This window comes from Nocardioides sp. NPDC101246 (assembly GCF_044767415.1).
GTDB lineage: Bacteria > Actinomycetota > Actinomycetes > Propionibacteriales > Nocardioidaceae > Nocardioides.
The window spans coordinates 69936-123304 of the sequence record NZ_JBIWNX010000014.1 but is presented as its reverse complement, the minus strand read 5'-3'; the positions used below and the strand labels follow the sequence as shown (position 1 = coordinate 123304).

The window sequence follows — 53369 nt, the reverse complement described above, 5'->3', positions numbered from 1 at the left end:
CGACGCTGAAGGTCAGCACCGAGTAGGCGCCGGCCGCCGTCTCGGTCGGGGTGACCGTGACGTGCGCGGAGGCCGGTGCGGCGACGAGGAAGGTGATGCCCGCGGCGGCGATGGCGGGCGCGCCGAAGCGCGCGAGGGTACGTCGAGACATGGTTGTTGCTTTCTGTGGAGTGTCTGCTGCTGGGCGATGCCCAGTTGTCGGGGTCGGGTCCTCAGGCGAGGACCGGCGGACCCCGGCCGGCAGCGACGTACGTCCACAGGTGGTTGCGCAGCACCATCGGCTGCGCCGGGCTCGGCTGGCGGAAGGAGATCGGGATCCGGGGCGCGGTGAGCGTCCGGGAGATGACCTGCCAGGCCCTTCGGTGCAGCAGCCACACGACCACGGTGAGCACCGCGGCCGCGGTGTGCGCGACCAGCATCGAGGTCTCGCCCGTGCCGGCGCCGTGCGCGTGGGCGGCGGGCGCCGCGTACGCCTCGAAGGCCTCGTGCATCCCCAGCTGCGCCGCGCCGGCGAGCACCGCCCCCAGCACGATCCCGACTCGTCGTTGCAGCACGACGACCCCGGCACCGAAGGCGGCGAAACCGGTCGCCACCAGCCACAACGCGTCCGGCAGCTCCCCGCCGCCGGCCAGGTGGGCCAGGCTCGACCCGGTGGTGATCTCGATGGCCGCGAGCAGCGCCAGCCACACGCTCCCGCGCGTCGGCCGCACCACCCTCAGATCCACGCCGCACATTGTCGCAGACCCGCCGAGCCGTCACCTACGTCGGCCGAGAAGTCACCCCCGTCGGCCGAGACGTCACGTACGTCGGCCGAGACGTCACGTACGTCGGCCGAGACGTCACACCAGTGACATCTCGGCCGACGCGGCTGACCTCTCGGCGCCTCAGCGGAGGATCGGCGGCTCCGTCTTCTCCTCGACCTCGCCGAACGTGACGCCCGGCGCGAGCTCGACGAGGCGCAGGCCCTCGGGGGTGATGTCGAGGACGCACAGGTCGGTGATGATGCGCTGCACGACACCGAGACCGGTGTAGGGAAGCGAGCACTCCTCGACGATCTTGTAGGAGCCGTCGCGGGCGACGTGCTCCATCAGCACGACGACCTTCTTGGCGCCGTGGACGAGGTCCATCGCGCCGCCCATGCCCTTGACCATCTTGCCGGGGATCATCCAGTTGGCCAGGTCGCCGCCCGCGGAGACCTGCATGGCCCCGAGGATCGCGGCGTCGATCTTGCCGGAGCGGATCATCCCGAAGCTGGTCGCGGAGTCGAAGAAGCTGGCCCCCTTGCGTACGGTGACCGTCTCCTTGCCGGCGTTGATCAGGTCCGGGTCGACGGCGTCCTCGGTCGGGTAGGCGCCGGTGCCGAGGATGCCGTTCTCGCTCTGCAGCACGAGCTCGACGTCGTCGGGGACGTAGTTGGGCACCAGCGTCGGCAGCCCGATGCCGAGGTTGACGTAGTCGCCGTCGGCGAGCTCCGCGGCGGCGCGGGCGGCCATCTCTTCACGTGTCCATGCCATCTCAGCGCACCGTCCTCTTCTCGATCCGCTTGTCGGCGGCCCGCTCCGGCGTCAACGCCACCACGCGGTGCACGTAGACCCCCGGAAGGTGGATGTCGTTCGGCGCCAGCTCGCCGGGCTCGACGAGCTCCTCGACCTCCGCGATCGTGATCTGCCCGGCCATCGCGGCCAGCGGGTTGAAGTTGCGGGCGGAGTCCTTGAAGACGAGGTTGCCGTGGCGGTCGCCCTTCCATGCGCGGACGATGCCGAAGTCGGCGACGATGGCCTCCTCCAGGACGAACTCCCGCTCGCCCTCGGGCGTCTCGAAGGTCATCACCGGCTTCTCGGGAGAGGTCTTGATGACGTTGCCGGCGTCGTCGTACTTCCACGGCAGCCCGCCCTGCGCCACCTGCGTGCCGACGCCGGTGCGGGTGTAGAACGCGGCGATGCCGGAGCCGCCCGCGCGCATCCGCTCGGCGAGCGTGCCCTGCGGGGTCAGCTCGACCTCGAGGTCGCCGGAGAGATACTGCCGCGCGAACTCCTTGTTCTCACCGACGTACGAGGCGACGACCCGGCGCAGGCGGCCGGCGCCGAGCAGCAGGCCCAGGCCCCAGTCGTCGACACCGGCGTTGTTGGAGACCACCTCGAGGTCGGTCACGCCGGCCTCGAGCAGAGCATTGATGAGCACCGAGGGGATGCCGCACAACCCGAAGCCGCCGACCGTGAGGGTCGCTCCGTTCGGGATGTCCGCGACCGCCTCGGCGGCTGAGGAGATGACCTTGTCCATGATGATCAGTCAAGGACGGGCGGTGGGTTCGGTCAATAGGTGAGCGCGATTTCACGCTCGATCTCTCGATCAACGACCCCGCCGCCGCAGATGCGTCCGCTGAGTGGACGTCGTTTATCGTACATCTCATGGAACCTGGTCCCAGCGTCATCCGCCGCAGTGCACACCTGCTGCGGCTGCTCGCCGCGCGCGAGCCGGAGGGCGCGACGACCACCCAGCTCGCGACGACCGCCGCCATCCCGCGTCCGACCGCCCATCGGCTGCTCAGCGCGCTGCAGGAGGAGGGGCTGGTCGAGCGCGACAACGACACCGGCGCCTGGCACCTGGGCCCGGAGTGCTTCCTGCTCGGCGCCGCCGCGACCACCCGCCACGACATCACCCCGGCGGCCCGGGCGGCGGTGCTGAGGATCGCCCGGGAGACGGGGGAGAGCGCGTTCTTCTCGATCCGGCGCGGCGACGAGACCGTCTGCGTCCTGCGCGAGGACGGCAGCTTCCCGATCCGCTCCCATGTCCTCCACGAGGGGATCCGGTTCCCGCTCGGCGTCGCCTCGGCCGGCCTGGCGATCCTGGCCCTCATGCCCGAGTCGCGCCGCGAGGCCTACCTGGCCCGCACCGATCTGGTTCCCACCTACGGCGAGGAGCACTCGGCGTCCGCTCTGCGAAAGCGCATCGCCGCGACCCGTGAGCGCGGCTTCGCGGTCAACCCGGGCCTCATCGTGGTCGGCAGCTGGGGTCTGGGTGCCGCCGTCTTCGACGCCCACGGCCAGCCGTACGGAGCGCTGAGCATCACCGGCATCGAGGCCCGCCTCGCCCCGCCGCGCCAGGCTGAGCTCGGCCGCCTCCTCCTGGAGGCCGCCCACACCCTGTCGACTAGCTCCGGGACCGGGTAGGCATCCCGGTCATGATCTCGGCGAGCGCGGCGTCGGAGGAGAGCTGGGCGTCGCGGTCATAGGTCGAGGTGAAGGCGAGGAGTTCGTCGGCCCCGGTGGCCTCGGCGAGCTGGTCGAGCCGGCGCCGGACGGTCTCGGCCGACCCCGCGGTCGTCCGTGCGAGGTGTGCCTCGACCCGTTCGCGCACCTGGTTCGTCCAGGCCTGGTCCCGGATCGAAAGGACCGGCTCGAGCCGACCGAACTCGCCGGTCTGCCGCGACCTGGCCATCGCCCACGCCTCCGGAAGAGCGAGCTCGGCGGCCTCGGCGTCGGTGTCGGCGACGAGCACGTCGACAGAGATCATCACCGAAGGCTCGGTCGCTCGCGGGGAGGGCCGGAAGTCCTTCCGGTACGCCCCCAGCAGCTCGTCCAGCCGCGGGCTGTCGAGCACCGGACCGCCCACGACGACCGGCAGCCCGAGCCGGGAGGCGAGCGCGACCCCGCGTCCGGTAGCGAGCACGAACATCGGGATCTGGTGAGCGGCGGCCGGGCGGGCGGTGACCGCCGCGGTGCGGTCGAGATACCCGCGGAGCTCCTCGATGTCCTCGGCGAACGTGTCCGGGTCGTCGAGATCCTGCCGCAGGGCGCGGCGTACGGGTGCGGTGAAGCCCAGGGTGCGCCCGACCCCCAGGTCGAGACGGCCCGGATAGAGGGCGTCGAGCATCAGGAACTGCTCGGCGACGACCAGCGGCTGATGGTGCGGCAGCATCACCCCGCCCGACCCGAGCCGGATCGTGGACGTGTGCGCGCCGAGCGCACCGAGCAGCACCGGCGGCGACCCCGACGCGATCCCCGGCACCGCGTGGTGCTCGGCGACCCAGAACCGGTGATAGCCGAGCCGCTCGGCCGCCACCGCCCGCTCGATCGTGTGAGTCAGCGCAGCGCCCTCGGCGTACCCCACCCGGGTGCGGGACCGGTCCAGCATGGAGAGCTTCACACCAGGGTCAACCACGCCGGGTCGCCGAGGCTTCCCGCATTGTCCGGTGTGGCGAAGAACGCACTCGACAGGGGTGCGATGCGGGACACACAACCGATGTGGAGGGCCCGGATCTGGCTAGGCTGATGTCTTCGGTAAAGCAATGACAGGAGCGCCTGGGTAATGGATCAAGACGTGCTTCGGCACGCACCGCTTTTCAGCGAGCTGGACGACGAGTCGATGACGGCGCTGCTCGCGACGATGGGTCAGACACGCCTGCGGCGCGGCGAGGTGTTGTTCCACGAGGGCGACGCCGCCGACAGGCTCTACGCGGTCGTGGACGGCAAGGTGAAGCTGAGCCGTGCCGCGGCCAACGGGCAGGACAGCCTGCTGGCGATCCTGGGGCCGGGCCAGGTGTTCGGCGAGCTCTCGCTCTTCGACCCCGGTCGGCGCTCCTCCACGGTCACGGCCGTCACCGACCACGTCGAGCTCGCCTCGCTGTCGCATGACGACCTGCTGGGCCTGCTCGACGGGCGCCCGAGCGTGACCCGTGGGCTGCTCGCCCTGCTGTCGGGCCGCCTTCGCCGGGCCAACGACGTGATCGGTGACCTGGTCTTCTCCGACGCACCCCGCCGGGTGGCGAAGGCGCTGCTCGACCTCGCCGAGAGGTTCGGTGAGCAGACCGAGGAAGGCCTCCGCGTACGCCACGACCTGACCCAGGAGGAGCTCGCGCAGCTGGTGGGCGCGGCTCGGGAGACGGTCAACAAGGCGCTCGCCGACTTCGCTGCCAAGGGCTGGGTCAAGCTGGAGTCGCGCTCGGTGATCATCACCGACATGGAACGGATTGTCCGCCGCGCGGGATGATTCCGCTGGTCAGAGGCTGACCCGGACCAGCTGGCGGAGCCGGCGAAGGCCCTCGGTGCTCGGCCGTTCGGCCGGGGCGAGGGCGTCGGTGAGGCGCTGCCGGACCGGGTCGGTCTCGAGCTCCAGGCCGATGGCCACGAGCTCGCTCGCCGCGTCGGAGGTCCGCGCGGCGGCGACATGGGCGCTGCGTCCGACCAGGTTCACCTGGTAGCTTCGCGGTCCCTGGCCGGTCGCGACGGAGACGGTCCCCTTGACCCGGTACGCCGTCGCCGGCGGCTCCTCGAGCAGGTCGACCAGACGAGCCGGCTCGATGGTGCCCGGCGTCGTCACGGTGACCGCGCGGGCGTGCTGATGGGCCTCGTGGTCCGCGGCCGCCTCGCGCAGCAGCGCGGCGATCGGCAGCTCCTCGGGCGGGTCCTCGGGCACCGCGGCGTCGTAGACGAGCCGCGGGTCGATACGGCCGCCGACGGCGTACGCGATGTGGACCTCGGGGTTGTGCTCCCGCACGCGCCGCTCGATGCGGGTCAACGTCTCGTCCCGGGACGAGACGGGCAGCAGGTCGGTCTTGTTGACCACGACCAGCGAGGCGGCCGCGAACCGGACCGGCGCCGGGCCCCGGCCGTCATCGAGGGTGTCGAAGTAGGCGGAGGCGTCGACGACCTCGATGAGCCCACCGCGGCGTACCCGCTCGACACCGCTGAACCGGACCAGCCGGGCCAGCGTGCCGGGCTCGGCGATCCCGCTGGCCTCGACGATGACGACGTCGAGCGCGAGCCGCGGGTGGGTGAGCTTCTCGAGGGCGTCGTCGAGACCGCCGGCGTCCGGCAGGCAGCACAGGCAGCCGCCGGCGATCGAGGCAGGCTCGTCGACCTGCCCGGTGACGAGGCCGGCGTCGACGTTGATGTCGCCGAAGTCGTTGACGACCACGCCGACGCGGGCGCCGGGCTGGCGCAGCAGATGGTTGAGCAGCGTGGTCTTCCCCGACCCGAGATGGCCGGTCAGGATGACCACGGGAACCCGGTTGCTGGCGCTGGTCGGTGGCATCGGGCCATCGTAGGTCGTCAGATCTTGACGGCCGAGGTGGGCAGACCTAGGTTTGCCGCACAACTTCACATCCGCCACTCGAACCTCAGCGGGAGAGTCCTTGCCCATCCGGGGTGAGGCGCCGAAGGAGCAAACCTCCCCAGAATCTCTCAGGCCCCATGACCGCTGCGGTGAGGCGACCTCTGGAAAGACAGGATCCGAGGATCCTGCACCCACGGTGCAAACCGCCCCTGCGGGCGGTGAAGCTCTCAGGTAGCGATGACAGAGCGGGGAGGTCACCCGTCCACGGGTGCCGCGGCTGCGGCACCCATCAGCAGGGAGCCTCCCGCACATGACCTCACCCGTCCCTACCCCTCTGCACGAGATCCACCAGGCGCTCGGCGCCTCGTTCACCGACTTCGCCGGCTGGAGCATGCCGGTCCGCTACGGCTCGGAGACCGCCGAGCACCATGCGGTACGCACCACCGCGGGCCTCTTCGACCTGTCCCACATGGGTGAGATCGAGGTGACCGGTCCCGAGGCGGGACGCGCTCTCGACCGTGCCCTGGTCGGCAGGCCCTCGGCGATCGGCATCGGCCGCGCCCGCTACTCCATGGTCTGCGCCGAGGACGGCGGCATCATCGACGACCTGGTCGTCTACCGGCTCGAGCAGGAGCGCTACCTGGTCGTCGCCAACGCGAGCAACGTCGACGTGGTCGCTCCGGCCCTGGTCGAGCGGGCCCGCGGCTGCGACACCGTGGTCCGGGACGCCTCCGCGGAGTGGGCGCTGATCGCGGTCCAGGGTCCCGCCTCGGCGGCGATCGTCGCGGCCCTGACCGACCTCGACGTCCCGTCCCTGAAGTACTACGCCATCGACGCCGGCACGGTCGCCGGTGTCGATGTCCTCCTCGCGCGCACCGGCTACACCGGCGAGGACGGCTTCGAGGTTTACTGCGCACCGGCGTCGGCCGCTGCTGTCTGGGAGGCCATCACCGAGGCAGGTACGCCGCACGGGCTGCTGCCCGCCGGGCTCGCCTGCCGCGACACGCTCCGGCTCGAGGCCGGCATGCCGCTCTACGGCCACGAGCTCAACCGCGAGACGACGCCCTTCGAGGCCGGCCTCGGCCGGGTCGTCTCCTTCGACAAGCCCGACGGCTTCGTCGGCGACGACGCCCTGGCCGTACGCCGCGAAGAGGGCCCGCGCAGCGTGCTCGTCGGTCTGGTGGCCGCCGGGCGCCGGTCGCCGCGGGCCGGCTACACCGTCGTGGACCCGGACACCGGTGAGGAGGTCGGCACCGTCACCAGCGGCTCCCCGTCGCCGACTCTCGGACGTCCCATCGCGATGGCGTACGTCCGGCCCGACCTCGCCGCCGTCGGCACCAAGGTCCAGGTCGTCGTGCGCGGCAGCCACGAGGACGCCCAGATCGTCGACCTTCCCTTCTACTCCAAGAAATGAGCCGAGAGATGAGCACCGCCATGAGCAACCCGACCCACCTGACGTACACCGCCGAGCACGAGTGGATCGAGACCCGCGGCGACGTCGCGCGCGTCGGTGTCACCGCCTTCGCCACCGAGGCGCTGGGTGACATCGTCTTCGTCGAGCTGCCCGAGGTGGGCAGCAAGATCACCGGGGGAGAGAGCTGCGGCGAGCTGGAGTCGACGAAGTCGGTCAGCGACCTCTTCGCACCCGCCGACGGTGAGATCCTCGAGATCAACGCGGCCGTCGTCGAGGACCCGGCGCTGATCAACAGCGACCCGTTCGGGGCCGGCTGGCTCTTCGAGATGCGTGTCACGGGCGCTCCCGAGCTCCTCGACGCCGCGGCCTACGACGCTCTGATCGAGGAATGACCTGTGGTGACCGCTGACCTCAGCGGATCCACGGCCGTGGCGATGGCCTTGAGCGCCTTCGACCTCTACTCGATCGGGATCGGGCCGTCCTCCTCGCACACCGTCGGCCCGATGCGGGCCGCGAAGACCTTCGTCGACGGCCTCGCCGAGGACGTCCAGCTGGACGCGGTCACGCGGGTGAAGGCCGAGCTGTTCGGGTCGCTCGGCGCGACCGGGCACGGGCATGGATCGGCGGGCGCGGTACTGCTCGGCCTCGAGGGGGAGGAGCCGGCGACCGTCGACACCCGAGCCTCGTCCGGGCGGGTGGCGGCCATCCGGGAGCGCCGGGAGCTGTCGCTGGGCGGGCACCGGCCGATCCGGTTCGACGTCGACACCGACCTGGTGATGCACCGGCGCAAGAGCCTGCCGGGCCACCCCAACGGCATGGTGTTCACCGCCTACGACGCCTCGGGGCAGATCTGGCGGGAGCGCACCTACTACTCCGTCGGCGGCGGCTTCGTGGTCGACGAGCACGCCTCGGGCGCCGCCCGGGTCGCGCCGGACCACTCGCCGATCCGGTACCCCTTCACCACCGGCGCCGAGCTGCTCGAAACCTGTGAGCGCGAGAGGCTCCGGGTCTCCGACCTCATGCTCGCCAACGAGCTCACCTGGCGTACGCCTGACGAGATCCGCGCCGGTCTCCTGGAGATCTGGCGGGTGATGGCGGCCTGCGTACAGGCCGGCTGCGACCGTGACCCGGTCACCGACGGCGTACTTCCTGGGGGTCTGCGTGTCCCGCGGCGGGCGCCGCTGCTCTACCGCGACCTGGCCTCCGGGGCCGGCGCCCAGGACCCCTTCCGGGTCATGGACTGGGTCAACCTGTTCGCCCTGGCGGTGAACGAGGAGAACGCCTCGGGCGGCCGGGTCGTCACCGCTCCCACCAACGGCGCGGCCGGCATCGTGCCCGCCGTCCTGCACTACTGGGTACGTTTCGTGGCGCCCGACGCCGGGCTGGACGAGGCCGCGATCGAGGACGGCATCGTCCGGTTCCTGCTCACCGCGGCCGCGATCGGCATCCTGTGCAAGACGAACGCCTCGATCTCCGGGGCCGAGGTCGGCTGTCAGGGCGAGGTCGGCTCGGCCTGCGCGATGGCCGCTGGTGCCCTGTGCGAGGTGCTCGGCGGCAGCCCGGAGCAGGTCGAGAACGCCGCCGAGGTCGGGATCGAGCACAACCTGGGCCTCACCTGCGACCCCGTCGGTGGCCTGGTGCAGATCCCGTGCATCGAGCGCAACGCCATCGCCAGCGTGAAGGCCATCAACGCCGCCCGCCTCGCCCTCAACGGCGACGGCTCCCACAAGGTCAGCCTCGATAAGGCGCTGAAGACGATGCGCGAGACCGGGGCCGACATGAAGATCAAGTACAAGGAGACCTCCCGCGGCGGCCTCGCGGTCAACGTGATCGAGTGCTGAGGCAAGGCGCTTCATAGTAGGCCTTGCTATAATCGAGTCATGTCGTCACGTGGAGAGATCCTGCGCGAGGTGATGCTCGAGACGGGCACCACCCAGTCGACGCTGTCTCGCACCAGTGGTGTGCATCAGCCGAGCATCAGCCAGTTCCTCTCCGGCAAGGTCGACCTGAGCGACGACAACCTCGATCGCCTGCTGTCCTGTATGGGCTGGCGTCTCGAGGTCGTACGCCGCCCCATCACGCCCGACCTGACACGCTCCGAACGTCGCTCGTGGATGCTTCATCGACGCCTCTCGGGTGACCTCACCTCGACGACGCTGCGTGAGTGGAAGCCGAGGATCGAGCGACGCCTCGACCACCTCCGCCGCAACGTCAGCGGGCAGCCCCACGAGCGAAACCTCGAGCGCTGGACCTCGCTGGTGGACCACGAGGACGTACGCGGCCTGCAGCGTGTCATGACCGGCCTCGACCGCGACTCCATCGAGATGCGTGAGGTCTCGCCCATGGGCGGCCTGCTCAGTGAGCGTGACCGTCTCCATGTCCTCGAGGAACTTGCCGAGGCCAGCTGATGCGTCGCGATCAGTTGGAGCACGCGATCCGCACGGCATGCCAGATCATCGGCCATCCTGCGGTGATCGTCGTCGGCTCGCAGTCGATCCTCGGATCATTTGATGAGACTGAGTTGCCGGCTGACGCGACCATGTCGATCGAGGTCGACATCCTGCCGATCGCTGATGATAACGACGAGACTGCCCGCCTCGCTGACGTCATTGAGGGCATCGCCGGTGAGTTCTCGCCGTTCGAGGAACTGCACGGTTTCAGCATCGACGGTGTCGACCTGAGCACATCTGTGCTGCCGGACGGCTGGCGCGATCGACTCGTGAAGGTCCGGAACGCGAACACTGCAGCGCCTGGTGGCGACCCCGTCTTCACCGGCTGGTGTCTCGATAAAGAGGACCTCTGTGTTGCCAAGCTCTGTGCCTTCCGCGAGAAGGACCAGAACTTCGTGGCGGCACTCGTTCATGCCGGCTTGGTCGACCGGAAGATCATCGCCGAGCGGCTGACCGAAGTGCCGGTCAAGGCACGGGCGACGACGGAACGAGCCGCGGCGTGGCTCGAGGTGATCTGACCGGCGGGCGATCGACCTCATGCGGGCCGGAGCACCCGCGCTACGAACGTGTCGAGGTTGCCGAGGAGCCGGTCGATCTTCTGGTCGACGCTGAGGGTCTCGTGGATGACAGGGGTGTCGAGCTTGCGCTTGCCGCGCGCCTTGAGGGAGCAGTCGAGGTCGGCGCAGATGTAGGTGCCGACGGAGTTGCCGTCCTGCCCGGAGCGGCCGGCGCGGGAGGCGACCAGCAGGGCCACGTCGCCGACGGTGGTGCACAGCGCGCACATCGTCTTGCGCGGCCCCCGCGTCTCGCGCGAGGCCCGCAGGGCGACGCCGCGGAGCCGGCCGTCGTGCTCGGCGACGAGGTAGTGATTCTGCGGCGCCTTCGGGTCCTGCCAGCCGAGGTAGTCGAGGTCGTCCCAGGGTCGTTCGGCCAGGTCAGCGGGGAGGTTGAGGCGCTTGGTCGCACCCTTGGTGAGGTTGACGAAGCTGGAGCGTACGTCGGTCTCGGTCAGCGGCTTCATGCCGACGATGCTAGGTTTCCTACAACTCGTAGGCAACTCGTTATCGGAAGGAAGTCGATGGGCCGTCCTGGGCTGAACCGAAGTGCCGTGATCGCGGCCGCCGCCGACCTCGCCGACGAGCTCGGCTTCGACGCCGTCACGATCTCGGTCCTCGCCCGGCACCTCGGCGTCCGCTCGCCGACCCTCTACTCCCACCTCTCCGGCGGCACCGACCTCCGCACCGCGGTCACCGCGTACGTCCTCGACGAGCTCGCCGACACCACGAGCCGCGCGATGGGGGCAGGGGAGGGCCGCGACCGCCTCGTCGCGTACGCCGACGCCATCCGCGACTTCGCCCGCCGCTCGCCCGGCCGCTACGACGCCACCACCCGCCAGCGCATCCCACCCGCTCCGGCGGGGGAGCCACGGCCCGACTCGGTGGACGAGGCGATCACCGCCGGCCGCCGCAACGCCGACCTCGCCCTCGCTGTCGTCCGCGGTTACGGGATCCCCGAGACCAGCGAGACGTACGCCGTCCGCCTGATGTCCAGCCTCGTCCACGGCTACGTCACCCTCGAGCTCGCCGGCAGCTTCGCCCACAGCGACCCCCCGAGCGAGACCACCTGGCCCGAAGCCCTCGACGACCTGGACAGCACCCTCGGGCGGATGGCACTGGGCCGGGGCCACTGATCAGTCGGCGAGCCGGAAGGTCGTCCGGTAGGTCGTGGGAGTCACGCCGAGCGTGCGGTGGAAGTGACGGCGCAGCGTGGCCGCGGTGCCCATTCCGCAGCTGCCCGCGATCTGGTCGATCGAGGCGTCGGTGCGTTCGAGGAGCTCCTGGGCGCGCGAGATGCGCTGGTGGTGCAGCCAGTCAAGGGGCCCGGTCTGCAGCTCGGCCTGCATCCGTCGGGCGAGCTGGCGGGTGCTGAGGCCGGCGTGGTCGGCCAGCTCGCGGACCGTCAGGGGCTGGTCGAGTCGGGCGCGCGCCCACTCCAGCGTGGGTGCGAGGCCGTCGGGAACGCGGGGCTGCGCGGGTGGGGTGATGAACTGCGCCTGCCCACCGGTGCGGTGGGCCGGGACGACCAGATTGCGGGCGATCCCGTTGGCCGCGGCGGCGCCGAGGTCGCTGCGTACGAGGTGGACGCAGAGGTCGAGCGCAGCGGTCTTGCCGGCCGAGGTGAGCACGTCGCCCTCGTCGACGTAGAGCACGTGCGGGCGGACGTCGATCTGCGGATAGCGTCGGGCGAGCTCGTCGGCGTGCAGCCAATGGGTCGTGGCGACCCGGCCGTCGAGCAGCCCAGCTGCGGCCAGCACGAACGAACCGGTGCACAGGGACGCGATCCGCGCGCCGCGCTCATGGGCGCCACGTAGCGCGTCGAGGAGCGCGAGGTCGGGATTGTGGTCGAGATCGTTCGAGGACGGGACGACGACGGTGTCGACCTCGGCGATCGCGTCGTACGACGCCGTCGGCAGGCCGGCCAGCCAGGGATGCGGTGCGCCGTCGGCGGTGCAGACGACGAGGTCGTACCACTCACCGCCTGGAGCGAGGCCGGAATGGTCGCCGCCGAAGATCTCGGCGGCTATCGCGACCTCGTAGAGCATCGAGGAGCCGTGCAGGACGAGGGCGATGCGAGGCATGTCGCAAAGTGTACGTAGCACGTCCTTTCGGACACTCGTGAGGCAGATCCTCGGGCCCGAGGATGGAGCCATGAACACAGCTGAGCGAGTCCTGGTCTATGGCGCCACCGGTCACACCGGGCGTTTCGTCGTCGATGAGCTGGTGCGCCGCGGGCTGACCCCGGTGCTCGCCGGCCGCAGCGCGGAGCGTCTCGCCGACGTACCGCCCCGCCATACCGGCCTGGAGAGTCGAGTCGTCGGCGTCGACGACCCCGAGCGGCTGCGGCAGGCGATCGAGGGCGTTGCCGCGGTCATCAACTGCGCCGGGCCCTTCCTCGACACCGCGCTCCCACTGGCCCGGGCCGCGGTCGAGTCCGGTGCCCACTATCTCGACGTCACCGCCGAGCAGCCGGTCGTACAGGCGCTCTATCGAGAGCTGGACACCCGAGCCCGAGAGATGGACGTCTCCGTGGTCCCGGCGATGGCGTTCTACGGTGGCCTCGCCGACCTGCTCGTGACCGCCGTCCTCGGCGGCTCGTCGGCCGACGAGGTCGAGGTCGCCATCGGGTTGGACCGCTGGTGGCCGACCGCCGGCACCCGGATCACCGGAGCCCGCAACACCGCGACTCGCCTGGTCATCCGCGAGGGCTCCCTGGCCCCGCTGCCCAGCCCCGCGCCGACCGGCGCCTGGACCTACCCGGAGCCGCTGGGCGAGCAGTCGGTGGTGGAGCTGCCGTTCTCCGAGGTGATCACCATCGACAACCACCTCGACGTCCGTGAGCTCCGCTCCTACCTCAACAGCGCTCCGCTCGCTGAGCTCCGCGACGAGGCGACACCGGAGCCGACCGCAAGCGACGAGTCAGGACGCTCGGCCCAGCGGTTCGCCGTGGACGTCCGCGTACGTCAGGGCGCCGACGTCAAGCGGATCACCGCGACCGGCCGCGACATCTACGCCGTCACCGCGCCGATCGTGGTCGAGGGCGCCGTCCGGCTCCTCGACGGCCGTCGCCGTCGTGCTGGCGCCGGCGCACCGGGGGAGATCTTCGACGCCGCCGACGTGCTCGACGCGCTCGAGCGCGACCACGAGTTTCGGGTTGGATGAATCCCGTGGGGCGGGCCGGCCCGTATACCTGGCATGAGACCTTCGACTTCGCACCTGGCAACGGCCGTCGTCGCGGCGGCCGCCACAGCACTTCTCGCCGCGGGCTGCGGCAGCGACGACGGCGGTGAGGGATCTGACGCCGGCGGTGGGGGATCGGCACTCGTCGCGTCGGCCGAGGTCGACGGAACCGGCGTGCTCACCGATGCCGACGGACACACGCTCTACACCGCCGAGGTCGAGAAGGACGGGAAGATCCACTGCGTCGACGCCTGCGCGGACTTCTGGAAGCCTGTCGTCGCGACGGATGCCGACGTCGACGCGGCGAACTCCGCGCTGGGTGACGACTTCGCGACGGTGGAACGCCCCGACGGAAAGTCCCAGCTGACCCACGAACGCCTGCCGCTGTACACCTTCGCCGAGGAGGGCGCCGGGGAGCTCAAGGGTGACGGCTTCACCGATGACTTCCAGGGCACCCAGTTCGTGTGGGCGGCAGCGCGGACCGACGGGTCCTCGACCCCCTCGAAGTCGTCCACGCCGGACGACAACGGCGGTGGTGGCTATGGCTACTGACGGCGTACGGTTTCTTCGTATGACTCCCCGTCGTCCGACCGGATCCTAGGACCAACGGTGGCCGTGTCGGACGAGTCGCTGCTGGCCGCGATGGCCAGCGGCGACCAGGACGCGGCGGCGGCCTTCGTCCGCCGCCATCAGGCTCGCGTCTACGGCCTCGCCCTCACGATCGTCCAGCAGCCCGCCCTCGCCGAGGACGTTGCCCAGGACACCTTCGTCAAGGCGTGGCGACACGCTGCCACGTACGACCCTCGACGCGGGGGTGCCTCCACCTGGCTGTTGACCATCACCCGGAACGCGGCGATCGATGCCATCCGCTACCGTCACGACGATCCGATGGACCCGGACCTGCTGGTGGCTCTTCTGACCGTACGAGACGAGAGTGACTCGAGCGATGACCCGGACACCGCCCTCGCGCTGCGGCAGGCGCTGGCGGAGCTCCCCTCCGAGATGGCCGCTCCGATCGTGCTGATGACGTACTTCGGGCTGACCGCGCGGGAGATCGCCACCCGCGACGACATACCGGCCGGAACGGTGAAGACCCGCGTACGCCGAGGCCTGCAGAAGCTGCGGGAACGAATGGGGGTGCGCGATGCCTGACTCCGAGCGCTGCCGGGAGGTGCGAGAGCTGATCCCGGAGCTGGCGATGGGGGTGGCGTCCGGCGAGTCGCGGGCTCGTGGGCTGGCACACCTCGCCGACTGCGCGAGCTGCCGACGCGAGCTCGAGGAGGTCTCGGGCACCGTCGACGCCCTGCTGCTCCTCGTACCCGAGCGCGAACCGCCCGCCGGTTTCGACGTCAGAGTCCTGGCGGCGCTCGATCAGCGAGCCCCCCGGCACAGGCTCCGCACCGGCCTCCTCGTCGCCGCCGCGATGGTCCTGGTCGCGACCCTAGCCGCCGGCCTCACCTGGTGGCGCGGCGCCGACGACCGCGACGTCGCCGCCGACTACCGCAGCGTGCTCTCCACCGCCGACGGCAGCTACCTCCGCGCCGCGGACCTCCATCTCGACGGCGCCAGCGCCGGAACCGTCTTCGCCTACCAAGGACGGCCATCGTGGCTGTTCATGTCCGTCGAAGACGCCCCGAACGGCACCTACCACGTACGCCTCATCGGCACCGACGGCCGCACCCAGTGGCTCGGCACATGCACCGTCCGAGACGGCACCGGCGCCTGGGGTACGTCCGTCGACCTCCCCATCCGATCCGTCGACCGGGTCGAGATGTTCGGCACCCAGCTCCCGACCATGGTCGCGAACCTCCGCGGTTGAGAGGCCGTTCAGAAGGCGGCCCACACCCAGGGTCGGAGTTCCACGATTCTCACCGAGTCATTCCACAACGATTTCGTGGGCCGCCCGAGCCAGGGCCTCGGCGATCGTTGCGCGTACGCTCCGCACGCTCACCGATTCAGCCAGGGCCTCAAATACTTCGTCGTGGAAGACGAAGAAGTAGTGATTGAGCCGCTGGTGCCATCCACGTCGGTGATTGGCATGCACCGAATTGATGCGCTCCTCCTCGCTGATCCAGGGCGAGTTGTGAACGAGGTGGGGTCGGTACGCCTCGAGTCCCCGGTTGTCCAGAGGATGGCCGCGCAGCACCTCGTCGTTCGGCCCGCCGAACCGCGTGGAGTAGCAACCCTCGAAGGTGAATTCGATCAACGTGGCAGGGCTGGTGTCAGCCGGAGTCACAACCGTGGCGTACGTGCCATCCCACTGCGGGTCTTCGACGTAGGCATAACAGATCAGAACTACCTTGGACCTGTTCGAGACGAGGTGCGGTAGCGGCGCTCCGGCATCCCAATCGACTCCAAGGTCAATGGGCTCCGCCCAGGGCTCGCGTCTCGCGGCAGCGAGTCGTCGTTCCGCTCGCTGAAGGGCTGTCCAAGCTTCCTGGTCCGTGTAGTCCGAGGCCTCGAGCTCAGTGCGCGCGGCTTCAACGGCGCGTTCCAGATCACCCGTCACCTGGGCATTGTGGCAGCCGTGCGCTTGGACCGTCCCTTCGTCTGCACTGCCTCCTGATCGTTCGCTCCCGTCAGAATGCAGACCACTTCCAGGGTCGGGGGATCTCGCCGCGTAGGCAGGCGAGTCGATGGGAGACCTCGGCCGCCGCGGCAGGGCTGGTCGCCGCCTTCTCCGCGACGTACGCGGTCCAGCGCAGCTCTTGCAGGTCGGCGAGTGTTCGAAACCAGGGAGCGTCGCGTACGTCGTAGCCGCCGTAGGCGCTGACGAATGCCCCGTAGTCGTCGCTGCTGATGCGGCCGAAGTCCTCGTGGTCGACGGCAAGCGGGATCAAGTCCCAGGTGGGGTGTCCGATCGAGACGTTGTCGAAGTCGAGGAGGATCGGTGAGCCGCCGTCAGGGACGATCAGGTTGCCCTGCCAAGCGTCGCCGTGCACGACATGGCGGGCCTGGTGCACCTCGGTGGTTGCCAAGTCCGCGCTCATCCTGGCGAGGCGGTCTCGGAGCCAGTCGCGGTCGGAGGTGGGCAACGCTCCTGCTGATGCGATGCGCTGGGCGACGTGACCGACCACGTCGAGTCTCGGCAGGTCGAAGCTGGTTGGCGCCGGGAGGTCGTGGAGCCTACGAAGCACCGCCCCCAGCTCGGCAGGCGTGGCGTGACGATGCGCCGGGATGGGTGTCCACCAGGTCATCGGGCGGCCGTCGACGAGGACCAGGTCCAAACCAGCGATCGGAAGGTTCGTCTCGATGCCATGGGCGGACATCCAGGTCGCGACCTTCACCTGCCGCTCGGCTCCTCGTGCGGTTCCTGGGCGGCCGACGCGGGCCACGACCCCCGCCTTCGTGAGCAGGTAGACGGCGTTGGTGCCGTTCCGCAGTAGACGAGCGTCAGCTGAGTCCAGCCCCGCTTGCGATGCAGCACTCCGCACAACATCGAGCTCGTCGTTACTTGTCGGTGCGTCTGTCATCGGGACCTCTTCGCGGGTTCGTGTGGTGCACACCAAGTGACTCGGCGAACGTCGGGTCCTAGCATCGCCTGCTCGATACGCAGGCGCGCGGCGTCTACGCACCTCGTGCGAGCAACGAGGTCTTCTCCTGGAGAGCTGACGCGCGGTCAGTCGCACCTTCCACCTCGGTCTGCGCACAGCCGCACAGCCGCAGACAGCCGGCCGCGATCTCCATGGCGTGGGTGCTGTCGACGACGTGGCCGTCGGCGCGCAGCGTGATCACGCCTTCGACCTGTTGGATCAGCATCGAGCCAAGTGCCGGGGGAGGAGCGGTCACCCCGTGACGGGCGGCAAGGCGGGACCCGAGATCCGCGTACGCCTCGGTGAGCTCGCCGTGGGCCTCTCGGAAGCTCGCGTAGTCGAGGTTGGTGGCGGAGACGACGTCAGGCAGTTGGTAGAGAACCCCGATGTTGTGCGGCACCCGCGCGAGTGTCTCGATGTCGACGAGTGCAAGCAGGCACAGGGCGGTCTCGACCCGCTCCGGCGGAACCAGGGCCACGATCTCCTCGACCATCATCTGGGTCGGCCTCACCGTCGCGGCCAGCAGCGCTTCGAGGATCTCGTCCTTGCCCGCGAAGTGGTAGTAGAGCGATGCCTGTCGGATCCCGACTGCTTCGGCTATCTCGCGCGTCGAGGTCGCCGCGAACCCCTTGCTGGTGAACAGGCGCGCGGCGGCCTCCAGGACCTGTTCGCGCGGGGTGCCTACGCCGTTGTCCGGCATGTGTCGTGGTCGGCCTGGCCGGACCCTGCTGAGCGATGACATCCGAGTCTCTCTGTCGCTTCCTCATGTTGCTGGAATCCGGGCGGACAGGGGCTTCGACGGCCATCCGTCCGCCCGGATGAGTCGAGTCTTGGCTCGGATCGGGCCGAAAGACCCTGTTGTCCCCGGAACCTTCCGCAGGATCTTCCAGGCCCTGGAAGATCTGCCTTCCGCCAATTCGCAGGCCCCCCGACGGGGCTGAACCCGGGTAGCCTCCAACCGGAAGCCCGTAGGGGTGGTGGCCGGCGCTCGGGAGGTGGACATGGCTGCGCGAAGCGCGAAGGCATCACGGGATCAGATGCGTGATGAGTTGCTCGCCGCCGGACTCTCGGTGCCGGCGGTGGCTGCTGGGATGGCGGACCGGTTTGGGCTGCGGCCGCGCCTCGCGTGGCGCTACGCGCTGGACTGGCCGCAATGGCGTCTGGCCCAGGAGTTCCGCGTCGCCAACCCCGGCCTCGCGGTTACCGAGAGTCGGATCTCCGAATGGGAGAACTGGCCCTATGGCGGCACCAAGCCCACACCCGAGGCGCTCGCCGGTCTCGCGGTCGCCTTTGGTCACGGCTGTGTTCCTGCGGACCTGGTCGACGCCCTGGACCTCACCCACTTGTCCAGGGCGGAGCAGGCTCTCTTCACCCGACCCGCGGCGTCGACGACATCGCCCGCCTTGGTCGGGCAATCCGCGAACGGTCTCGACTTTCATCCTGACTGGGCCTTGAGCTTGGGAGAGGCGATGACGATGTGGCAGCAAGACGTGAACCGTCGTGACTTCCTCCTGGAAGCAGGCTTCAGCGCCTCGGCGTACACGATCCCAGCGTTCAGATGGCTCACCGCCCCGCCAGCCGCAGACCCAGTCGGCACAGGCGTCCGAGTCGTCGGAACCCCGGATGTCGAGCTCGTGCACCAGATGCTGCGAGCCTTCCGCGAGGTGGACAACAGGTTCGGTGGCGGCCAGGTCCGTGACGCCGTCGTACGTTTCCTCAGTACCGACGTCGCTGCCTTGCTCCAAGGACGCTACGACCGTGCGGTGGGCAGTCGCCTCCTCTCTGTCGCCGCCCAAGTGATACAGCTTGCGGCGTGGACCTCCTATGACATCGGCCGGCACGCGACGGCGCAGCGCTATCTCACCCAGGCGCTTCGGATGGCGGCTGCCGCAGACGACCGTCCGCTCGGCGCGGAGATCCTCGCGGCCATGAGTCATCAAGCGGCCTACCTCCGCCACGGAATGGAAGCGGTCGATCTTGCTCGTGCTGCCGAACGCGCCGCCACCGATTCGGGTATCGGAGCGCTCGCTGCGGAGGCAGCGGTCTTGGAGGCGCAGGGACATGCCGTTCTCGGTGACCAGGCGGCGAGCGCCGTCGCTCTCGACCGTGCCGAGCGTGCCTTCGACAAGGCAGAGAACACCGCCACTCCCCAGTGGCTGGGCTACTTCGACCAGTCGTACCTGGCGGCGAAGTTCGGCCAATGCTTCACAGCGCTCGGCCGAGGAGACCTCGCGCTACCGTTCGCCCAACGTTCGTTGGACATGGACGGCTCGTACGCCAGGGGCCGCCAGTTCAACCTGGCGCTCCTGGCCCGCGCTCATCACCAGACCGGCGAGGTCGAGCAAGCCGCAACGATCGCCGTCGACGCCGCCAAGGCAGCGGTCGAGCTGAAGTCAGAGCGGTCGCGCGACTACCTGCGCGACCTCGCCAGCAGGCTCGCACCTCATGCGGGGCTGCCGGCGGTGCAGGAGTTCATGTCGCTCCTGTCGCCTGCTCAGGCGTCCTGACCCCGAAGCTTGCCTTCAGCGCGAGCCAGCAGCAGCTTGTACAACGGCGCGACCGAGCCAGCCCCGATGATCTTGCCCTCGGCGATCAGGCCTTCGATCTCGTCCAGCGGGATCCAGCGGACCGTGTCGGTCTCGTTGACGTCGGGAGCGGCGCCGGTGTCCGTGGCTCCTCGAGCGAGGTAGATGATGTTCGGCTGGTCGACGGTGCCGACCAGCGGCTGGAACTCCAAGAACTTCTCGATCGTGCGTGGCCTCCAGCCGGTCTCTTCCTCGGCCTCCCGCAGAGCAGCGACGTGCAGCTCTTCGCCATCATCGAGGTAGCCGCCTGGCAGCTCCCACACCCATTGGTCCTGAATGAACCGATGCCGCCACATCATCAGCACGCGCTCGGAGTCATCGACCATGAGCACCAGCACCGCTGCGGGAATCCGCATCACCCACTGATCGAAGAGGGTCCCATCAGGAAGCTCCACACTCGCCCGGCTGAGCACCATCTTGAGCTTGTCGTCGACGATCTTCTCGTCATGGATGATCCACTGGGTCGCGCTGCGCTCGGCCATGGTGATCAACCTAGCGGCCGTCCAGTCCACTCTCGTTGAGGGCTTCGATCCACTTGGGAAGTTCGGTGAGTGAGGAGATCCGGAGCGTCGCGATGTCGTCTGCCGCCGGGTCGTGTTCCTGGATCACACCCCACGGACCCCGGCGGATCAACGCCGTCGCCATCCCGGACTCGGCCGCCGGCCGGACGTCGTTGTCCAGCCGGTCCCCGACGTAGAGGATCTCGTTGGCCGCGTACGGGGCCGCATCGATGACATGCTCGAAGAACCCCAGATCCGGCTTACTTACACCCCAGTCGTCGGAGGTTGCGACCATGTCCACCGGAAAGTCCAGCGCCCGCAGGATCCGCCCCGCGCTCACCGTCTGGTTCCCGGCTAGTCCCAACCACAACCCGTCCTCGCGCAGCGCTTTCAAAGCAGGACGTACGTCGGGATAGACGTCATCCTCCCCAAACCGCTCCGCCTGCCCGGCCTCCTCCCGCTTCCGTCGCTCCTCAGTCAGATCGAACCCCGGCTGGAACACCTGGAACGCCTCGCGATAGTCCATCCCACGAGCGATCACCGCCCCGAACACCGCCGAGAACGTATGCCGCGGCACCCCCAGCCAGTCCGCCCAAGTCCCGTACTCGCGGGTCTCGTCAACCAGGCACTCGCCGACGTCAAACACCACAGCCCGAATCATGGATTGGGATGCTTCCACACGACATGCGTCATACGCGGCGGAAGGACGCACCTTGGGAGCACGCCACGCCCTTCTGCAAGCATTCGCGTATGGAGTCCACACTTGACAGCGTCTGGGTCTTCCACGGGGAAGGCGCACGGTTCGTGAGCGGAGTGTTCGCTTCCGAGGCGGACGGTCTGGCATGGGTCGAACGCCATCAGCTCACGGGAGTCCTCACCGAATACCCGCTCGGTGTGGGGGCCTATGACGACGCGATCGCCCGTGGTCTTTTCAAGCCGAGCCGTGAGCACCACGGCACCCCAAGGCACATTGCTCAGTTCTCACCGGGGCGAACGAAGCACATCCACTTGGTCGACGGGCACCCCGGAGACGGGTTATGACCTCGGGCCCGTTTGCTCTCCGGAGGTCCGCGTCGTCATGCAGCGGACAGGCGCATCGCTGGCGGCGGAATGACAGTGGTGCTGAATGTGCCGCTCAAAACCCCAAGTAGGCCGTTCGGCCCAGTCGACCTAGTCGGAGCCGCGCTCCTCGACCGGCGAAGGCTTGACGACAGCGACGCCATCAGCACGGGCCCGCAGCATCATGCTGGTGTCGAAGGTGACCAGGGTGACCTGTCGGGAAGCTTCAATGCCCAGAGCGATAGTTCGATCAATAAGCTCGCGATCGGGGTCAGGCATGCGCGTGTGCCGGGGCGGATCCAGAAGCAGATGCATGCTGGCATGCTCCGTGGACTTTCCCGGGGTCAAGGTGGCTGTCCATCGAGGGTCGGCGAACGACTCCTCCAGCGTGCGGAGCGTCTGGCGCGCGCGTGCACGAATCGGCTCACGGTCGCGTTTCCGCTTGTCGAGCTCGTCGACGACAAGTATCGGGATAACCACCCGGACCATGCTGTCTGAAGCGATCCCCTGCCAGTTGATCTTCTCCAGCGGCAGCTTGTGGTGAAGGAGCACGTTCGTGTCTGGAACCAGGATGCTCCCGCGACGCTGCTGCCATTGGCGCCGAACCGCTCGAAGATCGTCCAGCGCATCCTGTAGCGCTTGACGGCGCTCGTCGATCTCGGTGTTCACCAGCGTGTAGAGCGCTTCGTTCGCCGCAGGGTCGACTCCGCAGAGCACCCAGTGCCGCTGGGTTAGCACGAGGAACGCGACGTCATCAGACGAGACAACGCTACGCAGGCGGTTTGCTGCCTGCGTGGCCCATTGCAGGTACTGGGTGAGTTGCTCGTACTTGTTTCCAGTCCCAAGCGTGCTTAATCGGTTCAACTGGTCTGTCAATGCGTCGACGGTGGCGTCCGCTGAGACGCCAGGGAGCATGGCTAAAGGCACCGGCGCATCCTACGAGAGTCAGCACTGTCTGGTTGTGGTCGTCACGGCAGTAAGACACATGCGTCTCAAGTTCCGAGCCACTATCCTCGTCATCCATGATGGGTGACATCGCCAGCATCGCGACCGCGGTCGGAGTTTTCATTGCGATGTACCAGTTGTTCCTTAGCCGTCAACAAGCACAGGCGGTCTTCGAACAGACATTCGTCAGCCGCTTCTGGGGCATCGAGGACGACCGACTCCGGGCGACGGAGAGCGAGGACGTGAACAGGCGCCGCTACCTCCGCCTGTGCGAGGACCAGTACGAACATGCCCGTCTCGGGCAGTTGTCCAAGCGCACCTGGGACATCTGGCACGAGGGAATCCAGGCAGGGGTTGGAGACGACCTTGCACACGCCGGAGAGTGGACGCAGCGGTGCGCGCGTATGGGCATCCATTCGGGCGGGGATTGCCCGGTGGTTGAGCGATACCTCAAGTGACCCGGTCGCGATGCATCCACAGGCGGCGAATGGGCTAGACCGTGCTGACACCGATTCGTGAAGCCGAGCCCAGAGCTTGTCGGGCTCGACCCGCCGGAGGCCGCGTGGACGACGAGCAGATGCCACCCCTGTGCCCGGCGACAGCATGTCCGGACCCACCGCAATCTCGAGAATCTGCCGCGATGCCCGTCGCTCTCGGGCAGGATGGCACCTTCGAGGTCCACAGGGGAGAGGCTGGGCGTTGATACCTGATCTAATTGATGCTGGGCAGAAGGACCTGCTGCTTCCTGTAGGAATCCACCAAGCGACGCTTGCGGAAGTCGAGGCGGCTCTAGTCCAGACGCAACCGACTTACCAACGCAGAGTTGAACTGTGGGGCCTATTTAACCAGTTCCTGACGCTCGTTAAGGGCTATGTCCCGGTTGATCACGTGTTCCTTGACGGCAGTTTTGTGACCTCGCGGCCAGCCCCGAAGGACACCGACGTCAGCATCTGGGTCGACGCCGAAGGGATCGACGCGCTGACTCCGGCCCAGCAGCAGGCATTCGGACTCCTCTGGAGCCAGCGGATGAGTCGCTTCCACTGCGATGCTTACCTAGTGACGCCATGTGCTCCAGCACACCCCGAGCACAAGACATACCTACACTGGAAGAACGCAACGGAGACCTCTTGGCCTGCGTACAAGAACCGGGCAAAGTTGATCGTTGCAGGGGTCACAAAGGGCTATATCGAGGTGATGACATGACAGACGATCACCTAGATCTGGTCAGGCAGCAGATGGAAGCGGAGCTTGCTGGCTTGACGGGTTTGCTCGACGACTCCGGAGAACCCCAAGGATTCCTGGGTAAGTTGCTGCGCGCGCAGGCTGAGGACCGGATTTCCGTGCTGGGTGCTGAGTTGGAGGGCTTGGAGTCGGAGGCGTTCGAGCTTACCTTCGCTGAGAAGGGCGCGCTCTACAGACACAGCCTCCCGACGTCAGTTCTAGCAAACCTCTTGAACCGGTTCCAGAAGGCCGTGACTTATGCCGGATGGGCCCGCCTTGCGGGCCCCGGGGTGTTCGGAGACCCGCCCGCGTTGGTGGCGCGCTCGTTCGAGACTGAGGTCAATGCCTTCAAGCCGGGGTCCTTTGCTGTGGAGCTCGCACCACATGAGGCTGCCCTCGAGCACACTGATTTGGTCGGCACGCTGTCGGACTTTCTGCTGTTGGCCGACGCGGGCGTGTCCGAAGTCAATCCGAGGCCGCCAGATGAGGTCATCGAACTCGTGCAGAACCTGGGTGTGGAGGCGACGAAACGGTTCGCCCATTTCTTTGCCAAGGTGCATGAGGCTCACCTAGAGGTTCGGTTCGAGTGGTTGTTACGGCCTGAGGCGGCCGTGGCGCTCCAGCCGGAGCAGGCGCTTGCATTGTCCAAGTGGCTGAAGGACGTCGACGAGGAGTTCGACACTGTCACCGTGAGCGGCACTCTCACAGCGGCTGACGCGAACGAATCACGCTTCGCGATCACCGATGACCTCGGCGAGATCCACAGCGGCAAGGCAGCGCCGGAGCTCTTGTCTCATGCTGTGATCGAAGACCGCTACGTAGCCACCATGCGCGTCACTACATACACATCGACGCTTACTGGCAATGTAATCCAGCGGGCAGTGCTGGAGACGCTAATGCTCGCGTCGTAGGAGCCTGGAACACGACCCTTCGGTAGCGTCCAGCAATGTGGCCAAAAGAATCACGGCGCCGGAGTCTGCGCAGATCCTGGGCGCAGGTCTCGGCCGCGCTGAAGACGGTATATCAGAGCGAGCTGGCCATCGCGATGGCTTGACCTCTGCTCAGCGGGCGACCGCCATACGGCCGCGTCATAGTGGGCGGAAACGGGGCGGTTGGTCGTCCCGTGTCACCCAGGGCTACGCCCCCAGGTGATGGCCGCCAGTACGTCCGGATCGAGCGCTTCCCTGAGCGGCAGGTCTGGACCGGCGCCGAGGGCGCTGTTGATGCTGGAGAAGGCCGTGCGCAGCGCGGCGTAGATGGTCAGAGCCACGATCTGGGGCTCCTTGAACCCTGCGTCGCGCAGGCGCTGAACGTCGCGCGGCGTGCTGCTTCCGGGGGAGCGGGCGACGGTGCGGGCCCAAGCGGCCAGCGCTTGTTCGCGTGCGCTGAACGGCTCGTCGTCTGCGGTCAGCGCGGCGATAGCGGTCTGCGGGTCTGCACAGTCGGTCAGTCGTTTGCCCCACGCGACAGCGCAGTAGGCGTCACCGACGACCGCTGCCTGTGCGATCACGATCACGGCCTTGTCGCGCAGCGTCAGCCCCGCAGCATCGGCCGTGGCATCGAACAGTCTCGTGAGCTGTTCTCTCGCCTCGGGCTGGTGTGCCCATACCCGGGTGAGGTCCCAAACGTAGCCGTCGTCGGCGAGGTCTTCGGCGTACAGCTTCTCCTGCCCGGGGCTCGGCGCAGGATCCTCCAAGAAGGTCACGCGTCCAGCACATCGGTGGTCCGTTCACCTCGTGCCGTTTGGGTGCTGCACGTCCCTTGCGTTGGGGATGGATTCCAGCCGCAGCCACACCAGCGACCTGCTGGGCTTGGATGACGCCGTCGGGATCGCACCTGCGTACCTGGGCCCTCTTGCGGCGGCAGCGCCCAAGATCATGCCGGCTCTTCATATTCGAGTGGCATCTGCCCGGGGGCGTACGTGACGATGACTGTTCTGGGCCCAGTCTGATCGAAGGAGGTGCGACATGAGTCGAACCTCCTTCGTGAGCAGGCTTCGGGATCAGGTCATTCGGCCGCTCGTTCACAGTGCGCTGACGGAGGATGAGATCCCCGAGATCACCCTCGCTGTCGTGGTCGGCACGGAGTTCGACAGCTCGTTCCGGGAGCCGTGGGAGCTGCGGTGGACGTACCCCGAGGATGGGGACGAGTACGTGTGGGCGCACGTCACGTATCGGCCCACGAATGAGGGTGGCACGTGGAGGTTGGGGCGCTCGGAGGATCTGCATGATCCGTCTGTGTTGATCGATGCGCTCCAGCAGTTGGGCTGGGATGTCGAGGACTGGGTGTGTGAGACGACGTTCGGATGGGGCGAGGAGCGCCATGCCCGGCGTGTGCAGCTCGGAGATCTGCCTGAGTGGCTGATCGCCGGGTCTTGACGGCCTCACCGCAGATGGAGCAGTTCCCGGATGTCCTTCTCCGCGAACTCGACCTCGTCGGGCTCCCCAACCGCTTCGACGACCGGCCGACCTGGGACAACTGGAAGAAGAGATAGATGCGGACGCTGACTCGCCCGCACATAGGGTGAAGGCCCATGGAGACGTTCACGATCCGCGATACACGCGTAACGTTGCCGGCCCTCGACGAGCGTGATCTGCAGGCGGTGTCCACCCTCGAGACGGCCGATGATCCGATCACCTACTTCTCCTTCCGCGATCAGGCCCTTCGTCTCCTGGAGGTCGTCGACTCGCGCCTCCACGACGGACTGATTCAGAAGGTAGCTACTGAGCGGACGCACATCGCCGGTGTGCGCCTGTCATCGGTCGAGTTCGCCGACTGCGAACTGGACTCACTCGCAATCGCCGACAGCAGACTCTCGCGCGTCAGGTTCAGCAACTGCCGACTCCTGGGCGCCAGATTCAGCGAGGTGACCATGGAGGACGTCGTGTTCGAGCGGTGCCGCCTCGACTATGCGACCTTCACGCATGTGGTCGCGAAGGGCGCCGTCGCGTTCGTAGGGTGCTCGCTGGCGGAGGCCGAGTTCGACGGCAGCGACCTGAGCCGAGCTGCTTTCACCGAGAACAGGCTGACACAGACCAGGTTCGGGCCGGGCACCTACCGCGGCACGGACCTTCGCGGGAACGACCTTCCTGCGATCTCCGGGGTGGTCAACCTACGCCAGGCGCTCCTGGATAGGCACCAGCTGGCTGACCTCACCGGTGCACTGGCTCACGACCTCGACCTCACTTTCACGGACGACCTGGAGTAGACGGCTTCGGCGGACTCACGAAGTGGTCGAAGGCTCGACCAAACGCGATGCGATCGCCGCCGACGTGATCGGCTGGCTCACGGCTCATTCCTGACGACCGCTCACCTCAGACGTACGGGCGGATGGCGTCGATGATGCGGGACCAGTTCTCGGCGCCGTACCCACGCGAGCGGGCCCAGGTGTAGTGGGCCTGGACGGCGCGGGGGAGGTCGGCGTCGATGCCGGCGGCCTCGCTGGCCTCGACGAGGTGGTCGGCGGTGGCGCCCATCATGGTGACGGTGCTCAGGTGGCCGGGGTGGCGGCCGGCCTCGAGCTGGGCGCCGAGGTCCTCGCCGGCGGCGAGCATGGGCGGGATGCCGGCGAGGGTCTGCATGAGCTCCGGCAGAGCGGCGGAGGGCTTGATGCCGCCGGTCTCGAGCAGGGCGACGGCGTGGAGGAGGGAGGAGAGGGAGGTCAGGAAGATGTCCAGGTTGGCCTGGTACATCAGCTGGGCGAGCCCGGGGTCCTCACCCAGGTAGCGGACGGCGCCGATCCGGGCGAGCACATCCTCGTGCCGCGATGCCACGTCGGCGGGGCCGCTGAGATAGACGTACGCATCGGGGGTCCCGACCATCGGGGCGGGGACCATCACGCCGCCGGTGAGGAAGTCGGCGCCGTGCGCGGCGACCCAAGCGGCACCTTCACGCGTCCCGTCGGGGGACTCGGAGCTGAGGTTGACGACGGTGCGGCCCTTCAGCTCCTCGGCGGCCGAGCCGAGCACGTCGTACATCGCCTGGTAGTCGGTCAGGCTGAGGACGATCAGGTCGCTGGCGGCGACGGCCTTCGCGGGGGAGTCGGCCAGCTGCGCGCCCGCGGCGACGACCTCCTCGGCGCGCGAGGCGGTGCGGTTCCATACGGTCACCGGATGGCCGGCGGCGAGCAGGCTGTGGACCATCGCCTGGCCCATGGGGCCGAGGCCGATGAGGGTGACGGGGGTGCGAGTTCGGTTCATGGCACCATCCTCACGACTCGCCTACGATTGCGGGAGTACCCACTATTTACTGGGGTACTTACCACAAGGTAAGTGAGGAGCAGTCCATGGCCAAGCCACCCCGAAACGGTCCCTACATCTGTGGCATCGACGCCGCGCTCGACGTGGTCAGCGGCAAGTGGAAGGGGCTGATCCTGTGGGAGCTCGACACCTATGACGTACGCCGCTTCGCCGAGCTCCGCCGTGGCCTGCCCGGCGTCAGCGAGAAGATGCTGACCCAGCACCTGCGCGAGATGGAGCAGGACGGGCTGGTGCACCGGGAGGTGTATGCCGAGGTGCCGCCGCGGGTGGAGTACTCGCTGACCGAGCACGGCCGCAGCCTCAACACCGCGCTCGGGCCGCTCGGCGCCTGGGGCATCGACCGCATCCTCCGCGAGCGGCCGGAGATGGTCGAGCACCGCGACGCGGAGATGCTGCCGCGGCCGCAGTAGCCGGGTCAGGCCTGCCGAGCCTCCGAGGCGACGGTCCGCGTCGGCAGCCCAGCGGAGGCCAGGAGAGCCAGCTTGTCGGCGTCGCTCGAACCCGCGTCGGGGTGGTAGACGACGAGCATCAGGTCGTCGGTGCCGCTGATCGCCAGCCGCTCCCGGTTGAGGGTGAGCTCGCCGACCTGCGGGTGGTTCATCTTGATCGGGGCGCCGGTCTGGGCGCGTACGTCATGGCGCGCCCACAGCTGCCGGAACCGTGCGCTGGCCAGGGAGAGCTCGCCGATGAGCTCGATGAACCGAGGGTCGTCGATGTCGGTGCCCACAGCCTGGCGCAGGTTGCCGACGAAGCATTCAGTCATCGACTCCCACTCCGGGTGGAACTCCTGCTGGCCCGGGTCGAGGAACTGGTCGCGCAGCTGGTTGCCGCCCGCCGCGAGCCGTGGCGAGAGCGCGCGGGCGAGATCGTTGGCGGCCAGGATGTCGAAGTAGCGCCCCTCGATGAAGGCGGGCTGGATCATCGAGTCGAGCAGCTTGAGCGTCCCGGGCGGGACGGTCTCCTTGCGGCGCCGCGGCCGCCGGCGGCGGGGAGCCTCGGTGACCAGCGACATCATGTGGGCGGTGTGGTCGTCGTCGAGCTGGAGCACGCGGGCGATCGACTCGAGCACCTGCGCCGACGGGTTGCGGTCTCGGCCGCGCTCCAAACGCAGGTAGTAGTCGGCGCTGATCCCGGCCAGCATGGCGACCTCCTCGCGGCGCAACCCGGGGACGCGACGTACGCCCACGGCCGGGATGCCGGCCGCCTCCGGCGTCACCAGCGCGCGCCTGGCCTGGAGGAATGCGCCCAACGGGTTCGTCGCCTCGCTCATGCCTCCAGCCTAGGTCGGCACCGAGCGGACAGCGGGGGTCCTGTCAGGCCCCGGTCTGATCAGGGCTCTGGGTGGTCGCGCTCAGCCGACCTAGCGTCGAAGACGGCCCGATCGGGCCGACCTACGAAAGGGAAGAGACGCACATGACCGTCGCACTCATCACCGGCGCCAACAAGGGCATCGGCTTCGAGACCGCCCGCCAGCTCACCGAGGCCGGCTACGACGTCTACCTCGGCGCGCGCGACGCCGAACGAGGGGAGAAGGCGGCCGCCGAGCTCGGTGCGCGCTTCGTCCAGCTCGATGTCACCGACGACGCCTCGGTCACCGCCGCGCTGGCGACCGTCGAGGCGGCCGAGGGCCGCCTGGACGTACTCGTCAACAACGCCGGCGTCCTCGTCGCCGACCCGCTCGACGGCCCGACCGCGCTGCGGGTCTTCGACATCAACGCGGTCGGGATCATCCGGGTCACCGAGGCCGCCCTGCCGCTGCTGCGCCGCTCAAAGAGCCCCCGCGTGGTCAACGTGTCCAGCAGCCTCGGCTCGTTCTGGGCCAACACCACCCCGGGCCGGGTCGAGCAGGAGATGTTCCTGCCGCTCTACGCCGCGTCCAAGTCCGCCGCGACGATGCTGACGGTCCAGTACGCCAAGGCGTACGACACGATCAGGTTCAACGCCGTCGAGCCCGGTCCCACGGCCACCGACATGACCGCAGGCTTCGGCATCGAGGACATCGCCGGGCCGCCGGCGGAGAGCGCGAGGATCGTCGTACGCCTCGCCACCTTGGACCTCGACGTCCCCACCGGGACGCTCCAGGACAAGGATGGCGCGCTCGCGTGGTAGCGGTTCAGTGAGCGCCGGCGACGCAGAACTCGTTGTCCTCGACGTCACGCAGCACGGTCCACTGGATGCCGAACTCGTCGTGCTCCGCGACGACCATCGCGCCGAGGCCGACCAAGCGCGCGACCTCCGCGGTGCGGTCGGGTGCGATGAGATCGGGGTGAGCACGGTTCTTCACCTGACGCGGCTCGGGCACCCGCGCGAAGAGCCAAGCCGGCACGCCCGGCGTGGGCTGCTTCAGGCCGATGGAGCTGAACTCGTCCGTGCTCCCCTCGTCGAGCGGACGATCGAGCGCCGCGCCCCAGAAGGTGGCGGTGCGAAGAGCGTCGGAGCAGTCGAAGGTGATGGCGCCGAGAGTCAGGGTCATGCGGGGTCCTTTCGAGGGGTGAGCGGCCAGACGATGTCGGTCTGGTAGGCCGACGGCAGGGCGCCGTCGGAGACGCTGATGACGTACGCCTCGCGGAGCGGGTCTCCGGTCGGGGTGCCGTGGTGCGCGACCCAGGAGCCGAGGAGGCTGTAGGTCTCGGGCAGGGTCTCGTAGCTGCCGGCGTGGGTGGCGACCGCGGCGGTGACCTGCGGCAGCCGCAGCAGCACGGTCCCGTCGGGAGCGACGTCCTCCCGAATCGGAAAGTACGCCGTGACCTGCTGCTCCGCGTCGTCGACGAAGTCGGCGTCATAGAGCGCCGAGGCCGGCCCGGTCATCTCGATCCGACCGGATCGGCACGCCTGCTCGAGTCGCTCGAACGCCGGCTCGAGGAAGTCGCCATAGGCGCCGTCGCGGACGATGCCGGTCACCGCGACCGCGTTCGTGGCGGGGAGGTCGACGAGGCGCGGCGGGGTCCGAGAGGCAGGGGGAGCGGCGTACAGATCCTCGACGATCTTCTCGACCTGTCGGGCGCGCTCGCGCATCCGATCGGCGTGCCGGGCGAGGGTTGCGGCGGTGACCTCGGGGTCGCGTGCGGCCAGGATCGCGGCGACCTCGGCGAGCGGCACCTCCAGGTCACGAAGCCGGCGGATGATGGTGGCGTCGGCCAGCTGCCCCGCGGCGTACCGACGGAAACCGGTCTCCGGGTCGACCGCCGCCGGGATGAGCAGCCCTTGGGCGTGGTAGGCGCGCAGCGTCTTGACGGAGAGGCTGGCGGCGCGCGAGAAGGTCCCGATCGACAGCAGCGGCTCGCTCATGCGATCCATCCTTGTGTCTCCCCCGGAGGGAGATACAAGGATCCAGCGGATCCGGCGTGGCAAACGCCACAACATCTATCCAAATCGACCTAAACGGGCGGTCTCGATTTGGGCAGGAGAAGGCCGCGGGGTGAACCTGAAGTAATGAGTCAACTGCACAGTGAGACCACCGCCGGCGATCCCGGCGAGCGGTCTTTCCTGGGCCAGCCGCGCGTCCTGGCCAACCTGTTCGGCGTCGAGCTGTGGGAGCGGTTCAGCTTCTACGGCATGCAGGGCATCCTGGCGATCTACCTCTACTACTCCGTGGCGGAGGGTGGTCTCGGGATCAGCGAGCCGGTCGCGCTCGGCATCGTCGGAGCCTACGGCGGCGCCGTCTACCTCTCGACCATCATCGCGGCCTGGATCGCCGACCGCCTGCTCGGCGCGGAGCGTACGCTCTTCGCCTCTGCCTGGCTGGTCGTCTTCGGCCACCTCGGGCTCGCCCTCATCCCCGGCATCGCCGGGGTCGGCGTCGGGCTGGTGCTGATCGCGCTCGGCTCGGGCGGCGTGAAGGCTAACGCCTCGTCCCTGGTCGGCACGCTGTACGCCCCCGACGACGAGCGTCGCGACGCCGGCTTCTCCCTCTTCTACCTGGGCATCAACCTGGGCGCCCTGGTCGGTCCGCTGCTGACCGGGCTGCTGCAGAAGCAGTGGGGCTTCCACGTCGGCTTCGGGCTGGCCGCGATCGGCATGATCTTCGGTCTGGTGCAGTACGCCATGGGCCGCAGCGCACTCCCGGAGACGAGCCGCGTCGTCCCCAACCCGCTGCCCGCCAACGAGCGTGGCCGCTGGATCGCCATCGCGGTCGCCACCGTGGCCGTGATCGTGGTGCTCTGCCTGACCGGTGTCATCACCGCGCCTCGACTGGCCAACATCGTGATCGGCATCGCCGCGGTCGCCGCGGTCGCACTCTTCGCCGTCATCCTGCTGAGCCGCCAGGTCACCACCATCGAGCGGAGCCGGGTGTGGGCGATGGTTCCGCTCTTCATCGCCTCCGCCGTCTTCTGGTCGCTCTACCAGCAGCAGTTCACCGTGATGGTGGTCTACTCCGACCAGCGCCTGGACCGAGACATCTTCGGCTGGGAGATGCCGGTCTCCTGGGTCAACTCGATCAACCCGGTCTTCATCATCCTGCTCTCCGGGGTCTTCGCGGCGCTGTGGACCAAGCTCGGCTCCCGTCAGCCGTCGACGCCGGTGAAGTTCGCGATCGGCACGATCCTGATGGGCATCGCGTTCTGGGTGTTCCTGCTGATGCCGAGCGGTGAGCACACGGTGCCGCTGATCGGCCTCGCATTCATCCTGCTGCTCTTCACCGTCGCCGAGCTGCTGCTCTCACCGGTCGGTCTCTCGCTGGCCACCAAGCTCGCCCCCGCGCGTTTCCGCACCCAGATGATGGCGCTGTTCTTCCTCTCCGTCGCCCTCGGCACCGCGATGTCCGGCCGCCTGGCGGAGTTCTACGACGTGAGCGATGACAGCGGCTTCTTCTGGTGGGTCGGGCTCGCCTCCGTCGTCGTCGGCGTCGTGCTGCTCATCGGCAACCGGCCCATCCGCCGGCTGATGGCCGGCGTGCACTGAGTCTCTGCGGCGTACGCGTCCGAGGTGGCGCCCCGGGCGAACGAAATTCGTTCGCCCGGGGCAGATCATGACCCCGCGCGTACGCGTCCACGGTCTCGACCAGTGGGTCAGGCGTTCTTCCGGCGGCGGGTGAGGAAGGCCCCGACGCCCCCGATACCGGCGAGCAGCCCGCCGACGGCGAGGAGCGCTCCGTTCGGACCGCCCGTGTTCGGCAGGTTCCCGGCAAGACCGGCATCGATCCGGGTCGGGACCTCGGAGTCAGCCTTGGTGCCGGCGTCCTTGACGACCTTGGTGCTGGCGTCCTTGACGACCGCCGCGCACTTCTCCGACTTGTCGGTCTTGGTCTCGTAGACAGCTGGGACGACGACCGTGACCGAAGAGGCAGGCGAGTCCACCACGGTGACATCCGAAGCCGGGCTGTCCTCCACGGTGCGGGTGTCGACCAGGTCCCAACCCTCAGGCTCGTCGGCGGTCCAGGATGCGTCGGCCAGGTTCGTGGTCGACTCACCGTCGTTGACGAAGTAGAGCGTGGCGTCGGGGTCGGTGTAGGCCTCCTTGGTGATCACGGTCTGCTCGTACTGCTCGCCGATCTGGGACAGGTGCAGCGGGTTGTCCTCGCCGTCCTGACCGTCCTCATCGGCCGGGGTGCCGGACGTGGTGGTCCAGGCGGTGAAGTGGTCCCACTGCCACGGGCCGAAGACGGCAGGAGTGGCCTCTTCGACCACGATGGTCTCGGTCCAGGCTTCCGTGTCGACGACGGTCTCGGTCCAGGCTTCTTGGTCCACGATGGTCTCGGTCCAGGCCTCTTTGTCGACGATCGTCTCGGTCCAGGCTTCCTTGTCCACGACGGTCTCGGTCCAGGCTTCTTGGTCCACGATGGTCTCGGTCCAGGCTTCCTTGTCCACGACCGTCTCGTCCCACGCCTCCTCGTCCACGACGGTGACGGTCTCGGTCAGGTCGCCCCCGGCGAAGCGGACCCAGCCCTTGTCGCCGTGCTCGTCCTCGCCGTTCCAGTCAGGCGTGGTCAGGTAGCGGACCTTGCCGGTCGTCTTCTGCCTGTAGGCGTAGCCACCGTCCTTGACGCGAGTCTCCTCATGGGTGACCGCCTCGTGGTGGACAACGTGCGTCTCGGCCGGGTGCACGACCGTGTGGGTCTCTGCCGGATGCTCGACCGTGTGGGTCTGAGCCGGGTGCTCGACCGTGTGGGTCTCGGCCGGGTGCACGACCGTGTGGGTCTCAGCCGGGTGCTCGACCGTGTGGGTCTGAGCCGGGTGCTCGATGGTGTCGGTCACCGCGTCGGTGCCGGGCGTGTAGGTCCGGGTGTAGACCGAGTTGCGGAACTGGGCCTCGGTGACAGCCTCGTGGCTCTCACCCCTGACCACCTTCGAGAAGCGGGACTCCTCGTGAGAAAGTGCGTCGGTGTGCTCCACGTGCGTGACCGCAGGCGTGACCTCGGTGGTCGTCTTCTCGTCGGCGACCTTGACCTGAGAGGTCACGGTGGTCGTCTTGCAGTCCTGCGCGGCCTGAGCCCCAGGGGCTGCCACGACCGTGGCGACCCCGGCAACGGCTACCGCCGCGAGGCCGATCTTCGTGGAGCTGTGCATGTTCATGGGTTGGTTCCTCCATGGGTTGTCGTGGTCTGTGCCTGTGGTGAGCAGGCAGGGCTGAGGTGCCCGAGACCGGCTGGGCGGACAGGGATTTCTGTCGCGGTCGGTCTGGGCTGATCTCGGGTGGATCGTGGGGACCTCTTGAAACCGAGGAGCAAGTGCGGCGCGTGGGCCGCCTCGGCGAGGCCTGTGAGAGGAGGATCTCCCGGCGCTGTCCCAGCGGGTTGCGGGACTTTCGTCACCTACTCAATATTGGGGTAGACAGGACTTTCTACCCTCGTGCGTTGCCCGATCGGCCGGGGATTTGGTCGGTGGTATCCGCCGTTGCCGATGGGACGCCGGACGGCAGGACCCCATTGGTCTGTGTCGGCGACTCTCGTAAAAAGAGAAGTCGGTCGGGCCCATTTCGTCGGTAGCATCGTAAAGGTGACCGTCGCATCGAGCTGGAGACATCGGGCGCTTCGGCTGCTCGGCGAGGTTGTTCGGTTCATGGTGGTGGGCGGCCTGGCGACCGTGGTGTCGTTCGTGGGTTTCAACGCGCTGGCGCACGGCCTGCTCCTCGGCACGGCTCCGCTGCGGAGCGCTCCGATCGTCGCGTATGTGGTGGCCAACATCGTCGCCGGAGTCGTGGCGTACGTCGGGACGCGGCTGTGGGCGTTCCGGGATCGTGACGCTCCTGATCAGGTGACCGGTGTGGTCAGGTTCTTCGTCCTGGGTGCGCTCACGATGGCCATTCCGGTCGTGTGCCTGTGGATCAGCCGCTACGTCCTGGGGCTGTCCAGCCCGCTCGCGGACAACGTCTCGGCCAACGTGATCGGGCTGGGGATCAGCACCGCGACGCGTTTCTGGGTGTTCCGGCGCTTCGTGTTCAACCAGCCCGTGGTTCGCGAGCCGTCCAGGCCTGCGGCATGAGAACCCGAGAAGGCAGGTGCTCCGGTGGCACGCGGTGACCACATCTACGCCCGCCGGGGTCGCTACTACACCCACCACGCCATAGACGCCGGTGACGGGACCGTCATCCACTACACGGGCACGGCGGCCACCGGTCGGCGTGTGGAGCGGACATCGCTCGAGTCCTTCGCCTGCGGCGGGCCCGTGTACGTCCGCACCTACCGCGGCCGACTACCGACCGAGGAGATCATCCGACGTGCGGAGTCTCGTCTCGGAATGCGCGGCTACCACCTGATCCGGAACAACTGCGAGCACTTCGCGACGTGGGCCTCGACCGGCTCGGCCGCAAGCCGACAGGTGCGCAGCTGGGCCGTGGCGGGGCCCGGGGCAGCCGCCTCGCTCGCCGTCGCCCAGGCTGCCGGGATCCACCTGATCGTCCTCGGAACCGTGAGCATGTGCGTCTATGCCCTGCGGGGCCTGCTGCACCGTCGCAGCGGGCCCCGGGCCCTGGTTCCGCTCGACATCGACGCCGACGCCGGCTGAGATGCGCTGCGGGGCCTCACCAGTTGTAGTCGAGGAACTTCCCGTCGAAGGTGACCACGACCCGGTCCCCGCCGGGGTCGGAACGACGAACGATGTCGACCTTGAAGTTGATCGCGCTCATGATGCCGTCGCCGAATTCCTCGTGGATCAGCTCCTTGAGCGCCGGGCGTGGACGGCCAGGGCCTCGTGGAACCTGTAGATCGCGGACGCCTGGTCCACCCGCGCCGTCGGCACCGCCGGGCCCGGCTGCTCTCCTTCGCCCACGCCGCCCACGTCTCCGGGTTAGCGCTCGACGAGGTCGAGGAGGTCGAGGAGGTCGACCTCACCACGTGCGACGCGCTCCGGGCGGCGGTGGGCCAGCGGGTGCGCGAGCGGTTCCGGGACCCGGAGTTCACCGCGGCCGCCCTCGCCGCAGAGCTCCACCTGTCCGTACGTTCGGTCCAGGCGCTGCTGGCCGAGGACGGTCGATCGCCGGCGGCCGAGATCCGCCGCGCCCGCCTCGAGTTCGCCGGCACACTGCTCGCCCGCGGCGCCGCTGTCTCCGATGCCTGCCGAGCGAGCGGCTTCAGCGAGCTCGGCACCTTCGGCCGTGCCTTCCGCCGCCAGTACGGCCAGGCGCCGAGCTCCTGGGCGCGAGCCGCAGGGTAGCCACGGCAGGCAGCGTCAGAGACCGACCCGCAACAGCTGACGGAGTCGGCGTCTGGTCTGTGACATCGCGCCATCCTGGTGATTCAGAAGATATGGACGGAACGTACATATTGTGATTATATGGACGAAGAGTTCACATCTAGTCCAGGAGGATCCATGTCCACCACATCCCGCACCGCCTTCGTCACCGGTGGATCCGGCGGCATCGGCAGCGCCGTCGTCGAACGGCTCGTCGCCGACGGCTTCGCTGTCGCCGTCCACTACGCCGGCAACCCGGCCCGGGCCGAGCAGCTCGTCGCCGACATCCGCGAGCAAGGAGGCCGGGCGATCGCCGTCGGCGGCGACGTCGCCGACGAGGTCGCGATGGCCGCCGCGTTCGACGCGATCGAGGCAGAGCTCGGCGGTGTCGACGTCGTGGTCAACACGGCCGGCATCATGCTGCTCTCGCCGATCGCCACGCTCGACCTCGATGCCCTCGACCGCATGCACCGCACCAACATCCGCGGCACCTTCGTCGTCTCCCAGCTCGCCGCCAACCGGCTGCGTGCCGGCGGTGCGCTGATCAACTTCTCCACCAGCGTGACCCGCACCCAGTTCCCGACGTACGGCGCCTATGTCGCCTCCAAGGCCGCCGTCGAGGCGATGACGATGGTGCTGGCCCGCGAGCTGCACGGCAAGGACATCACCGTCAACGCCGTCGCCCCCGGCCCGACCGCCACGCCGCTGTTCCTCGACGGCAAGGACGAGCAGACCATCGACAACCTCGCCAAGGCCGCCCCGCTCGAGCGGCTCGGCACCCCGGCCGACATCGCCGAGACCGTCGCCTTCCTCGCCGGTCCGGCGCGCTGGGTCAACGGCCAGGTGCTGTTCGTGAACGGAGGCCTCGCATGAGTGCCCGGGTCGTCCTCATCACGGGCGCGTCCAGCGGCTTCGGAGCGCTCACCGCGCGCGCCCTCGCCGACCTCGGCGACACGGTCGTGTACGCCGGGATGCGCGAGACCGCCGGCCGCAACGCCCCGCAGGTCGAGGCCGCGCAGACCTACGCCACCGAGCACAGCGTCGACCTGCGCGCGACCGAGCTCGATGTCAACGACCAGGCGTCCGTCGACGACGCCGTACGCCGCATCCTCGACGAGCACGGCCGCATCGACGTCCTGGTCCACAACGCCGGCCACATGGTCGTCGGCCCGGCCGAGGCGTTCACGCCGGAGCAGCTCGCCGAGCTGTACGACGTGAACGTCCTCTCCACCCAACGACTCAACCGGGCGGCGCTGCCGAGCATGCGCGAGCAGGGCGCCGGCCTGGTCCTGTGGGTCGGCAGCTCCAGCGTGAAGGGCGGCACCCCGCCCTACCTCGCGCCCTACTTCGCCGCCAAGGCCGGCATGGACGCGCTCGCGGTCTCCTATGCCGCCGAGCTGGCGCGCTGGGGCGTGGAGACCACGATCGTGGTGCCGGGCGCCTTCACCAGCGGCACCAACCACTTCGCCCATGCCGGGCACCCCGCCGACACCGCGGTCGTCGACGCCTACGAGACCAGGTATGCCGGTCTGATGGACCAGGTGGGCGCCGAGCTGGCAGCGCTCTTCCCTGAAGGCGCTCATGCCGGTCTGGTCTCCGAGGAGATCGCGCGCATCGTCGCGCTGCCCGCCGGCGAGCGGCCCTTCCGGGTGCACGTCGACCCGGCGGACGACGGCTCGGAGGAGGTCTCCGCGGTCGCCGACCGGGTCCGCGGAGAGTTTCTCGGCCGGGTCGGTCTGACGGACCTGCTCACGGTCGCGAGATGATGGGCGCGGAGGTGTGGAGAATGGCCGAAGGGACGCAGTCGTGAAGGACTCCGAGGCGTTGCCGGAGCGTCCGGGCAGAGGCCGCCGCCCGGCGGGGGAGGTCCGTGCCGGCGTCCTGCAGACGGTCGGTGAGGTCCTCCTCTCCGAGGGGAGTGCGGCGCTGACCTTCGAGCGGGTCGCCCGGCTCTCGGGCGCCAGCAAGACGACCCTCTACAAGTGGTGGCCCTCCATCGGGGCGCTGGCGCTCGATGGCTACTTCCACGCCGTCGAGGACACCCTGGCGTTCCCCGACACCGGGGACGTACGCACCGACCTGGTCGACCAGCTGCGGGCCTTCGCGACCGTGATGACGACGACCCCGGCGGGCCGGGTGCTGGCGCAGCTGATCGGGCAGGCGCAGACCGACCCCGAGCTCGCCGTCGCCTACCGCGAGCGCTACTCCGCGGAGCGCCGGCGGCTCGCCGTCGAGCGGATCGACATCGCCAAGAAGGCCGGCCAGGTCCGGGCCGAGATCGACTCCCAGGTGCTGGTCGACCAGCTCTGGGGTGCGGTCTACCACCGCCTCCTCATCCCCGACGAGCCGGTCACGGACGCCTTCGTCGTCGCCCTCGTCGACAACGTGCTGGACGGCGTCTCGCCGCGGTAGGCCCTTTCCGTCCCGATCCCATCATTAGGCTAGGCTTACCTCGCCTTGGGTTGTCGGGCGTGCCGTGGGAGTGCTCCACCGCACGGCCCCTTCGTGAAGAGAGTTCCTGCATGCGTCGCACCACCGTTCTCGCCACCGGCGTTCTCCTCGCCGTGACCGTTCTCGCCGGGTGCGGGGCGGAGGAGACCTCGGAGGGCGGCGGCAACCAGTCCAACGTCGCGACCGGGCAGGAGGGCTTCGACGACGTCCGCGAGATGGCGGCGAAGCTGGGCACCGACGCGAAGCCGGGGGAGTTCCCGCGGGCCGTACGCAACATGGTGACCAACGAGAAGGTCGGGGAGACCGAGATCCCGGCCAAGCCCGAGCGGGTGATCGTGCTCGACACCGGCGAGCTCGACAACATGATCTCCCTGGGCATCGAGCCGGTCGGCATCGCCCACCCCGCCGACACCTCGATCGCGCCGGACTACCTCGAGGTCGGTGACGCCGTCGACCTCGGTGCCTACGACGCCCTCGACCTCGAGCAGATCAAGAACCTCGAGCCCGACCTGATCCTGGGGACCTCCCTGCGGATCGACGACGACGGGCTCAAGAAGCAGCTCCAGGACATCGCCCCGACCGTGCTCGCGCCCCGCCCGGGCGTGCTGTGGAAGGAGAACTTCCTCCTCAACGCCGCCGCGGTCGGCGAGGAGACGCGCGCCGAGGAGCTCATGACCGCCTACGAGAAGCGCGCCACCGCCGTCGGCGAGCAGGTCGTCGCCGCCAACGACGAGGTCGCGCCCACCGTGTCGATGCTGCGGTTCATGGCCGGTCGGATCCGGCTCTACGGCAACGACTCCTTCATCGGCACGATCCTCGCCGACGCTGGCCTGCCCCGCCCGAAGACCGAGGACATCGACGAGCTCGCCGTCGAGATCTCCTCGGAGGAGATCACCCGCGCTGAGGGCGAGTGGCTCCTGTGGGGCACCTACGGCGACCCGAGGGCGACCGAGCAGGCCGCCGTCGTCGACGGCCCGCTGTGGGGCGAGGTGCCGGCGGTCGCCGACGGCGGCGTAGTCAAGGAGATCGACGACGAGACGTGGTACCTCGGGCTGGGTGTCGAGGGCGCGGACCTCGTGCTCGACGACCTGGAGGCCATCGCCGCCGACCTCTCGTGAGCGGAGTGCGGACCGCGCCGGTGCGAACGGCACCGGCGCGGCGTACGCCGTTCGGAGTGGCGCTCGCGGCCGCCCTGGTGCTGCTCGTCGTCGCGCTGCTGCTGAGCCTGCTGGTCGGGACCCGGGTGCTCAGCCTGCCCGAGACGTTCGCCGGACTGACCGGGACCGACCGGGTCGCCTCGGCCGTGATCTGGGAGCTCCGCCTGCCACGTACGCTCCTCGGGCTGCTGGTCGGCGCGGCGCTGGGCAGCGCCGGCGTGCTGGCCCAGGCGGTGACGCGGAACCCGCTCGCCGACCCGGGCCTGCTGGGCATCTCCTCGGGCGCCGCGGTCGCGATCGTCGTGGGTGGCGCGCTCTTCGGCATCGGCGGGGGAGTGCCCCAGGTGCTGGTCGCGATCCTGGGTGCCGCGGCGGCGACCGTCGCGGTGTACGCCTTCGCGCAGCGCTCCCCGGAGGGGCTGACCCCGGTCAACATGACCCTGGCCGGGATGGCGATCACCGCCTGCCTGGGTGCGGTCGTCTCCACGATCGTGCTGCTCGACGCCTCGACGATGGACCAGTACCGGTTCTGGGTCGTCGGCGCGCTCGGCAACCGGGACGCCGACGTGCTCGTCCCCGCCGCCGTCGTCATCCTGGCCGGTGTGGGCGTCGCGCTGGTCGTGTCCGGGTCGCTGAACGCTCTCGCCCTGGGCGATGACACCGCCGCCGGCCTCGGCGTCCACGTGCAGCGCACCCGCGCGCTCGGCGGCGTGGCCGTCGTACTGCTCTCCGGGACCGCCGTGGCCCTCTCCGGTCCCATCGTGTTCGTCGGCCTCATCGTTCCCCACGCCGCCCGGCTGCTGGTCGGCTCCGACGTACGCCGCGCACTCGCGATGTCCGCCCTGCTCGGACCGCTGCTGCTCCTGACCGCCGACGTCATCGGCCGGGTGATCGCGCGACCCTCCGAGGTCCAGGTCGGGGTCGTGACCGCGATCCTGGGCACGCCCCTGTTCGTCTGGCTGACCCGCCGGGCTCGGACCGAGGGAGGTGGCACATGAGCGCGACGACCCTCGCCGGGCTGCTGCCCCGGGTGCGACCGCGCCGGCGGGTGGTGGTCACGACCGTGACCACGGCGATCCTGCTCGTCCTGCTCACCGCGCTCGCACTGAGCCTGGGCGATGAGAACACCTCCCCGTCGGCCCTGTGGCAGGCGCTGGGCGGCAGCGGTCCGGAGAACACCGTCTACGCCGTACGCGAGGTCCGGCTGCCCCGGGTCGTGCTCGCGCTCGTGGTCGGTGTGGCATTCGGGATCGCGGGTGGGCTGAGCCAGGGCGTACTGCGCAATCCGCTGGCCAGTCCCGACGTCCTCGGCATCGCCGCCGGCGCCTCGGTCGGCGTGGTCGCGGTGATCGCCGCCGGTGCGCTGGGCGGTGCGATCGGGGCGGTCCCGATCCCGCTCGCCGCCCTGGTCGGCGGCCTCGCCGCGGCGGCGCTGATCGCGCTGCTCGCCGCCGACGGATCGCTCCGCGGCAGGCGGGTGCTGCTCGTCGGGATCGCGATGTCCACCGCTCTGACCGGCGTGACCCAGTACCTCCTCACCCGGATCGACGTCTACGACGCGCAGCGCTCCGCGGTGTGGCTGACCGGCAGCCTCAACGCCCGCGGCTGGGACGAGGCCGCCCCGGTCGCGGCCGGGCTGCTGGTCCTGGTTCCGGTCGTGCTCGTGCTGGCGCACAGCAACCGGGCGCTGATCTTCGACGAGGACCTGGTGACCGCGTGGGGCGTACGCGGGAACCGGGTCCGGGTGACGCTGCTCGTGGTCTCGGTGTGCCTGGCCGCCCTGGCGACCTCCGCCGCCGGTCCGGTCGCCTTCGTCGCGCTCGTCTCCGGCCAGGTCGCCCGCAGGGTCGCCCGGGTCCCGGACATCCCGCCCCTGCTCGCCGGCCTGACCGGCGCCCTGATCGTCCTCGGCGCCGACACAGTGGCACGCACCGCGCTCCCGGTGCAGCTGCCCGTCGGCGTCCTCACCGCGCTGGTCGGCGCACCGTACCTCCTCTATCTCCTCCAGCGGCGCCGAACGAACGGAGTCCCATCGTGAGCGCATCCGCACTCGAGTCCCGTCTGCGGGCGGAACAGGTCAGTCTCGCCTACGGCGACCGGCAGGTGGTGAGCGAGCTCTCCCTCGCCGTGCCGGCCGGCAAGGTCACCGTGATCGTCGGCGCGAACGCCTCCGGCAAGTCGACCGTCCTGCGGGCCCTCTCGAGGCTGCTGCGGCCGACCGAGGGCGTGGTCCTGCTCGACGGGAAGTCGATCACCTCCCAGCCCTCGCGCGACGTCGCCCGCGCCCTCGGCCTGCTCCCGCAGTCGCCGGTCGCGCCCGAGGGCATCACGGTCCGGGACCTAGTCGCCCGCGGCCGCCACCCGCACCAGTCCTGGTGGCGGCAGTGGGGCGAGAGCGACGGCCTAGCCGTCGACGAGGCGCTGCGCGCGACCGGCATGCTCGAGCTCGCCGACCGTGACGTCGACCAGCTCTCCGGCGGGCAGCGGCAACGCGCCTGGATCGCGATGGCCGTGGCCCAGGAGACCGACCTGCTGCTGCTCGACGAGCCGACGACGTACCTCGACATCGCGCATCAGCTCGACGTCCTCGAGCTCGTCGCCGATCTCAACCGCGAGCACGGACGCACCATCGTGATGGTGCTCCACGACCTCAACCTCGCCTGCCGGTACGCCGACCACATCGTCGCGATGCGATCGGGTCGTCTTCTGGTCGAAGGTCCGCCCGCGGAGGTGGTCACCGCCGACCTGCTCCGCGACGTCTTCAACGTCGAGGGTGTGATCGTGACCGACGAGGCGACCGGGGCGCCCGTCGTGCTGCCGCACCGCACGATCGCGGGCTGACCTCCGGACCTGCGGTGGTCAGCCCGCGTGTGCGCGGGACTCGGCGATGAGCTCGCCGAAGTAGCGCTCGACCGCGGGCAGGATCAGGGAACCGCGGTGCGCGACGCCGGGGACCGTGTCGAAACGTACGTCGATGCCGTGCTCGGCGAAGTTGCGCTGGAGGGTCTGCAGCCGCTCGATCCGGGTGGATCCGGCCTTCTCGGCGCCGTCCATCCAGTTCGACTCGCCGCGGTTGTTGATCTCCCAGGTGTCGGTGTCCTCGTCCCCGACGACCATCTGGATCGGAACCCGGCGGATGGCGTCGATGTCGACGTCGATGCCGAAGCGCTCACGCATGCCCTGCGTGCCGAGCCACCACGGCAGGCTGTCGTCGAGCTGCGTGATCCGACCGGGCGCGCCGATCGACACGCCGGCCAGCCGGTCCGGGTGCAGGTAGAGGAACCGGTGCACGAACTGGCCGCCGCCGGAGAACCCGTGGAGGTAGAACCGGTCGGCCGCGATCGGATAGCGCGCCGCCACCTCGTCGACGATGGCGAGCAGGGCGTGGTCGAACCGGATCCCGCGGTACTCGATGAACTTGAAGTTGTGGAAGTCGTCGGGGTCGATGATCCCGGCCGGGAAGAGCGGGGCCAGCACGATCGCCCGGTTGGCGTCGGCGAAACCGCGCAGCGCGTCCCGGTAGCGCTCCGCGGTGCGGGCGGTGCCGTGCTGGGCGACGACGAGCGGGAACGGGGCCTCGGTCTCGTCGAGGTCGCGGGGGACGTAGAGGCAGTAGAGCAGCCGCTGGTCGTACTGGGAGGCGAAGAACGGCGTGCCGCCGCGGAGGTAGAACGCTGAGGTCGACTTGCTCTGCTGGGTGTCCGTCACGGGTGCTCTTCCTAGGCAGGGGATGATGAAGCAGACAATACATCACCGCCCATGTTCGTAACAGACGTTCCATCGCTGCCTGCGATCGCAGCATTGACCAGCTCTGCCAGGAACGGCGTAAGGGCGTCGTAGGAGACTGACGTCAGATGGACGCCGTCGGGCTCGAGGGTCCCGTCGGGTGTGCCGCAGAGCAGGTCGCCCGTCTCCAGGCAGGCCGAGGCGCCGACCAGGTCGCGCAGGGAGTCGCGGTAGCGGTCGAGCACCTCGTTGGTCCGGGTGCCGAGGCCGGGGCGTTCCTGCTCGACCACCGGGGGCGGCAGGAACCCGACGATCCGGGACCCCTCGAAGTGCTCGAGAACGGTCCGTACGTTCGCCTCGAACCGGTCCTGTGGCACCAGCTTCCAGGGAGCGCAGTCGTTCATGCCGAGCGAGAGCACGAGTACGTCCGGCCGCAGCCGCGCGGTGACCGAGGCCCGCCTGGCGCAGTCGTCGCTGGTCCATCCGCCCGCTGCGCAGTTGTGCACCGTCGCCCGGTCGAGCCGCTTCTCGAGCGCGTCGATGCGCGGCTTGGTGAAGCGGGCCAGCATGCTGTCGCCGTAGAGCACCACTGATCGCATCTCAGAACCCCAGCTGCTGGCGGATGGTCGTGAGGGTGTGGGACGTCTGCACGGCGTGCTCGATGTCGAAGGCCGCCACGCCCTGGACGAGGGCGTCCGCCACGGCCATGGTGCTCAACGTCTCCGCGGTCATCCCGGTCGGTGTGTTGGGTGCGTGGATGGTCACGGTGACGACGTCCTCCAGTCGCTCGAGCAGCTCGTCGGTGACCAGGACCGAGCTGGCTCCGACGGCACGCACGCGGTCGAGCAGCACCTGGGTGTCGCGGGGGAGTCGCCCCGGGGCGAAGAGCACCAGCACGTCCCCGCGCTCGATCGAGAGCATCTCGTCGGCCAGCTGGAAGCCCGAACCGCGGATAGGGCGCGAGGAGCGGCCCACACGGCGCAGCTTGAGGGCGAGCTGCTCGGCGACGACCGACGAGGCGCCGAACCCGAAGGTCGCGACCTGACGAGCGCCGTGGATCAGCTCGACCGCGGCGGCGTACGCCTCGGGGGAGTGGTAGTGGCGCAGCAGGTCGATCCGCTCGATCGCCTCGGTGGTGACGCGCTCCCAGACGTTCTCGAGGTTGCCGCCCGTCGCCTCGATCCGGCGGCGCGCGCGCACGTCGGGCGCGGTCGAGGAGGTGAACGGACCGGCCACCCCGCCCTTGAGCTCGGCCAGGCCGGCGTACCCGAGTGCCTGCAGGGTGCGGACGACGGTCGCGTTGCTCGTCCGGGTGGTGCTGCCGAGCTCGGCGGCCGACATGAAGAGCAGCTGCTCGGGCGTGATCTCCGCGAGCACGCGACACACGTTCTGAGCGGCGGGTGCGAAGTCGTCCCAGTGCTCCCGGATCCGTGAACGGAGCTCAACAATCGCCGGATTTGTTGAAGCATCTGTTACAGAAACCACATTGTGTGTATCGTCTCGCCCAGTCATGAATCAAACGATACAGGATTGGCGCTCCCTGTAATGGGGGCGCGCAGAGTCAGGAGTATGGAGATGCCGACCCCCCGGGTCATCGAACTCTCGGGCGATTCCCCGTTCGAGCGAGGAGTCCAGTACGGCGCCGCGGCCGCGGATCTGATCGCCGACGGGATCGCCTACTACCGCCAGGCGTTCCAGCGCCAGGCGCGGCTCAGCTGGGAGGAGGCGCTGCGCTACGTACGTCAGTGGGAGCCCCTCATCCAGCGGGACTTCCCCGACCTCCTGGAGGACATGCGTGGGATCGCCAGGGGAGCAGAGGTGCGTTTCGAGGAGATCCTGGCGCTGAACTGCCGCGGCGAGCTCATCTACGACAACTGGAACCGTGCCCAGGATCCCGCGAGCCACACCCGAGAGGAGACCGACGGCTGCACCTCGTTCTCCCTCACCGACGAGGGTGCCGGTGACGGCCACGTCTACGCCGGTCAGAACTGGGACTGGCGCCACGCCGTCCGTGGCACCGTCGTCGTGCTGCGGATCGTGCAGCCACCCAAACCGACCCTCATCATGCAGGTCGAGGCCGGCCAGATCGGGAGGCACGGGGCCAGCTCCGCGGGGATCGCGCTCAACGCCAACGGTCTGGGCGGCCGGTTCGACCAGCGCGTCGGCGTACCCCAGACCGTCGTTCGGCGGGCGGTGCTCGACTCGCCCACCATCTCCAAGGCCCTCGACGTGCTCGTCCACACCCAGGCGCACATCGCCAGCAACGCACTGCTCACCGACCGCTCCGGCTTCACCGTCGACCTGGAGACCACGCCGGGCGCCTACGGCTGGGAGTACGCCCGCGACGGCGCGATCGTGCACGGGAACCACTACCAGGCCTTCGTGCCCCCACAGCTCGCCGATCACCATCGGCCCTTCTCGTCCGACTCGCTGCTGCGTGTGCCACAAGCGCGCGCCGGCCTCCGAGCGGCAGCGACGGCGGAGAAGTCCGTCGACGTGCGCACCGCGATCCGTTCGGCCATGTCCGATCACCTCGGCCGTCCCGACTCGCTCTGCGCGCACCCCGATCAGCAGCTGGATCCCCTCGACCGGTGGTCGACGATCCTCTCGAGCTGCGTCGACCTCACCACAGGCGACTACTACATCGCCGGCGGAACGCCGTGCGAGAACCCGTACGAACTCATCCCTTTCAACCTCTACGCCTAGGACACACCATGACCCCCAAGACTCTTCGGAAGAGCTCGCTCACCGCGACCGCGGTGGTGGTCGCTCTCTCGGCGGCCGCCTGCGGCGGATCCTCCGGCGGCGCCGGCAACGCCGAGGCCACCAAGGAGAAGATCGCCTTCGCCAACACCACCCCGGCCGCCGACGGGCAGCTCGAGTCGGCCACCTGGATGATGCCCAAGGAGCCGCCGTCGCTCGATCTCGACGCCGACGCCGCCACGTCGCAGAGCGACCTGATCATGTCCAACGTCTGCGAGCGGCTCATGCAGCTCCAGCCCGGCCTCGACGTACAGCCGCACCTCGCGACCGACTACGAGTGGCGCTCCGACACCGAGCTCGTCTTCACCCTGCGCGACGACGTCGTGTTCCACGACGGCTCGCCGATGACCGCCGACGACGTCGTGTGGAGCATGCGCCGCCACATGGCCGACGACGCGGCCGAGTCGGACGAGTTCGGCAACGTCCGCTCGGTCGAGAAGACGGGCGCCGCCGAGGTCACCTTCACGATGACCCAGTCCGACGCGGTCTTCGTCCAGGCGCTGGCCGGCGACGCCGGCGTGGTGCTCTCCCGCAAGCTCGTGGAGGCGCAGGGCGCCGACTACGGGACCACGAAGGGCACCGACGCCTGCTCCGGTCCGTTCGCGCTGAGCAGCTGGGAGTCGGGCAAGCAGGTCGTCCTCACCAAGGCCGACGACTACTGGAACGGCGAGCGGGCGGCCAAGACCGACCAGATCACCTTCCGCTGGGCCAGCGACGACGCGATCGTCAACTCGCTGGTCACCGGCGACGCCACCGGCACCTACCTGGAGAACCTCTCGGCCGCCAGCCGCCTGGTGCAGGACGAGAACATCACCGTGGCCCAAGGTGAGGACACCCGGGTGTGGAGCATGATGGTGACCGAGCGAGGCGGGCTCGCCGACGTACGCCTGCGGCACGCCCTCTCGCTCGCCTTCGACCGCCAGGGCGCCAACCAGGCCGGCCTCTCCGGCCTCGGCCAGCCGTGGAAGGAGCCGGTCGGCTCCGGCGCGTGGAGCTACGAGAAGAAGACCTTCGAGGCGGCGTACGACGCGCTCGAGTGGTCGCCCACGGAGCTGTCGGAGAAGAACATCCAGCAGGCCAAGGAGCTCGTCGAGGAGGTCGGCTCCACCACCCCGATCGTGGTGGCCACCGACGGCTCGCCCACTCGTAGCGCACTCGCCGAGGCGGCGGTGAGCGCTGCCAAGTCGATCGGTCTGCAGGCCAGCATCGTGCGGATCCCGACCGCGCAGTACAGCGACTACTACAGCGACCCCGCCCTGCGGGAGCGCGCCGACCTGTTCGCCGACGACTACTTCGTCTCCAAGTACGACCCGGTGGGCTTCTACAAGAACGGTGCCTCGGACTCCGAGGTCCAGTGGCTGCTGAAGGACAAGGAGTACGACGCGCTGGTGGGTCAGGCGCGTGCGTCGACCGACGAGGGTGAGCGGGCCGAGATCGCGATCCAGCTCTCTCAGCGCTGGGCGGAGACGATGCCCTGGATCAGCGCCTTCTCGAGCCCGGCGACGGTCGCGTTCTCCGCGGACGTCACCGGTGTCCCGGCCTCCGGCTCCTTCCGCTACTACCCCTGGGCCGCGGACCTCGGCTCGAAGGGGAACTGACCATGGTTGCCCTGCTACGACGGCTGGGGGTGATGCTCGTGACCCTGCTGGCCGCCTCGTTCGTGATCTTCGGCAGCCTCTATGCCGCCCCCGGTGACCCGGTGACCTTCCTGATCGGCAACCCGGAGAACATCACGCCCGAGAAGATCGCCGCGGTGCGTGCCGAGTACCACCTCGACGATCCGTTCCTGTCCCAGTACCTGCACTGGCTGGGCGGTGTCCTGAACGGCGACCTCGGGACGTCCTTCGTCTACCAGCAGCCGGTCTTCGACCTGATGCGTACGAAGCTCCCGGTCACGATCACGCTGGTCCTGCTCGCCGCGGTGATGTTCATCGTGATCGGCGTCCTGCTCGGAGCGTTGTCCGCGCTCAAGCGGGGCACGAGCACCGACTCGATCATCACCGGCGCGACCACCTTCGCCACCTCGGTGCCCCACTTCGTGGTCGCTCTGGGCCTGATCGCGGTCTTCGGTGTCCAGCTCGAGTGGTTCCCGGTCACCGGTGACGGCGACGGGTTCGCCGACCGGCTCCACCACCTGACCCTGCCGGCGATCGCGCTCGCACTCGGCGCGCTCGCCGTGGTGAGCAGGGTGACCCGGCAGTCGATGATCGAGCAGCTCAAGGCCGAGCACGTCGAGGCCGCGACGAGCTACGGCCTGTCGTCACGGGTCATCGTGTGGCGACACGTGCTCCGCAACTCGGTGGGTCCGGTGCTGACCATGTGCGGTCTCCTGATCGCCGGCATGCTCGGCGGGACCGTGGTCATCGAGTCGGTCTTCGGCCTCAACGGCGTCGGTGGCCTGTTGGTGGACTCCATCAACGCGCACGACTTCCCGGTCGTCCAGGCCGTGATGCTCTACATGGTGCTGGCCTACATGCTCGTCACCACCGCGATCGACCTCGTCTACCCGCTCATCGACGCACGCATCACGGCCAGGAGCGATGCCGCATGACCACCGAAGCCATCACCACCCTCGGGCTCGACGACACGCGAGCACGCCGCCGCCGGCCCTGGATCTACTACCTGTGCCTGGTCGTGCTCGGCGTCGTGATCGCCGCGGCGGTCCTGGCGCCGTGGGTCACCCCCTACGACCCGGCCGAGACCGACTTCGGCGCGATCTGGGTCTCGCCAGGTGCCGAGCACTGGCTCGGTACCGACCAGCTCGGCCGGGACATCTTCTCCAGGATCGTCGATGGCGCGCGCGACACCCTGCTGGGTGCGCTCGCACTACTGGCCTTCGCCTCCGTCCTGGGGATCACGATCGGCATCACCGCGGCCTGGAAGCAGGGCTGGGTCGACACCGTGCTGGCTCGGGTCACCGACGTCATGTACGCCTTCCCCGGGCTGCTGTTCGTCGTCCTGATCATCGCCGTCTTCGACACCGGAGCGCTCACCTCGATCATCGGGATGGGTCTCGCCTTCGTCCCGACGATCGCGAAGTTCACCCGCTCCGTGGCGCTGAGCGAGATGGCCCGGCCCTACATCGACTCCTACCAGCTCCAAGGTGTCGGTGGCATCGCGCTCTGCGTGCGGTACCTGCTGCCGAACATGATGCCCACCCTGCTCGGCTACCTGGTCGTCATGTTCGGGGACGGGATGATGAGCCTCGCCGCGCTCAACTTCCTCGGATTCGGGTCCCAGCCCCCGAGCTCGGACTGGGGCCTGATGGTCTCGGAGGCACGCAACGGAGTCATCCAGGGCGTCTTCGGCCCCGCTCTCATCCCCGGGCTCGCCATCGCGCTCGTCGTCGTGGCGACCAACGTCGTGGGCGTCCGGCTTGCCGACCAACTCGCCGTCAGGAAGTGATCCCTGTGCTGCTGAACATCGAAGGTCTATCCCTCGCGGTCCCCACGGACCAGGGCCCACGACAGATCCTGGACGACGTCTCGCTGCATGTACGCAGCGGAGAGACGGTCGGCCTGGTCGGCGAGTCCGGCTCGGGCAAGTCCACCACCGCGCGCTCCGCGCTCGCGCTGACCCCGGACGGCGCGAGCACGACCGGCTCGGTGACGGTGGACGGCGTCGACGTGCTCTCGTGCGACCCGGGAAAGGTACGCGAGGTGCGGAAGGGCAAGGCGGCGATGATCTTCCAGGACCCGCGCTCCGCGATCAATCCGGTACGCCGCATCGGCGACTCCGCCACCGAACGCCTGGTCCGCGTCCACGGCGTGCCCAGGGCCGAGGCGACCGCCCGGCTCCTGGCGCTGTTCGAGGAGGTCGGTCTGCCGGACCCGCAACGCCTGCTGCGCCAGTATCCGCACCAGCTCAGCGGCGGCATGCTCCAGCGGGTCGCCATCGCGGCCGCGCTCAGCGTGGACCCGTCGTTGCTGCTGGCCGACGAGTCGACGAGCGCGCTCGACGTCACGACCCAGGCCGAGGTGCTGGCGCTGCTGCAGCGGCTGCGTCGCGAGCGCGGGCTCGGCGTCCTGTTCATCACCCACGACCTGCTGCTCGCGGCGGCGTACTGCGACCGGGTCTACGTCATGCGGGACGGCCGGGTGGTCGACGAGCAGCCGGGCGCGTCCATCTTCGTGGACCCGGCCGAGGAGTACACCCGCTCGCTCGCCGAGGCCACCCCGCGCCTGCCCGAGCGCGCGCCCCGAGAACGACCCGAAGAGCTGGCGACAGGAGCATCGAAATGACGGCGACGTTGGCCGTGGACGGCCTGACGAAGACGTACTCCACCGGCAAGGGGCGACCGGTGGTCACCGCCGCCCAGGACATCGCCTTCGAGCTGGGGCACGGTGAGTCGCTGGGCGTGGTCGGGGAGTCCGGATCGGGGAAGACCACGGTGGCTCGGATGATCGTGGGCCTCACCACGCCGGACTCCGGCACCATCCGCGTCGCCGGCCGGGAACGTACCGGTCGGGTCCGGGGATCGCGTCGTCGCCTCGAGCGGGCGAAGGAGGTGCAGATGGTGTTCCAGGATCCCTACGGTTCCCTCGACCGCCGCCTCACCGTCCGGGCAGCGCTCGACGACGTCCTGCGGCGTCACCGGCCCGAGGAGTCGAGGCAGGACCGGACGACGCGGGTCTCCGACCTGCTCGACTGCGTCGGGCTCAAGCCGATCCTGGCCGACTCGCATCCGCATCAGCTCAGTGGCGGACAGCGGCAGCGGGTGGCCATCGCCAAGGCGCTCGCGGTGGGGCCGTCCGTGCTCGTCCTCGACGAGGCGGTCTCCGCCCTGGACGTGTCGGTGCAGGCCCAGATCCTCGCGCTGCTCAACCAGATCCGGGCCGACACCGGGGTCAGCCTGCTCTTCGTCAGCCACGATCTCGCGGTCGTCTCCGAGGTGACCGACAAGGTCCTGGTGATGTACCGCGGGAAGGTCGTCGAGAGCGGCGCCACCCAGGACGTACTGCGCGATCCGCAGCATGCCTACACCGAGATGCTGCTCTCCTCCGCCCCCGGGCCGCAGTGGCGGCCGGAGCGGGTCGCACAGCTTCGGGCTGAGTTCGCGGGGAGCGAGCGATGAGCCCGTCACCATCACAGAACTACTGGAAGGAAGACATCCGTTGACCATGTTCGTCGGAGTCGCCGACATGGCGATGTGGATCCGGTCCCTGGGCGCGGAGCGCGTCATCGATGAGCTCTCCCGCACGATCGAGGAGGACTTCGGGCGCTGGCCCAGCTTCGACCTCGTGCCTCGGCTCGCCAGCCACACGCCGATCGGCGTGATCGAGCTGATGCCCACCAGCGACAAGGAGCTGTACGCCTTCAAGTACGTCAACGGTCACCCGTCCAACCCAGCGCGTGGGTTCCAGACGGTGACCGCGTTCGGCGCCCTGGCCGAGGTGGACAACGGCTACCCGGTGCTGGTGGCCGAGATGACCCTGCTCACCGCGCTGCGTACGGCGGCGACCTCCGCGCTCGCGTCCCGCCATCTCGCTCGCCCCGACTCGGCCCGGATGGCGCTCATCGGTGCGGGCAGCCAGGTGGAGTTCCAGGCGATGGGGCACCGTGCGGTCCTCGGCATCGAGGAGGTCTCGGTGTGGGACACCGATCCCGGTGCCGTCGCCAAGGCCGTACGCAACCTCGAGGCGCTCGGGTTCCGGGTCCGCGCGGCCGTGAGCGCTCAGGATGCGGTGGTGGGCAGCGACATCGTCACGACGTGCACCGCTGACAAGGCCTGCGCGACGGTCCTCTTCGACGAGTGGGTCACGCCGGGGATGCACATCAACGCCATCGGCGGCGACTGCCCCGGCAAGACCGAGCTCGACCCCCGGATCCTGCGGCGCGGGCCCGTCTTCGTGGAGCATCCGCCGCAGACCAGGATCGAGGGCGAGATCCAGCTGCAGGAGCCGGACTTCCCGGTGACCGAGCTGTGGCAGGTGATCACAGGGGCGGCGAGCGGCCGCACAGCGGCCGAGCAGGTGACGATCTTCGACTCCGTGGGGTTCGCGATCGAGGACTTCTCCGCCCTGCGCCACCTGCGCGAGAGCGCGAGGGAGACCGGGCACTTCACCGAGATCGACCTCGTCGCCGAGCCCGAGGACCCGAAGGACCTGTTCGGGCTGGTGGGCGCACCTGCGCCGGTGAGCTGAGCAGCAGCGTCGTCCGGTTATCCTGATTCGGCACTGAGACGGGGCCTGGCACGGGGTGGGAGTCCCCGGCCAGGCCCCGCTCGCATCCGCAGTTCATCTCCTAGAGGACAACCCGATGACTGAGGCCCAAGGCAGCCGCGAGGCCCGCGCCGCGCAGCTCAAGGAGCGCATCTACGTCACCTTCGCCGCCCTCGCGGTCGTCGTCTCGCTGCTGTCGCACGGCCATGTCGAGGCGCTCGATGCCATCGCGACGCTGGGCGTGACCGTGCTCGGCACGCTGTTCGCCGTCTTCACCGCCGACGTCATCTCGCACCTGCTCGTGCACGAGCGGATGCTCACCCGGGCAGAGTTCGGCCACGCCGCCGGCGTGAGCGCCAGCGCCCTCGGTGCGATCGTCCTGCCGATGCTGTTCCTCCTCGCCGCGCACTTCGGCGTGTGGACTCCGGAGCATGCCCTGCAGGCATCGACCGCGGCGCTCCTGTTCGCGCTCATCGGGTTCGGATGGATCGCCGCGCGCCGCATCAGGCTCCCGTGGTGGCAGCGACTCCTCACCCTCGGAGCCGAAGCGGTGCTCGGCCTCATCGTCATCGGCCTGCAGATCCTCGCCCACGGCGGATAGCGCCCACACCTGTCCAGGGTGCCTGGACAACGGACCGGGGGGGGGGGGGGGGGGGGGGGGGGCGGCGCCCGGCCCGGGGGGGGGGGGGGGGGGGGGGGGGGGGGGGCCCCGCGGGGGCCCCCGGGGGGGGGGGGGGCCGCCGCG

General features: G+C 69.1%; 64 protein-coding genes and 1 riboswitch (1 of these 65 only partly in view). Of the genes, 40 read left to right on the top strand and 24 right to left on the bottom strand.

Annotation, left to right across the window (positions count from 1 at the left end; translation table 11 throughout):
- The 4 genes from ACIRON_RS23940 to ACIRON_RS23925 all read right to left on the bottom strand — a co-directional run.
- On the bottom strand, positions 1–151 hold the 5' end (the start) of the coding sequence (locus ACIRON_RS23940) for a YcnI family protein (RefSeq protein WP_402996151.1). 566 nt of this gene lie to the left of the window's left edge; 151 of the gene's 717 nt are visible here — the first part of the coding sequence; the start codon lies at positions 149–151; the stop codon falls past the left edge of the window.
- Positions 152–212: 61 nt separating this feature from the next.
- Positions 213–734: a cell division protein FtsQ gene (locus ACIRON_RS23935; RefSeq protein ID WP_402996149.1), complete on the bottom strand. Its 522-nt coding sequence runs from the start codon at positions 732–734 to the stop codon at positions 213–215.
- A gap of 150 nt (positions 735–884) precedes the next feature.
- Complete coding sequence (locus ACIRON_RS23930) at positions 885–1514, bottom strand: 3-oxoacid CoA-transferase subunit B (protein ID WP_402996147.1); 630 nt, start codon at positions 1512–1514, stop codon at positions 885–887.
- A 1-nt stretch (position 1515) separates the two neighbouring features.
- Complete coding sequence (locus ACIRON_RS23925; RefSeq protein WP_402996145.1) at positions 1516–2280, bottom strand: CoA transferase subunit A; 765 nt, start codon at positions 2278–2280, stop codon at positions 1516–1518.
- Between the two features lie 128 nt (positions 2281–2408).
- On the opposite strand from ACIRON_RS23925, the gene ACIRON_RS23920 reads away from it, so the two are divergent.
- Positions 2409–3170: an IclR family transcriptional regulator gene (locus tag ACIRON_RS23920; RefSeq protein ID WP_402996143.1), complete on the top strand. Its 762-nt coding sequence runs from the start codon at positions 2409–2411 to the stop codon at positions 3168–3170.
- On the opposite strand, the gene ACIRON_RS23915 is transcribed toward ACIRON_RS23920, so the two are convergent.
- Positions 3151–4161, bottom strand: coding sequence for an LLM class flavin-dependent oxidoreductase (locus ACIRON_RS23915; protein ID WP_402996141.1), 1011 nt, complete (start codon positions 4159–4161; stop codon positions 3151–3153). The two genes, ACIRON_RS23920 and ACIRON_RS23915, sit on opposite strands and share 20 nt — an antisense overlap.
- Positions 4162–4308: 147 nt before the next feature.
- Between ACIRON_RS23915 and ACIRON_RS23910 the strand changes: the two genes are divergently transcribed.
- A complete protein-coding gene (locus ACIRON_RS23910) occupies positions 4309–4989 on the top strand; it encodes a Crp/Fnr family transcriptional regulator (protein WP_402996139.1) in 681 nt (226 codons plus the stop codon).
- 9 nt (positions 4990–4998) lie between these two features.
- On the opposite strand, the gene ACIRON_RS23905 is transcribed toward ACIRON_RS23910, so the two are convergent.
- Positions 4999–6033, bottom strand: a complete 1035-nt coding sequence (locus ACIRON_RS23905) for a CobW family GTP-binding protein (protein ID WP_402996137.1) — start codon at positions 6031–6033, stop codon at positions 4999–5001.
- A gap of 79 nt (positions 6034–6112) precedes the next feature.
- Positions 6113–6208, top strand: a riboswitch (glycine riboswitch).
- Between the two features lie 156 nt (positions 6209–6364).
- Here ACIRON_RS23905 and gcvT point away from each other — a divergent pair.
- The 5 genes from gcvT to ACIRON_RS23880 are packed head-to-tail and all read left to right on the top strand — an operon-like array spanning position 6365 to position 10436.
- Positions 6365–7468 (top strand): glycine cleavage system aminomethyltransferase GcvT, encoded by a 1104-nt coding sequence (gcvT, locus tag ACIRON_RS23900; protein WP_402996135.1) that lies wholly within the window; start codon positions 6365–6367, stop codon positions 7466–7468.
- 20 nt (positions 7469–7488) lie between these two features.
- The gene (gene gcvH, locus ACIRON_RS23895) at positions 7489–7860 is read left to right on the top strand and encodes a glycine cleavage system protein GcvH (protein ID WP_402996265.1); all 372 of its coding nucleotides are present in this window, start codon (positions 7489–7491) and stop codon (positions 7858–7860) included.
- Between the two features lie 42 nt (positions 7861–7902).
- A complete protein-coding gene (locus tag ACIRON_RS23890) occupies positions 7903–9309 on the top strand; it encodes an L-serine ammonia-lyase (protein ID WP_402996263.1) in 1407 nt (468 codons plus the stop codon).
- Between the two features lie 39 nt (positions 9310–9348).
- Positions 9349–9876: a helix-turn-helix domain-containing protein gene (locus ACIRON_RS23885; protein WP_402996133.1), complete on the top strand. Its 528-nt coding sequence runs from the start codon at positions 9349–9351 to the stop codon at positions 9874–9876.
- Positions 9876–10436, top strand: a complete 561-nt coding sequence (locus ACIRON_RS23880) for a DUF6036 family nucleotidyltransferase (RefSeq protein WP_402996131.1) — start codon at positions 9876–9878, stop codon at positions 10434–10436. Before ACIRON_RS23885 ends, ACIRON_RS23880 begins: the two co-directional genes overlap by 1 nt.
- Before the next feature lie 17 nt (positions 10437–10453).
- On the opposite strand, the gene ACIRON_RS23875 is transcribed toward ACIRON_RS23880, so the two are convergent.
- Positions 10454–10939: an FBP domain-containing protein gene (locus ACIRON_RS23875; RefSeq protein WP_402996129.1), complete on the bottom strand. Its 486-nt coding sequence runs from the start codon at positions 10937–10939 to the stop codon at positions 10454–10456.
- 57 nt (positions 10940–10996) lie between these two features.
- Between ACIRON_RS23875 and ACIRON_RS23870 the strand changes: the two genes are divergently transcribed.
- Positions 10997–11608 (top strand): TetR-like C-terminal domain-containing protein, encoded by a 612-nt coding sequence (locus tag ACIRON_RS23870; protein WP_402996127.1) that lies wholly within the window; start codon positions 10997–10999, stop codon positions 11606–11608.
- Here the strand turns inward: ACIRON_RS23870 and ACIRON_RS23865 are convergent, their stop codons facing one another.
- Positions 11609–12556 carry a GlxA family transcriptional regulator gene (locus tag ACIRON_RS23865; protein ID WP_402996125.1) on the bottom strand — a complete coding sequence of 316 codons (948 nt, stop codon included), beginning with the start codon at positions 12554–12556 and terminating at the stop codon, positions 11609–11611.
- A gap of 70 nt (positions 12557–12626) precedes the next feature.
- On the opposite strand from ACIRON_RS23865, the gene ACIRON_RS23860 reads away from it, so the two are divergent.
- Genes ACIRON_RS23860 through ACIRON_RS23845 form a run of 4 tightly spaced genes read left to right on the top strand, consistent with a single transcriptional unit; the run spans position 12627 to position 15474 of the window.
- Positions 12627–13637: a saccharopine dehydrogenase family protein gene (locus ACIRON_RS23860; RefSeq protein WP_402996123.1), complete on the top strand. Its 1011-nt coding sequence runs from the start codon at positions 12627–12629 to the stop codon at positions 13635–13637.
- 33 nt (positions 13638–13670) lie between these two features.
- Positions 13671–14207, top strand: a complete 537-nt coding sequence (locus tag ACIRON_RS23855) for a hypothetical protein (RefSeq protein WP_402996121.1) — start codon at positions 13671–13673, stop codon at positions 14205–14207.
- A 57-nt stretch (positions 14208–14264) separates the two neighbouring features.
- Positions 14265–14807: an RNA polymerase sigma factor gene (locus ACIRON_RS23850; protein WP_402996119.1), complete on the top strand. Its 543-nt coding sequence runs from the start codon at positions 14265–14267 to the stop codon at positions 14805–14807.
- Complete coding sequence (locus ACIRON_RS23845; protein WP_402996117.1) at positions 14800–15474, top strand: zf-HC2 domain-containing protein; 675 nt, start codon at positions 14800–14802, stop codon at positions 15472–15474. Before ACIRON_RS23850 ends, ACIRON_RS23845 begins: the two co-directional genes overlap by 8 nt.
- Before the next feature lie 57 nt (positions 15475–15531).
- Here ACIRON_RS23845 and ACIRON_RS23840 read toward each other — a convergent pair whose 3' ends face one another.
- The 3 genes from ACIRON_RS23840 to ACIRON_RS23830 form a co-directional block, all read right to left on the bottom strand.
- Positions 15532–16164 carry a hypothetical protein gene (locus ACIRON_RS23840; protein WP_402996115.1) on the bottom strand — a complete coding sequence of 211 codons (633 nt, stop codon included), beginning with the start codon at positions 16162–16164 and terminating at the stop codon, positions 15532–15534.
- Between the two features lie 70 nt (positions 16165–16234).
- Positions 16235–17128, bottom strand: a complete 894-nt coding sequence (locus ACIRON_RS23835) for a phosphotransferase enzyme family protein (protein WP_402996113.1) — start codon at positions 17126–17128, stop codon at positions 16235–16237.
- 94 nt (positions 17129–17222) lie between these two features.
- Positions 17223–17888: a TetR/AcrR family transcriptional regulator gene (locus ACIRON_RS23830; RefSeq protein ID WP_402996111.1), complete on the bottom strand. Its 666-nt coding sequence runs from the start codon at positions 17886–17888 to the stop codon at positions 17223–17225.
- Positions 17889–18189: 301 nt separating this feature from the next.
- Between ACIRON_RS23830 and ACIRON_RS23825 the strand changes: the two genes are divergently transcribed.
- Entirely contained in the window at positions 18190–19695 is a 1506-nt protein-coding gene (locus tag ACIRON_RS23825; protein WP_402996109.1) for a hypothetical protein, read from the top strand.
- Here ACIRON_RS23825 and ACIRON_RS23820 read toward each other — a convergent pair.
- Both ACIRON_RS23820 and ACIRON_RS23815 read right to left on the bottom strand, forming a co-directional pair.
- Positions 19683–20255, bottom strand: coding sequence for an NUDIX hydrolase (locus ACIRON_RS23820; protein WP_402996107.1), 573 nt, complete (start codon positions 20253–20255; stop codon positions 19683–19685). The genes ACIRON_RS23825 and ACIRON_RS23820 overlap by 13 nt on opposite strands.
- Positions 20256–20265: 10 nt before the next feature.
- On the bottom strand, positions 20266–20922 hold the full coding sequence (locus ACIRON_RS23815; protein WP_402996105.1) for an HAD family hydrolase: 657 nt from the start codon (positions 20920–20922) through the stop codon (positions 20266–20268).
- Positions 20923–21023: 101 nt separating this feature from the next.
- On the opposite strand from ACIRON_RS23815, the gene ACIRON_RS23810 reads away from it, so the two are divergent.
- Positions 21024–21314: a hypothetical protein gene (locus tag ACIRON_RS23810; protein WP_402996103.1), complete on the top strand. Its 291-nt coding sequence runs from the start codon at positions 21024–21026 to the stop codon at positions 21312–21314.
- 129 nt (positions 21315–21443) lie between these two features.
- Here ACIRON_RS23810 and ACIRON_RS23805 read toward each other — a convergent pair whose 3' ends face one another.
- Positions 21444–22259 (bottom strand): PIN domain-containing protein, encoded by an 816-nt coding sequence (locus tag ACIRON_RS23805; protein WP_402996101.1) that lies wholly within the window; start codon positions 22257–22259, stop codon positions 21444–21446.
- Positions 22260–22354: 95 nt separating this feature from the next.
- Between ACIRON_RS23805 and ACIRON_RS23800 the strand changes: the two genes are divergently transcribed.
- The 3 genes from ACIRON_RS23800 (at position 22355) to ACIRON_RS23790 (ending at position 24409) form a co-directional block, all read left to right on the top strand.
- Positions 22355–22735, top strand: a complete 381-nt coding sequence (locus ACIRON_RS23800; RefSeq protein ID WP_402996099.1) for a hypothetical protein — start codon at positions 22355–22357, stop codon at positions 22733–22735.
- Between the two features lie 241 nt (positions 22736–22976).
- Complete coding sequence (locus ACIRON_RS23795) at positions 22977–23480, top strand: DUF6932 family protein (protein WP_402996097.1); 504 nt, start codon at positions 22977–22979, stop codon at positions 23478–23480.
- Entirely contained in the window at positions 23477–24409 is a 933-nt protein-coding gene (locus tag ACIRON_RS23790) for a hypothetical protein (protein ID WP_402996095.1), read from the top strand. The genes ACIRON_RS23795 and ACIRON_RS23790 overlap by 4 nt, the downstream gene beginning before the upstream one ends.
- A gap of 215 nt (positions 24410–24624) precedes the next feature.
- On the opposite strand, the gene ACIRON_RS23785 is transcribed toward ACIRON_RS23790, so the two are convergent.
- Positions 24625–25203 carry a carboxymuconolactone decarboxylase family protein gene (locus ACIRON_RS23785; RefSeq protein ID WP_402996093.1) on the bottom strand — a complete coding sequence of 193 codons (579 nt, stop codon included), beginning with the start codon at positions 25201–25203 and terminating at the stop codon, positions 24625–24627.
- A 262-nt stretch (positions 25204–25465) separates the two neighbouring features.
- Here ACIRON_RS23785 and ACIRON_RS23780 point away from each other — a divergent pair, with 262 nt between their 5' ends.
- Entirely contained in the window at positions 25466–25876 is a 411-nt protein-coding gene (locus ACIRON_RS23780) for a hypothetical protein (RefSeq protein ID WP_402996091.1), read from the top strand.
- 155 nt (positions 25877–26031) lie between these two features.
- Positions 26032–26706, top strand: a complete 675-nt coding sequence (locus ACIRON_RS23775; protein ID WP_402996089.1) for a pentapeptide repeat-containing protein — start codon at positions 26032–26034, stop codon at positions 26704–26706.
- A gap of 106 nt (positions 26707–26812) precedes the next feature.
- Here the strand turns inward: ACIRON_RS23775 and ACIRON_RS23770 are convergent, their stop codons facing one another.
- On the bottom strand, positions 26813–27697 hold the full coding sequence (locus ACIRON_RS23770) for an NAD(P)-dependent oxidoreductase (protein ID WP_402996087.1): 885 nt from the start codon (positions 27695–27697) through the stop codon (positions 26813–26815).
- Positions 27698–27783: 86 nt separating this feature from the next.
- Between ACIRON_RS23770 and ACIRON_RS23765 the strand changes: the two genes are divergently transcribed.
- A complete protein-coding gene (locus ACIRON_RS23765) occupies positions 27784–28167 on the top strand; it encodes a winged helix-turn-helix transcriptional regulator (protein WP_402996086.1) in 384 nt (127 codons plus the stop codon).
- A 5-nt stretch (positions 28168–28172) separates the two neighbouring features.
- On the opposite strand, the gene ACIRON_RS23760 is transcribed toward ACIRON_RS23765, so the two are convergent.
- On the bottom strand, positions 28173–29027 hold the full coding sequence (locus ACIRON_RS23760) for a helix-turn-helix transcriptional regulator (protein WP_402996084.1): 855 nt from the start codon (positions 29025–29027) through the stop codon (positions 28173–28175).
- 143 nt (positions 29028–29170) lie between these two features.
- Between ACIRON_RS23760 and ACIRON_RS23755 the strand changes: the two genes are divergently transcribed.
- Positions 29171–29866 carry an SDR family NAD(P)-dependent oxidoreductase gene (locus ACIRON_RS23755; RefSeq protein WP_402996082.1) on the top strand — a complete coding sequence of 232 codons (696 nt, stop codon included), beginning with the start codon at positions 29171–29173 and terminating at the stop codon, positions 29864–29866.
- A 4-nt stretch (positions 29867–29870) separates the two neighbouring features.
- On the opposite strand, the gene ACIRON_RS23750 is transcribed toward ACIRON_RS23755, so the two are convergent.
- Positions 29871–30230 carry a VOC family protein gene (locus ACIRON_RS23750; RefSeq protein ID WP_402996080.1) on the bottom strand — a complete coding sequence of 120 codons (360 nt, stop codon included), beginning with the start codon at positions 30228–30230 and terminating at the stop codon, positions 29871–29873.
- Positions 30227–31045: a MerR family transcriptional regulator gene (locus tag ACIRON_RS23745; RefSeq protein WP_402996078.1), complete on the bottom strand. Its 819-nt coding sequence runs from the start codon at positions 31043–31045 to the stop codon at positions 30227–30229. The genes ACIRON_RS23750 and ACIRON_RS23745 overlap by 4 nt, the downstream gene beginning before the upstream one ends.
- 144 nt (positions 31046–31189) lie before the next feature.
- Here ACIRON_RS23745 and ACIRON_RS23740 point away from each other — a divergent pair, with 144 nt between their 5' ends.
- Entirely contained in the window at positions 31190–32659 is a 1470-nt protein-coding gene (locus ACIRON_RS23740) for a peptide MFS transporter (RefSeq protein ID WP_402996076.1), read from the top strand.
- Positions 32660–32766: 107 nt separating this feature from the next.
- Here ACIRON_RS23740 and ACIRON_RS23735 read toward each other — a convergent pair whose 3' ends face one another.
- Entirely contained in the window at positions 32767–34269 is a 1503-nt protein-coding gene (locus tag ACIRON_RS23735) for an LPXTG cell wall anchor domain-containing protein (protein WP_402996074.1), read from the bottom strand.
- 423 nt (positions 34270–34692) lie between these two features.
- Here ACIRON_RS23735 and ACIRON_RS23730 point away from each other — a divergent pair, with 423 nt between their 5' ends.
- Positions 34693–35178: a GtrA family protein gene (locus ACIRON_RS23730; RefSeq protein WP_402996072.1), complete on the top strand. Its 486-nt coding sequence runs from the start codon at positions 34693–34695 to the stop codon at positions 35176–35178.
- Between the two features lie 24 nt (positions 35179–35202).
- A complete protein-coding gene (locus ACIRON_RS23725) occupies positions 35203–35700 on the top strand; it encodes a lecithin retinol acyltransferase family protein (protein WP_402996070.1) in 498 nt (165 codons plus the stop codon).
- Positions 35701–35716: 16 nt separating this feature from the next.
- Here ACIRON_RS23725 and ACIRON_RS23720 read toward each other — a convergent pair whose 3' ends face one another.
- Positions 35717–35821 carry a hypothetical protein gene (locus ACIRON_RS23720; RefSeq protein ID WP_402996068.1) on the bottom strand — a complete coding sequence of 35 codons (105 nt, stop codon included), beginning with the start codon at positions 35819–35821 and terminating at the stop codon, positions 35717–35719.
- Positions 35822–35886: 65 nt separating this feature from the next.
- Here ACIRON_RS23720 and ACIRON_RS23715 point away from each other — a divergent pair, with 65 nt between their 5' ends.
- The 8 genes from ACIRON_RS23715 (at position 35887) to ACIRON_RS23680 (ending at position 42815) form a co-directional block, all read left to right on the top strand.
- On the top strand, positions 35887–36348 hold the full coding sequence (locus ACIRON_RS23715) for a helix-turn-helix domain-containing protein (protein ID WP_402996066.1): 462 nt from the start codon (positions 35887–35889) through the stop codon (positions 36346–36348).
- Between the two features lie 156 nt (positions 36349–36504).
- Complete coding sequence (locus ACIRON_RS23710; RefSeq protein WP_402996064.1) at positions 36505–37239, top strand: SDR family oxidoreductase; 735 nt, start codon at positions 36505–36507, stop codon at positions 37237–37239.
- The gene (locus ACIRON_RS23705) at positions 37236–38132 is read left to right on the top strand and encodes an SDR family oxidoreductase (RefSeq protein ID WP_402996062.1); all 897 of its coding nucleotides are present in this window, start codon (positions 37236–37238) and stop codon (positions 38130–38132) included. The genes ACIRON_RS23710 and ACIRON_RS23705 overlap by 4 nt, the downstream gene beginning before the upstream one ends.
- A 40-nt stretch (positions 38133–38172) precedes the next feature.
- The gene (locus ACIRON_RS23700) at positions 38173–38778 is read left to right on the top strand and encodes a TetR-like C-terminal domain-containing protein (protein WP_402996060.1); all 606 of its coding nucleotides are present in this window, start codon (positions 38173–38175) and stop codon (positions 38776–38778) included.
- A 110-nt stretch (positions 38779–38888) separates the two neighbouring features.
- On the top strand, positions 38889–39935 hold the full coding sequence (locus tag ACIRON_RS23695; RefSeq protein WP_402996059.1) for an ABC transporter substrate-binding protein: 1047 nt from the start codon (positions 38889–38891) through the stop codon (positions 39933–39935).
- A gap of 20 nt (positions 39936–39955) precedes the next feature.
- The gene (locus ACIRON_RS23690) at positions 39956–40972 is read left to right on the top strand and encodes a FecCD family ABC transporter permease (protein ID WP_402996058.1); all 1017 of its coding nucleotides are present in this window, start codon (positions 39956–39958) and stop codon (positions 40970–40972) included.
- On the top strand, positions 40969–42012 hold the full coding sequence (locus ACIRON_RS23685) for a FecCD family ABC transporter permease (RefSeq protein ID WP_402996056.1): 1044 nt from the start codon (positions 40969–40971) through the stop codon (positions 42010–42012). The genes ACIRON_RS23690 and ACIRON_RS23685 overlap by 4 nt, the downstream gene beginning before the upstream one ends.
- The gene (locus ACIRON_RS23680; protein ID WP_402996054.1) at positions 42009–42815 is read left to right on the top strand and encodes an ABC transporter ATP-binding protein; all 807 of its coding nucleotides are present in this window, start codon (positions 42009–42011) and stop codon (positions 42813–42815) included. The genes ACIRON_RS23685 and ACIRON_RS23680 overlap by 4 nt, the downstream gene beginning before the upstream one ends.
- An 18-nt stretch (positions 42816–42833) precedes the next feature.
- Here ACIRON_RS23680 and ACIRON_RS23675 read toward each other — a convergent pair whose 3' ends face one another.
- From ACIRON_RS23675 to ACIRON_RS23665, 3 genes are read right to left on the bottom strand one after another with little or no spacing between them, the layout of a single operon-like run.
- Complete coding sequence (locus ACIRON_RS23675; RefSeq protein WP_402996052.1) at positions 42834–43682, bottom strand: alpha/beta hydrolase; 849 nt, start codon at positions 43680–43682, stop codon at positions 42834–42836.
- A gap of 11 nt (positions 43683–43693) precedes the next feature.
- Complete coding sequence (locus ACIRON_RS23670; RefSeq protein WP_402996050.1) at positions 43694–44299, bottom strand: SGNH/GDSL hydrolase family protein; 606 nt, start codon at positions 44297–44299, stop codon at positions 43694–43696.
- 1 nt (position 44300) lies between these two features.
- The gene (locus ACIRON_RS23665; protein ID WP_402996048.1) at positions 44301–45077 is read right to left on the bottom strand and encodes a MurR/RpiR family transcriptional regulator; all 777 of its coding nucleotides are present in this window, start codon (positions 45075–45077) and stop codon (positions 44301–44303) included.
- Positions 45078–45275: 198 nt separating this feature from the next.
- On the opposite strand from ACIRON_RS23665, the gene ACIRON_RS23660 reads away from it, so the two are divergent.
- From ACIRON_RS23660 to ACIRON_RS23625, 8 genes are all read left to right on the top strand, one after another.
- Positions 45276–46406, top strand: a complete 1131-nt coding sequence (locus ACIRON_RS23660; protein WP_402996046.1) for a C45 family autoproteolytic acyltransferase/hydolase — start codon at positions 45276–45278, stop codon at positions 46404–46406.
- 8 nt (positions 46407–46414) lie between these two features.
- Entirely contained in the window at positions 46415–48061 is a 1647-nt protein-coding gene (locus ACIRON_RS23655; RefSeq protein ID WP_402996044.1) for an ABC transporter substrate-binding protein, read from the top strand.
- A 2-nt stretch (positions 48062–48063) separates the two neighbouring features.
- Positions 48064–49014: an ABC transporter permease gene (locus tag ACIRON_RS23650; RefSeq protein ID WP_402996042.1), complete on the top strand. Its 951-nt coding sequence runs from the start codon at positions 48064–48066 to the stop codon at positions 49012–49014.
- Complete coding sequence (locus ACIRON_RS23645) at positions 49011–49868, top strand: ABC transporter permease (RefSeq protein ID WP_402996040.1); 858 nt, start codon at positions 49011–49013, stop codon at positions 49866–49868. The genes ACIRON_RS23650 and ACIRON_RS23645 overlap by 4 nt, the downstream gene beginning before the upstream one ends.
- A 5-nt stretch (positions 49869–49873) precedes the next feature.
- Positions 49874–50704: an ABC transporter ATP-binding protein gene (locus ACIRON_RS23640; RefSeq protein WP_402996038.1), complete on the top strand. Its 831-nt coding sequence runs from the start codon at positions 49874–49876 to the stop codon at positions 50702–50704.
- A complete protein-coding gene (locus ACIRON_RS23635) occupies positions 50701–51537 on the top strand; it encodes an ABC transporter ATP-binding protein (protein ID WP_402996036.1) in 837 nt (278 codons plus the stop codon). The genes ACIRON_RS23640 and ACIRON_RS23635 overlap by 4 nt, the downstream gene beginning before the upstream one ends.
- Before the next feature lie 46 nt (positions 51538–51583).
- Complete coding sequence (locus ACIRON_RS23630; RefSeq protein ID WP_402996261.1) at positions 51584–52606, top strand: ornithine cyclodeaminase; 1023 nt, start codon at positions 51584–51586, stop codon at positions 52604–52606.
- A gap of 115 nt (positions 52607–52721) precedes the next feature.
- The gene (locus ACIRON_RS23625; RefSeq protein ID WP_402996035.1) at positions 52722–53225 is read left to right on the top strand and encodes a hypothetical protein; all 504 of its coding nucleotides are present in this window, start codon (positions 52722–52724) and stop codon (positions 53223–53225) included.
- The last annotated feature ends 144 nt before the right edge of the window (positions 53226–53369 follow it).

Bases quoted from the DNA above. Each gene is read 5' to 3' on its own strand.
- ACIRON_RS23885 (WP_402996133.1), top strand. From the start codon at position 9,349: ATGTCGTCACGTGGAGAGATCCTGCGCGAGGTGATGCTCGAGACGGGC.
- ACIRON_RS23745 (WP_402996078.1), bottom strand. From the start codon at position 31,045: ATGAGCGAGCCGCTGCTGTCGATCGGGACCTTCTCGCGCGCCGCCAGC.
- ACIRON_RS23670 (WP_402996050.1), bottom strand. From the start codon at position 44,299: ATGCGATCAGTGGTGCTCTACGGCGACAGCATGCTGGCCCGCTTCACC.
- ACIRON_RS23655 (WP_402996044.1), top strand. From the start codon at position 46,415: ATGACCCCCAAGACTCTTCGGAAGAGCTCGCTCACCGCGACCGCGGTG.
- ACIRON_RS23635 (WP_402996036.1), top strand. From the start codon at position 50,701: ATGACGGCGACGTTGGCCGTGGACGGCCTGACGAAGACGTACTCCACC.
- ACIRON_RS23645 (WP_402996040.1), top strand. From the start codon at position 49,011: ATGACCACCGAAGCCATCACCACCCTCGGGCTCGACGACACGCGAGCA.
- ACIRON_RS23860 (WP_402996123.1), top strand. From the start codon at position 12,627: ATGAACACAGCTGAGCGAGTCCTGGTCTATGGCGCCACCGGTCACACC.
- ACIRON_RS23905 (WP_402996137.1), bottom strand. From the start codon at position 6,033: ATGCCACCGACCAGCGCCAGCAACCGGGTTCCCGTGGTCATCCTGACC.
- ACIRON_RS23810 (WP_402996103.1), top strand. From the start codon at position 21,024: ATGGAGTCCACACTTGACAGCGTCTGGGTCTTCCACGGGGAAGGCGCA.
- ACIRON_RS23765 (WP_402996086.1), top strand. From the start codon at position 27,784: ATGGCCAAGCCACCCCGAAACGGTCCCTACATCTGTGGCATCGACGCC.
- ACIRON_RS23775 (WP_402996089.1), top strand. From the start codon at position 26,032: ATGGAGACGTTCACGATCCGCGATACACGCGTAACGTTGCCGGCCCTC.
- ACIRON_RS23760 (WP_402996084.1), bottom strand. From the start codon at position 29,027: ATGAGCGAGGCGACGAACCCGTTGGGCGCATTCCTCCAGGCCAGGCGC.
- ACIRON_RS23890 (WP_402996263.1), top strand. From the start codon at position 7,903: ATGGCCTTGAGCGCCTTCGACCTCTACTCGATCGGGATCGGGCCGTCC.
- ACIRON_RS23770 (WP_402996087.1), bottom strand. From the start codon at position 27,697: ATGAACCGAACTCGCACCCCCGTCACCCTCATCGGCCTCGGCCCCATG.
- ACIRON_RS23710 (WP_402996064.1), top strand. From the start codon at position 36,505: ATGTCCACCACATCCCGCACCGCCTTCGTCACCGGTGGATCCGGCGGC.
- ACIRON_RS23695 (WP_402996059.1), top strand. From the start codon at position 38,889: ATGCGTCGCACCACCGTTCTCGCCACCGGCGTTCTCCTCGCCGTGACC.
- ACIRON_RS23865 (WP_402996125.1), bottom strand. From the start codon at position 12,556: ATGCCTCGCATCGCCCTCGTCCTGCACGGCTCCTCGATGCTCTACGAG.
- ACIRON_RS23790 (WP_402996095.1), top strand. From the start codon at position 23,477: ATGACAGACGATCACCTAGATCTGGTCAGGCAGCAGATGGAAGCGGAG.
- ACIRON_RS23825 (WP_402996109.1), top strand. From the start codon at position 18,190: ATGGCTGCGCGAAGCGCGAAGGCATCACGGGATCAGATGCGTGATGAG.
- ACIRON_RS23740 (WP_402996076.1), top strand. From the start codon at position 31,190: ATGAGTCAACTGCACAGTGAGACCACCGCCGGCGATCCCGGCGAGCGG.
- ACIRON_RS23660 (WP_402996046.1), top strand. From the start codon at position 45,276: ATGCCGACCCCCCGGGTCATCGAACTCTCGGGCGATTCCCCGTTCGAG.
- ACIRON_RS23935 (WP_402996149.1), bottom strand. From the start codon at position 734: ATGTGCGGCGTGGATCTGAGGGTGGTGCGGCCGACGCGCGGGAGCGTG.
- ACIRON_RS23880 (WP_402996131.1), top strand. From the start codon at position 9,876: ATGCGTCGCGATCAGTTGGAGCACGCGATCCGCACGGCATGCCAGATC.
- ACIRON_RS23845 (WP_402996117.1), top strand. From the start codon at position 14,800: ATGCCTGACTCCGAGCGCTGCCGGGAGGTGCGAGAGCTGATCCCGGAG.
- ACIRON_RS23930 (WP_402996147.1), bottom strand. From the start codon at position 1,514: ATGGCATGGACACGTGAAGAGATGGCCGCCCGCGCCGCCGCGGAGCTC.
- ACIRON_RS23705 (WP_402996062.1), top strand. From the start codon at position 37,236: ATGAGTGCCCGGGTCGTCCTCATCACGGGCGCGTCCAGCGGCTTCGGA.
- ACIRON_RS23820 (WP_402996107.1), bottom strand. From the start codon at position 20,255: ATGGCCGAGCGCAGCGCGACCCAGTGGATCATCCATGACGAGAAGATC.
- ACIRON_RS23800 (WP_402996099.1), top strand. From the start codon at position 22,355: ATGATGGGTGACATCGCCAGCATCGCGACCGCGGTCGGAGTTTTCATT.
- ACIRON_RS23630 (WP_402996261.1), top strand. From the start codon at position 51,584: ATGTTCGTCGGAGTCGCCGACATGGCGATGTGGATCCGGTCCCTGGGC.
- ACIRON_RS23650 (WP_402996042.1), top strand. From the start codon at position 48,064: ATGGTTGCCCTGCTACGACGGCTGGGGGTGATGCTCGTGACCCTGCTG.
- ACIRON_RS23755 (WP_402996082.1), top strand. From the start codon at position 29,171: ATGACCGTCGCACTCATCACCGGCGCCAACAAGGGCATCGGCTTCGAG.
- ACIRON_RS23625 (WP_402996035.1), top strand. From the start codon at position 52,722: ATGACTGAGGCCCAAGGCAGCCGCGAGGCCCGCGCCGCGCAGCTCAAG.
- ACIRON_RS23835 (WP_402996113.1), bottom strand. From the start codon at position 17,128: ATGACAGACGCACCGACAAGTAACGACGAGCTCGATGTTGTGCGGAGT.
- ACIRON_RS23750 (WP_402996080.1), bottom strand. From the start codon at position 30,230: ATGACCCTGACTCTCGGCGCCATCACCTTCGACTGCTCCGACGCTCTT.
- gcvH (WP_402996265.1), top strand. From the start codon at position 7,489: ATGAGCAACCCGACCCACCTGACGTACACCGCCGAGCACGAGTGGATC.
- ACIRON_RS23870 (WP_402996127.1), top strand. From the start codon at position 10,997: ATGGGCCGTCCTGGGCTGAACCGAAGTGCCGTGATCGCGGCCGCCGCC.
- ACIRON_RS23720 (WP_402996068.1), bottom strand. From the start codon at position 35,821: ATGAGCGCGATCAACTTCAAGGTCGACATCGTTCGTCGTTCCGACCCC.
- ACIRON_RS23780 (WP_402996091.1), top strand. From the start codon at position 25,466: ATGAGTCGAACCTCCTTCGTGAGCAGGCTTCGGGATCAGGTCATTCGG.
- ACIRON_RS23910 (WP_402996139.1), top strand. From the start codon at position 4,309: ATGGATCAAGACGTGCTTCGGCACGCACCGCTTTTCAGCGAGCTGGAC.
- ACIRON_RS23735 (WP_402996074.1), bottom strand. From the start codon at position 34,269: ATGAACATGCACAGCTCCACGAAGATCGGCCTCGCGGCGGTAGCCGTT.
- ACIRON_RS23925 (WP_402996145.1), bottom strand. From the start codon at position 2,280: ATGGACAAGGTCATCTCCTCAGCCGCCGAGGCGGTCGCGGACATCCCG.
- ACIRON_RS23875 (WP_402996129.1), bottom strand. From the start codon at position 10,939: ATGAAGCCGCTGACCGAGACCGACGTACGCTCCAGCTTCGTCAACCTC.
- ACIRON_RS23685 (WP_402996056.1), top strand. From the start codon at position 40,969: ATGAGCGCGACGACCCTCGCCGGGCTGCTGCCCCGGGTGCGACCGCGC.
- ACIRON_RS23855 (WP_402996121.1), top strand. From the start codon at position 13,671: ATGAGACCTTCGACTTCGCACCTGGCAACGGCCGTCGTCGCGGCGGCC.
- ACIRON_RS23830 (WP_402996111.1), bottom strand. From the start codon at position 17,888: ATGCCGGACAACGGCGTAGGCACCCCGCGCGAACAGGTCCTGGAGGCC.
- gcvT (WP_402996135.1), top strand. From the start codon at position 6,365: ATGACCTCACCCGTCCCTACCCCTCTGCACGAGATCCACCAGGCGCTC.
- ACIRON_RS23920 (WP_402996143.1), top strand. From the start codon at position 2,409: ATGGAACCTGGTCCCAGCGTCATCCGCCGCAGTGCACACCTGCTGCGG.